At 69.5% G+C, this 41,849-nt stretch carries 37 protein-coding genes and 1 pseudogene; 26 read left to right on the top strand and 12 right to left on the bottom strand.

What is annotated here, in order from left to right:
* Positions 1-301: pseudogene (locus ACTMVF_RS41810) on the bottom strand (acetyl-coenzyme A synthetase N-terminal domain-containing protein); the annotation flags it as partial.
* A gap of 183 nt (positions 302-484) precedes the next feature.
* Complete coding sequence (locus ACTMVF_RS41805) at positions 485-1,396, bottom strand: alpha/beta hydrolase (RefSeq protein ID WP_441276333.1); 912 nt, start codon at positions 1,394-1,396, stop codon at positions 485-487.
* Positions 1,397-1,542: 146 nt separating this feature from the next.
* On the opposite strand from ACTMVF_RS41805, the gene ACTMVF_RS41800 reads away from it, so the two are divergent.
* Together ACTMVF_RS41800 and ACTMVF_RS41795 are read left to right on the top strand one after the other, a co-directional pair.
* Positions 1,543-2,091 carry a hypothetical protein gene (locus tag ACTMVF_RS41800; RefSeq protein ID WP_441276332.1) on the top strand — a complete coding sequence of 183 codons (549 nt, stop codon included), beginning with the start codon at positions 1,543-1,545 and terminating at the stop codon, positions 2,089-2,091.
* Between the two features lie 68 nt (positions 2,092-2,159).
* Positions 2,160-3,170, top strand: a complete 1,011-nt coding sequence (locus ACTMVF_RS41795) for an enoyl-CoA hydratase/isomerase family protein (RefSeq protein ID WP_441276331.1) — start codon at positions 2,160-2,162, stop codon at positions 3,168-3,170.
* A 351-nt stretch (positions 3,171-3,521) separates the two neighbouring features.
* Here ACTMVF_RS41795 and ACTMVF_RS41790 read toward each other — a convergent pair whose 3' ends face one another.
* Positions 3,522-4,535: an NADP-dependent oxidoreductase gene (locus tag ACTMVF_RS41790; RefSeq protein ID WP_441276330.1), complete on the bottom strand. Its 1,014-nt coding sequence runs from the start codon at positions 4,533-4,535 to the stop codon at positions 3,522-3,524.
* A 127-nt stretch (positions 4,536-4,662) separates the two neighbouring features.
* Between ACTMVF_RS41790 and ACTMVF_RS41785 the strand changes: the two genes are divergently transcribed.
* On the top strand, positions 4,663-5,136 hold the full coding sequence (locus ACTMVF_RS41785; protein ID WP_441276336.1) for a winged helix-turn-helix transcriptional regulator: 474 nt from the start codon (positions 4,663-4,665) through the stop codon (positions 5,134-5,136).
* A 34-nt stretch (positions 5,137-5,170) separates the two neighbouring features.
* On the opposite strand, the gene ACTMVF_RS41780 is transcribed toward ACTMVF_RS41785, so the two are convergent.
* Entirely contained in the window at positions 5,171-5,776 is a 606-nt protein-coding gene (locus tag ACTMVF_RS41780; RefSeq protein ID WP_441276329.1) for a CGNR zinc finger domain-containing protein, read from the bottom strand.
* Positions 5,777-5,841: 65 nt separating this feature from the next.
* Here ACTMVF_RS41780 and ACTMVF_RS41775 point away from each other — a divergent pair, with 65 nt between their 5' ends.
* Complete coding sequence (locus ACTMVF_RS41775; protein ID WP_441276328.1) at positions 5,842-6,714, top strand: alpha/beta fold hydrolase; 873 nt, start codon at positions 5,842-5,844, stop codon at positions 6,712-6,714.
* A gap of 229 nt (positions 6,715-6,943) precedes the next feature.
* On the opposite strand, the gene ACTMVF_RS41770 is transcribed toward ACTMVF_RS41775, so the two are convergent.
* From ACTMVF_RS41770 to ACTMVF_RS41760, 3 genes are read right to left on the bottom strand one after another with little or no spacing between them, the layout of a single operon-like run.
* The gene (locus tag ACTMVF_RS41770; RefSeq protein WP_441276327.1) at positions 6,944-8,410 is read right to left on the bottom strand and encodes a class I adenylate-forming enzyme family protein; all 1,467 of its coding nucleotides are present in this window, start codon (positions 8,408-8,410) and stop codon (positions 6,944-6,946) included.
* A 35-nt stretch (positions 8,411-8,445) separates the two neighbouring features.
* Entirely contained in the window at positions 8,446-9,366 is a 921-nt protein-coding gene (locus ACTMVF_RS41765; protein ID WP_189943535.1) for an alpha/beta hydrolase, read from the bottom strand.
* Positions 9,367-9,373: 7 nt separating this feature from the next.
* On the bottom strand, positions 9,374-10,348 hold the full coding sequence (locus ACTMVF_RS41760; RefSeq protein ID WP_441276326.1) for an enoyl-CoA hydratase/isomerase family protein: 975 nt from the start codon (positions 10,346-10,348) through the stop codon (positions 9,374-9,376).
* A 211-nt stretch (positions 10,349-10,559) separates the two neighbouring features.
* Here ACTMVF_RS41760 and ACTMVF_RS41755 point away from each other — a divergent pair, with 211 nt between their 5' ends.
* Positions 10,560-11,243 carry a TetR/AcrR family transcriptional regulator gene (locus ACTMVF_RS41755; protein WP_441276325.1) on the top strand — a complete coding sequence of 228 codons (684 nt, stop codon included), beginning with the start codon at positions 10,560-10,562 and terminating at the stop codon, positions 11,241-11,243.
* A 48-nt stretch (positions 11,244-11,291) separates the two neighbouring features.
* Here the strand turns inward: ACTMVF_RS41755 and ACTMVF_RS41750 are convergent, their stop codons facing one another.
* A complete protein-coding gene (locus tag ACTMVF_RS41750; protein WP_441276324.1) occupies positions 11,292-12,188 on the bottom strand; it encodes an SDR family oxidoreductase in 897 nt (298 codons plus the stop codon).
* A 107-nt stretch (positions 12,189-12,295) separates the two neighbouring features.
* Here ACTMVF_RS41750 and ACTMVF_RS41745 point away from each other — a divergent pair, with 107 nt between their 5' ends.
* The 3 genes from ACTMVF_RS41745 to ACTMVF_RS41735 all read left to right on the top strand — a co-directional run bounded on the left by ACTMVF_RS41745 (position 12,296) and on the right by ACTMVF_RS41735 (position 14,502).
* The gene (locus tag ACTMVF_RS41745; RefSeq protein WP_441276323.1) at positions 12,296-12,793 is read left to right on the top strand and encodes a winged helix-turn-helix transcriptional regulator; all 498 of its coding nucleotides are present in this window, start codon (positions 12,296-12,298) and stop codon (positions 12,791-12,793) included.
* Positions 12,794-12,907: 114 nt separating this feature from the next.
* Entirely contained in the window at positions 12,908-13,441 is a 534-nt protein-coding gene (locus tag ACTMVF_RS41740) for an SRPBCC family protein (protein WP_441276322.1), read from the top strand.
* A complete protein-coding gene (locus ACTMVF_RS41735; RefSeq protein WP_441276321.1) occupies positions 13,441-14,502 on the top strand; it encodes an LLM class flavin-dependent oxidoreductase in 1,062 nt (353 codons plus the stop codon). Before ACTMVF_RS41740 ends, ACTMVF_RS41735 begins: the two co-directional genes overlap by 1 nt.
* Before the next feature lie 388 nt (positions 14,503-14,890).
* Here the strand turns inward: ACTMVF_RS41735 and ACTMVF_RS41730 are convergent, their stop codons facing one another.
* Positions 14,891-15,718: an SDR family oxidoreductase gene (locus ACTMVF_RS41730; protein WP_441276320.1), complete on the bottom strand. Its 828-nt coding sequence runs from the start codon at positions 15,716-15,718 to the stop codon at positions 14,891-14,893.
* 64 nt (positions 15,719-15,782) lie between these two features.
* On the opposite strand from ACTMVF_RS41730, the gene ACTMVF_RS41725 reads away from it, so the two are divergent.
* Complete coding sequence (locus tag ACTMVF_RS41725) at positions 15,783-17,009, top strand: acyl-CoA dehydrogenase family protein (protein ID WP_441276319.1); 1,227 nt, start codon at positions 15,783-15,785, stop codon at positions 17,007-17,009.
* A 133-nt stretch (positions 17,010-17,142) separates the two neighbouring features.
* On the top strand, positions 17,143-17,637 hold the full coding sequence (locus tag ACTMVF_RS41720) for a MarR family winged helix-turn-helix transcriptional regulator (RefSeq protein ID WP_441276318.1): 495 nt from the start codon (positions 17,143-17,145) through the stop codon (positions 17,635-17,637).
* Between the two features lie 256 nt (positions 17,638-17,893).
* Here the strand turns inward: ACTMVF_RS41720 and ACTMVF_RS41715 are convergent, their stop codons facing one another.
* A complete protein-coding gene (locus tag ACTMVF_RS41715) occupies positions 17,894-19,519 on the bottom strand; it encodes a PucR family transcriptional regulator (RefSeq protein WP_441276317.1) in 1,626 nt (541 codons plus the stop codon).
* Between the two features lie 253 nt (positions 19,520-19,772).
* Here ACTMVF_RS41715 and ACTMVF_RS41710 point away from each other — a divergent pair, with 253 nt between their 5' ends.
* From ACTMVF_RS41710 to ACTMVF_RS41700, 3 genes are read left to right on the top strand one after another with little or no spacing between them, the layout of a single operon-like run.
* A complete protein-coding gene (locus ACTMVF_RS41710; RefSeq protein WP_441276316.1) occupies positions 19,773-21,041 on the top strand; it encodes an aspartate aminotransferase family protein in 1,269 nt (422 codons plus the stop codon).
* Positions 21,038-23,914 (top strand): FAD-binding and (Fe-S)-binding domain-containing protein, encoded by a 2,877-nt coding sequence (locus tag ACTMVF_RS41705; protein ID WP_441276315.1) that lies wholly within the window; start codon positions 21,038-21,040, stop codon positions 23,912-23,914. The genes ACTMVF_RS41710 and ACTMVF_RS41705 overlap by 4 nt, the downstream gene beginning before the upstream one ends.
* Positions 23,911-25,350: an NAD-dependent succinate-semialdehyde dehydrogenase gene (locus ACTMVF_RS41700; protein ID WP_441276314.1), complete on the top strand. Its 1,440-nt coding sequence runs from the start codon at positions 23,911-23,913 to the stop codon at positions 25,348-25,350. The genes ACTMVF_RS41705 and ACTMVF_RS41700 overlap by 4 nt, the downstream gene beginning before the upstream one ends.
* 314 nt (positions 25,351-25,664) lie before the next feature.
* Here the strand turns inward: ACTMVF_RS41700 and ACTMVF_RS41695 are convergent, their stop codons facing one another.
* A complete protein-coding gene (locus tag ACTMVF_RS41695; RefSeq protein WP_441276335.1) occupies positions 25,665-26,408 on the bottom strand; it encodes an IclR family transcriptional regulator in 744 nt (247 codons plus the stop codon).
* Between the two features lie 354 nt (positions 26,409-26,762).
* Positions 26,763-27,509 carry an IclR family transcriptional regulator gene (locus ACTMVF_RS41690; RefSeq protein ID WP_441276334.1) on the bottom strand — a complete coding sequence of 249 codons (747 nt, stop codon included), beginning with the start codon at positions 27,507-27,509 and terminating at the stop codon, positions 26,763-26,765.
* Between the two features lie 279 nt (positions 27,510-27,788).
* Between ACTMVF_RS41690 and solA the strand changes: the two genes are divergently transcribed.
* From solA to ACTMVF_RS41625, 13 genes are all read left to right on the top strand, one after another.
* Positions 27,789-28,925, top strand: a complete 1,137-nt coding sequence (gene solA / locus ACTMVF_RS41685) for an N-methyl-L-tryptophan oxidase (protein WP_441276313.1) — start codon at positions 27,789-27,791, stop codon at positions 28,923-28,925.
* A gap of 5 nt (positions 28,926-28,930) precedes the next feature.
* A complete protein-coding gene (locus tag ACTMVF_RS41680; protein ID WP_441276312.1) occupies positions 28,931-29,917 on the top strand; it encodes a succinylglutamate desuccinylase/aspartoacylase family protein in 987 nt (328 codons plus the stop codon).
* A gap of 107 nt (positions 29,918-30,024) precedes the next feature.
* The gene (locus ACTMVF_RS41675) at positions 30,025-31,128 is read left to right on the top strand and encodes an extracellular solute-binding protein (protein WP_441276311.1); all 1,104 of its coding nucleotides are present in this window, start codon (positions 30,025-30,027) and stop codon (positions 31,126-31,128) included.
* On the top strand, positions 31,121-32,260 hold the full coding sequence (locus ACTMVF_RS41670) for an ABC transporter ATP-binding protein (RefSeq protein ID WP_441276310.1): 1,140 nt from the start codon (positions 31,121-31,123) through the stop codon (positions 32,258-32,260). The genes ACTMVF_RS41675 and ACTMVF_RS41670 overlap by 8 nt, the downstream gene beginning before the upstream one ends.
* A gap of 2 nt (positions 32,261-32,262) precedes the next feature.
* Positions 32,263-33,195 (top strand): ABC transporter permease, encoded by a 933-nt coding sequence (locus ACTMVF_RS41665; RefSeq protein WP_441276309.1) that lies wholly within the window; start codon positions 32,263-32,265, stop codon positions 33,193-33,195.
* Positions 33,192-34,061 carry an ABC transporter permease gene (locus ACTMVF_RS41660; protein ID WP_441276308.1) on the top strand — a complete coding sequence of 290 codons (870 nt, stop codon included), beginning with the start codon at positions 33,192-33,194 and terminating at the stop codon, positions 34,059-34,061. The genes ACTMVF_RS41665 and ACTMVF_RS41660 overlap by 4 nt, the downstream gene beginning before the upstream one ends.
* Positions 34,058-35,449: an aminotransferase class III-fold pyridoxal phosphate-dependent enzyme gene (locus ACTMVF_RS41655; protein WP_441276307.1), complete on the top strand. Its 1,392-nt coding sequence runs from the start codon at positions 34,058-34,060 to the stop codon at positions 35,447-35,449. The genes ACTMVF_RS41660 and ACTMVF_RS41655 overlap by 4 nt, the downstream gene beginning before the upstream one ends.
* A gap of 38 nt (positions 35,450-35,487) precedes the next feature.
* Entirely contained in the window at positions 35,488-36,441 is a 954-nt protein-coding gene (locus ACTMVF_RS41650; protein ID WP_441276306.1) for a succinylglutamate desuccinylase/aspartoacylase family protein, read from the top strand.
* Positions 36,438-37,892: an aldehyde dehydrogenase family protein gene (locus ACTMVF_RS41645; RefSeq protein WP_441276305.1), complete on the top strand. Its 1,455-nt coding sequence runs from the start codon at positions 36,438-36,440 to the stop codon at positions 37,890-37,892. Before ACTMVF_RS41650 ends, ACTMVF_RS41645 begins: the two co-directional genes overlap by 4 nt.
* The gene (locus ACTMVF_RS41640) at positions 37,889-38,827 is read left to right on the top strand and encodes an aldo/keto reductase (RefSeq protein WP_441276304.1); all 939 of its coding nucleotides are present in this window, start codon (positions 37,889-37,891) and stop codon (positions 38,825-38,827) included. Before ACTMVF_RS41645 ends, ACTMVF_RS41640 begins: the two co-directional genes overlap by 4 nt.
* 44 nt (positions 38,828-38,871) lie before the next feature.
* The gene (locus ACTMVF_RS41635) at positions 38,872-39,537 is read left to right on the top strand and encodes a haloacid dehalogenase type II (RefSeq protein WP_441276303.1); all 666 of its coding nucleotides are present in this window, start codon (positions 38,872-38,874) and stop codon (positions 39,535-39,537) included.
* A gap of 42 nt (positions 39,538-39,579) precedes the next feature.
* On the top strand, positions 39,580-40,863 hold the full coding sequence (locus ACTMVF_RS41630; protein WP_302003136.1) for an NAD(P)/FAD-dependent oxidoreductase: 1,284 nt from the start codon (positions 39,580-39,582) through the stop codon (positions 40,861-40,863).
* 180 nt (positions 40,864-41,043) lie between these two features.
* The coding region (locus ACTMVF_RS41625) for a lyase family protein (RefSeq protein ID WP_441276302.1) at positions 41,044-41,849 on the top strand (806 nt) is incomplete at its 3' end.

Genomic DNA, 41,849 nt, shown 5'->3' with positions numbered 1-41,849 from the left:
GCTCCGGCGAAGGCCGCCACCTCGTCCCTCAGCTGTGTGTAGGTGTAGGTGCGCCGGGTGTCGGTCACGGGTGAGTCGTAGATGAGCGCAGCCTGTTCACCGCGGCCGGCTTCGACGTGCCGGTCCAGCGCGTTGAAGCAGATGTTGAGCCGTCCGTCGGGAAACCAGCGGTAGAAGGGTGCGCCCGAGGAGTCCAGGGCGCGATGCGGGGTGACATCCCAGTTGATGGCTTCCGCCGCCTCAGCCAGAAGCTTTCCGGGTCTTCGGTACTGGCGCGGAAGACATCCTCGTACGTTCCCATCGCGCACTCCTTCGTGGCATCAAGGGACGGTGGTGTGGCTGTGTGCGGAACCGTGTCGGACACAGGCACCGCATGCCGGCCGACATGGCCGAGCAGGATGCCGGCGACCGGCGGACCGGTCACCGGCATCGCGGTGGTGCGGCGGTCCGGCCGAAAGGCCGCTCCGCCCGGTGTGGCTTCAGCTCACGCGCCGAGGTGCTTGCGGAGCCACTGACCCATCCGCTGGATCGCCTCGTCCACCTCGGGTACGCGCCCCGCGCCCAGCACGAACGAGTGCTGTCCCTCGGGCAGCGGGTGGACCTCGGAGGTGACCTTGAAGTCCTCGAGGCGACGGCCCAGTTGGGCGCCGTCATCGGCGAGCGTCTCGTACTCGCCGTAGAGGACGATCGTGGGAGGCAGGCCAGTCAGATCAGCGTTCACGAGGCTGATCTTCGGATCGGCGAAGTCCACTCCGGGCTCCTGGAGCCAGGCGCCACGGAAGAGCTCAAGAGTGTTCCTGCTGAGCATCTTGTCGTTGTCTTCGTTCGCGTCCACCGACGCGTTCTGGATGGTGAGGTCGGTCCACGGCGAGACGCTGACGATCGCGCCCGGGGTCGCCTCCCCCTGCGCGAGCAGGCGCAGCGGGAGCATCACCGCGAGGGTGCCGCCGATCGAATGGCCCGTGCTGCCGATGTTCCGCGGCTCATAGCCCTGCGAGAGCAGCCACCGGTACGCCGTCTCGGCGTCGTCGAGCTGCGCCGGGTAAGGGTGTTCGGGCGCCAGGCGGAAGTCCACGACGAGGGAGCGGGCGCCGGCCGCCTTCGCGATATGGCCCGCAGCCTTGCGGTCCGAGTGCATCGAGGCGGTGACCGACCCGCCGAAGTGGAAGTGGAGCAGAGCCCGGTCGGGATCGGCTCCCTCGGGGATGGCCCAGAGGGCGGGGACGCCGCCCGCGTCCACCTCGGCGTACGTGACGCCTTCCGGCTCGGTCGACGCCTTGTGGTTCGAGTCGACGATGTCGCGGACGATGGCCAGGTCGAGGCCCGGCGTCGAGGACTTCGCGCTCACGCTCTCGAGGAACTGGGCGAACTGCCGTGCCTCTGGGCTTGCTCCCATGGTGGTGCTCCTTCGCAGGTCGCTGCCACGCCCACGTCCCGCGTGCAGCCAGGTTGATGTGCTGCTCGTGACGCTACTAGCTGAGTATAGAAAAGTAAACTCAGCAGGATCGGGATCGCCTCTGGCTGCGGGGGCGCGGCGGCGCTGTGCGGGCGACCGAGAGTTCCGACGGCCTTGCGCTGAACGCGATCCGGACCATCGGCCACCACCTCCGCCGCGTCTACGCCGACGGGGGAGACTCCGAGGCTCGCGAGGCGATGATGCTCGCCGCGACCCAGGCCGGCATCGCCTTCTTCAACGCCGGGGTGGCGCTCGTGCACGGCATGAGCCGCCCGATCGGCGCGCACTTCCACGTCGCTCATGGACTGTCGAACGTGATGCTCTTCCCCGCGGTGACGGCGTTCTCCGTACCGGCCGCCGAGAGCCGGTACGCCGACTGCGCCCGCGCGCTCGGAGTTGCCGCCGACGGCGACGGCGATGCCCTGGCGGCCGGGAGGTTCGTGGAGGCGCTCCGCGATCTGTGCGAGGATCTTGCGGTGCCCACCCCTCGGGCCCACGGCATCGACAAGGACGAGTGGTTCCGTCTGTCGCCCCTCATGGCCGAGCAGGCGCTCGCGTCCGGATCCCCCGCCAACAACCCCGTTGTGCCCACCGTGGACGAGATCCAGGACCTCTACGCGCAGATCTACGGCTGAAGGCCGGCGAGTGAGGAACGGTGATGGTCACAACAGCCAGGTCCGCGCGCGAGTACGAGATGAGACACATGACTGACACCGCTGAGGGCGAGGTTCTCGCCTACGTGCACCGGGGCGTCGGCCGGATCCTTCTGAACCGGCCCAAGGCGCTCAACGCCCTGACGACAGGCATGGTCGCGGCCATTGACGGTGCGCTCGCCGCATGGGAGCACACACCGCTGTCCGCTGTGGTGATCGCCAGCACCAGCATGAAGGCCTTCTGCGCCGGCGGCGACATCCGCACGATCCGCGAGCACAGCCTCGCTGGGGATGCCGAGGCCAGTGAGCGGTTCTTCGCCTCCGAGTACCGGCTCAACGCCCGGATCGCCGAGTATCCCGTGCCGGTCGTGTCGCTCATCGACGGCATGTGCATGGGCGGTGGTCTCGGTCTGTCGGTCCACGGCACCTTCCGTGTCGTCACCGAGCGTGCGGTGCTGGCGATGCCGGAGACCGGGATCGGTTTCTTCCCTGACGTCGGGGCCAGCTACTTTCTGCCGAGGCTGCCCGGCGCGATAGGCATGTACCTGGGACTGACCGGGCACCGTCTCGACGCTGCCGACGCCCTGTACACGGGGCTGGCCACGCACTTCGTCCCCACGGACAGGCTCGGTGCGGTCGGAGATGCCCTGGCAGACAACCCCGACGCCCCGGTGGACGTCGTCCTGAACCGCCTTGCCGACCGTTCCCCGGTGGGGGAGAGCAGGCTGGCGGAGGTACGCGGGGAGATGGACTGGGCGTTCGGCGCGCCGACCCTCGGCGAGATCGAGAAGCGCCTGCGTCACCTCGACACCGACTGGGCGGCAGCCGCGTTGGTCGCCTTGGAGTCCGCCTCGCCGCAGAGCTTGGAGATCACTCACGACCTGCTGGCCCGGGGCAGACAGCAGACGTTGCGCGAGTGCCTTGACACCGAACTCACTCTCACGCGCACGACCATCCGCACGCCGGACTTCCTGGAGGGCGTCCGAGCGGCCTTGGTCGACAAGGACCGCAGTCCCACCTGGGAACGTGAGGCGCAGGGCGGACGGACGCTGCCGGCCTGAGCATTTGCGCCGTGTGCCGGATCTCAGAGCTGACCGGAGCGAGGCGGAGCTTGCCGAGATCGGCGCGTGGTTCGATCAGCTGTAACGCACTTGACCCGGTGTGCAGGGGCACGCGACAACAAGGCATGCGGGGCACGGGGCTCCGCAGACTGCCGCGGCCCGCGGGCAGCCCTCGGATTCGATGTCGGAGTAGAGGGCGCTGTTGGACAACTCCCGTGTCCGTCATGAGCGTCGAGACACGCGAGCCGTCGATGTTGTTCCGCCCGACGCGGCCAGCATCTCTCGCCCCTGCCGTCGCGTCGTCGGCCCCGCGTGATCGTGCCAGGAGGATGCCGTGTGGCCGGCCTGATCTCAGTTGCTGTCGGGCATCATCGAGACCACGACCTTGCCGGCCTTGGTGCGGCCCTGCTCGACGTACGCCATCGCCTCGAGCGTCTGATCGAACGGAAAGGTCGTGTCGATGACCGGGCGGAGCTTCCCGCTGTCGTAGAGGGCGCTGAGCTTGCGCAGCTGGGAGCCATTGGCCTGCATGAAGAAGAACTGGTAGCGAACGCCCAGCGCCCTGGCCTGCTTGCGGACCTTGCGACTGAGGGTGTTCATGACCAGCCCCAGGAACGAGGGAGCGCCGAGCTGCTTGGCGAACCCGGCGTCCGGCGGGCCGACGACACCGATGGCCAGGCCGCCGGGCTTCAGCACGGTCAGCGACTTCTCCAGATTCGCCCCGCCCACGGAGTCCAGCACCAGGTCATAGCCGGACAGTGTCTTCGAGAAGTCTTCCTTGGTGTAATCGATGACGAGGTCGGCACCGAGGCTTCGGACCAACTCCTCGGTGTCGGTGCCCGTGGTCGTCGCCACCGTGGCACCGAGGTGTTTGGCGAGCTGGATGACCGTCGATCCGAGACCACCGGCACCGGCGTGGATGAGGACCTTCTGACCCGGCTTCACACGGGCACGGTCGACGAGGATCTGCCAAGCGGCCAAGGCCACCAGCGGCACCGCGGCTGCCTCCTGCAGGGTGAGCGAGGTCGGCTTGGGCGCGACGTCGTCCTGGTCGATCGCGATGAACTCCGCGAAGCCTCCGATCCGCAGGTCGCGCGGACGGGCGTAGACCTCGTCGCCGACCTTGAAGCTGCGCACGGCGGAACCGACCCGCGTCACGACGCCGGCCACGTCGTGGCCGAGCGCGAACGGGCGCTTGTACTTCAGGAGCTGCTTGAACTCCCCGTTACGGACCATCTTGTCCAGCGGGTTGATGCTGGAAGCGCTCACTCTGACCAGGACGTCGCGGTCACCGACAGTGGGCTCGGGTACCTGGGCGGCGCGTGCGCCGTCCTTGCCGTACTTCTCGACGATGAATGCCTTCATGTCAGCCGCCTTTCTGGGTGTTCTTCTCGGCGGTGTGACGCTACTTGCTGGGTATAGAAAAGTAAACTTAGATGAGGTTAGAATCACCCCCATGGATGCGAGGACCGAAGCTCTTCAGGACGCCGGCATGGACACCCGACTCGACCGGGACACGTCGAACTGCTCGATCGCCCGGACCCTCGAGGTCGTGGGTGAGAAGTGGACGATCCTGATCCTGCGCGAGGTCTGGTACGGCTCGTCCCGCTTCGGCGACTTCGAACGTGTCCTCGGCTGTCCTCGCAACCTCCTCGCGGCGCGACTCCGGATGCTCGTGGAGGAAGGGATCCTGGCCACCGAGACCTACAAGGAGCCGGGCTCGCGGAGTCGGCCGAAGTATGTGATCACGCCCAAGGGCATGGACCTGGTCCCGGCCGTGATGGGGCTCCTGCAATGGGGTGACCGGTACCGCGCCGACCCGGAGGGTCCGGCCATGCTGACGCGACACCGCGGATGCGGTGCGCCCGTCGATGCCCAGATCCGCTGCGAACGAGGTCATGCCGTGCATGCGGAGGACATCGAGAGTGTCCCCGGCCCCGCTTTCCGTATGAAGGCCGCTGAGTGAGCTGAGGGCGGTGACGGCAGGAGTCCAGGTGGGCTCAGTCCGCCGGGGTGCGCTCACTCCGTTTGGCTCGGGCCTGGTGGAGGCGGACTTTGGTGCGGTTGCCGCAGCGGGACATCGAGCACCAGCGGCGGTTGTGGGCGGGGGAGCGGTCCAGGAAGCGCAGGGCGCACGTGTCCGCGCCGCACACGCGTACGCGCCGGATCTCGGTCGACAGGAGCAGGTCTACGGCGTCCTGGGCGATCAGTGCCAGGGCGGTCGCGGGATCAGGTGCCATGGTCGTGGTGCCGGCGGGCTCCAAGTGGCCGCCTTTGATGGCGATTTGCGGCGCCGGCCGGGGCGCCTGCGCTGCCGATTCGTTGAGCAGCACGACGTCGCTGGAGGAGGGCAGTCGGCCGTCGGAGGCCGCGAGTACGGCCCGGTCGACCGCCTCGCGCAGCCGTCGGCCCGATTCCAGGACGGCGGCATCCACGGGATCCGGGACGCCCGGTGCGAGCAGTCCGGCCCGCTGAAGCCAGAGGGTGAGATCGCCCGGGTTCCGGAGCGTCTCCCCCGGCGTGGGTCGCCACCGGTGGCGGAGGGTGTTGGTGAAGTCCAGACAGACCCGCCCGCCGTCCCAGATCCACGTGTCGTCCGTTGCCACGCCTTCATTCTGCACGTTAGGTTTAACCCCCTAAGAGGGTTAGTACGTGCCGGGGAGGCGCATCCATGGGACAGCCCACTGTGACCACAGGCGTGACGCAGGTGGACGGGGTCCGCCTGCACTACCTCCGAGCGGGATCCGGTCCTCTGCTCGTCCTGCTCCACGGCTGGCCGCAGACCTCCGACTGCTGGCAGCCGGTGCTGGCGGATCTTGCCGCCGACCACACCGTTGTGGCACCCGACCTGCGTGGCTACGGCCTGAGCGACAAGCCCTCGACCGGATACGACAAGCGGCGGATGGCCGCCGACATGGCGGGCCTGGTCGAAGCACTCGGCTTCGAGACGACCGCCGTGGTGGGTCACGACCGGGGCGCCCGCGTGGGGCACCGCTGGGCGCTGGACCGCCCCGAGCAGGTGGAACGGCTGGCTGTGCTCGACATCGTGCCGACCCGGGAGATGTTCCGCCGGCTGGACGCCTCGCTCGCCTCCGGGTACTGGCACTGGCTGTTCCAGATGCAGCCCGACCTTCCCGAGCGGCTCGTGGGGCACGACATACGCGGGTATCTCGAGTACTTCTTCGAGCGGTGGACCTACAACCGGCACGGGCTGACACCCGAAGCGGTCGATGGATATGTCCGAGCCTTCTCCCGCCCGGGTGCCATGCGCGCGAGTTTCGACGACTACCGCGCCATGGAGCAGGACGTCGCCCTCGACGACATCGACGCCGCCGAGGGCCGCCGCCTCACCATGCCGGTACTGGCGCTCTGGGGTTCCGCAGGGCTGCCCTCCCGCCTGCCGACGCTGGACATCTGGCGCGCCTACGCGGACGACGTCACCGGAGCGGAAATCCCGGAGTGCGGCCACTTCATCCCGGAAGAGCAACCGGAGGCGCTGCTGGGCCATTTGCGGTCGTTCCTGGCCGACGAGGCGAGTCGGTGACCCTGCCACCGTGACGAGAGCGGCGCCCCTGCGGGCCCACGCTCTCACTGGCCGGCCGGGGCAAGTCGTCCGAGCAGCCTCCCGAACCGAGGGGCGGCCCAGCCGCTTCCGGTGGGGCCGCCCCTCAGTCAGATCCTGGCCGAGACCGGGACATCCGCCGAAGCGTCCCCCGCGGCCGCGCTGTCGGATGTGCGCTGCCTGGGCATCCAGGCTCGGCGTGCGGTGAATCTCAGGAAGCCGCTACGTGGGCAGCGCGCAAGGAGGCTTTGTCGATCTTCCCGACCGCGTTCTTCGCTATCGCGTCCACCACGAAGAACCCGGTCGGACGCTTATAGCCGGTGAGGCTGCGCGCACAGAGCTCCCGCAGCGCCGTCAGATCGACGGTCACGCCTGGTCGCGGCTGTACGTAGGCGACGACCACCTCTCCCCACTTCTCGTCGGGTACGCCGATCACGGCGGCTTCGAGCACCGATGGGTCGCCTGTGAGGACGTCCTCGATTTCCTTGGGGTAGATGTTCTCCCCACCACGGATGATCATGTCCTTCGAGCGCCCGACCAGGGTCAGATAGCCCTCGGCGTCGAGGTGACCCACATCGCCCGTGTGCAACCAGCCATCGACGATGACTCTGGCCGTTTCCTCAGGGCGGCCGAGATAGCCACGCATGACGTTGGGGCCCTTCACGAGGACCTCACCGTCCGTGCCCGGCCCCACCTCGGTACCTTCGGCGTCGACGATCCGAATCTCCTGGCCGGGGAAGGGAAGTCCCACGGTGCCGGCACGTCGCGGGCCCGCGACGGGGTTGATGGTGGACCCGCAGGTTCCTTCGGACAGGCCGTACCCCTCGACAAGAGGGAACCCGTACCGGGCTTCGAACCGGTTCAGCAGCTCGGCGGAGGCAGGTGCGGCGCCACAGACTCCGAACCTCAGCGACGATGTGTCGGGCCGCACGTCGTCCGGGAGCGCAGCGAGCATGCCGTAGATCGTCGGCACGGCGCTGAAGAAGGTGGGGCGCTCCTGCTCGACGAGGTCGAAGAAGCTGTGTGGGTCGAACCGGCGGCCCGCGATGACGACGCTCGCGCCCGCGAGAAGAGGCGTGAGAATGCTGACCACGATGCCGTTGACGTGGAAGAGCGGCAGGATCAGCAGGCACCGGTCGGCGGGCCCGATGTCCAGGGACAAGCGGCCCATCTCCGTCATGGCGTCGATGTTGGCGTGGTCCAGCATCACGCCCTTGGGCACCCCGGTGGTGCCGCTGGTGTAGATGAGAAGAGCCAGCGCGGACGAGTCCACATGCGGTGCGTGATCCGACCTCACCCCTTCCTTGTGCAGTGCGCCGACGGCGAGTACGGCGGTACCGTCCGTGACGGGCGCCGCGCGGTCTTCGACCACCAGCAGACGCGCACCGGAGTCCTTGACCTGTCGGTCCACTTCGACGTCGGTCATGCTCGGGTTGACCGGCGTGATGGTGGCGCCGATCCGCCAGGCGGCGAACAACAGCAGCACGAACTCGATGCGGTTCGTCAGCTTGAGGGCCACGACATCGCCGGGACCGATGCCGAGGTCCTGGAGCTGACGCGCTGCCGCACGGACGCGGTCCAGCAATTGAGTGTTGGTGAGTGACTGGTGCCCGTCCGAGACCGCTGCCCCATCGGGGTCGAGAGCGGCGCGACGGTCGGGCAGTGAAGCGAAGTTCATGGCGGGCGTACCTGTCTCGGTGTTGTGCGATCCGGTCAAGGAGTCGATGCCGGCGCGGGGTGCAACTGCCGGGTGAGGAACTCGATCTGGTCGCGGACCAGGGCCTCGAAGGTCTCGCCGGTGTAGAAGTCGAAGTGGCCGGCGTCGTACCTCTTGATCTCTCCCCGGGGTGCGGTGCGCGCGTACCGGAGGGTCTGGGCGGGAGGTGTGACGGAGTCGGTGTTGCTGACGCAGAAGAGGATCGGCATGGCGACCTTCTTCGCAGCACGCCCAGGCCGGTAGGTGGCGATGGTCGGAATGACCCGTGCCGCCACCTCGTTGCGGAACGTGGTCCCCGGCGGTTGCAGCGCCTGATATCCGGGCAGGGCGTCCGGAGCGTTCATGAGGGCCGGCGAACCGGGGGCGGAGGCGATGGGAACCATCGCGGGTGCCTTGCCGCGCACTCTGGCCGCCATGTCCCGAGCGAGCACGGGGGTCATCCTGAGCGAGGCGACCGGGCCGAGCGCGAGCGCGGAGGCGAGACCATCGGTGAACGGGCACTGGGACACGGCCGCGCGCAGTTCGGGATGCCGAGATGCGACGGTGATGGCGTGGCCTCCGCCGAAGGAGCTGCCCCACACCGCGATGCGGGAGCGGTCGATGTCAGGGCGGGCCTTGACGTAGGCGATGGCGGCGTCCCAGTCGGCGAGTTGACGCTTGATCGACAGGAGCTGGCGCGGGTGGCCGCCGCTGTCGCCGAAGTGCCGGTAGGTGAAGGCCACGGCGGCGATGCCGGCCTGAGCGAAACGCTCGGCGAAGGCGTCCAGGCGCATTTCGCGGGTGGCGCCGAGGCCGTGCCCGAGGATGACGACGGGCGGGGAGGTGACGCCGGTCGGGAGGTAGAGCCATCCGGCACAGGTGCTGTCGCCGGAGGGGAAGGTGATGTCGTGGCGGGTGAAGGAGTGCGCAGTGGTCATCGTCGGCTCACCGCCGCGTCGTCTTCGTCGAGCGGTGCCCGGGCACGCTGCCCGAGGCGAGCGCCTGGGCGTAGGTGTCCGGGTTGTAGAGCGGGAGCTCGCCGGTGGCGTCCGTCGTCTCCAGGTAGTCGAGCATCAGTTCCTGGCCGTCCTTCGACATGACTCTGGTGAAGAACTCGGCGCGTTCGACATGGAGTCCGTCCTCCAGTGACATCGAGCCGCCGAAGTACACCGACCTCTTGGCGGCCGCGACCGACCCCTTCGACCGCCGACCGAAGTGCTCCGCGAGTTCGACCGCCTGCGCGACGACCTTGTCCTGGGGTACGACCTTGTCGACCGCCCCGTTGGCGAGCGCCTCCGCAGGCGTGAACGGCTTGCCTTCGAGGATCGCGGCCAAGGACCGATGGGTGCCGATCAGGCGGGTCAGCCGCTGGGTGCCGCCTCCACCCGGGATGATGCCGAGCAGGATTTCCGGCTGGCCGATGAAGAAGTCCCCGTCGGCCATGACCCGCAGATCGCATGCCCAGGCGAACTCCGCGCCGAGGCCGAGAGCCGAGCCGTTGAGGGCGGCGACGAAGAGGACACCGCTGGCGTTCATCCGGAGGAAGGTCGTGTGCAGACGCTCCAGCTGGAGGGCCCCGCGCATCGGGGTCCTGCGCATCACGGGCCCGAGGAGACGGGACCGGTCCACGTGCTTGGCCATGCGTACGACGGCGGCGGCACCGCGGCGGCCGACCGTCGGGCTCGCGGCGCCCTCTTCCTGCAGCCACCGGACCGCGGCATGGCTGACGAAACGCTCGGGATGTGCCCCGGTGAAGACGACGGCACGGATGCTCGGATCGCGGTCGACCCGGTTCACCAGCTTGTCCAGCTGCTGGGCGATATCGAGGCCGAACAACTGGTGCGGGCCGCCGTCGACCCGGACGACAAGGACGGCTCCACGGTCCTCGATCTCCAGATGACCCTTGTCTTTGTATGGCATGGATTCTGCTCCCGTGCTGAGTTCATGGGGGAGTGCAAAGCGAGTGAGGGAGGGGCTGCCGGCGCCAGGAATCTGGGACAGTGCGTGAAAGCCCGTCCGGGGAGGCGCGCCCGTGTCCGAAACGGCACGTCGCTCGAGATGTGTACTATTGCCGTGACGAGTTACATAACCAAGTTATTTCAAGAGTGTCAATGGTGGAGGCGCGAGAGGCATGGCAGGGCGGCCGAGGCTCGATGACGCACCGGAGCGGCTTGTGCGAGCCGCTGTCGGCCTGCTGGCCGAACAGGGGCCGTCGGCCATCAAGGCGCGTACGGTGGCATCCGCGAGCGGGCTGTCGACGATGGTCGTCTACGGCCACTTCGGTGGGATCCCCGAACTGATGCGCGCCGTCGCCGACCACGGCTTCAGGGAGCTCGGCGTGGCGTTCGCCCAGGTGCCGGTGACGGATGATCCGATCGCGGATCTCTTCGCCATGGCTTTGACCTGCCGCCGAGTGGCCCACGAGAACCCTCACCTGTACGACCTGATGTTCGGCCTGTCCACTCGTGCGACGTACCGGCCGCTGTCGGACGCGGACCTTCGCTTCAGCGGACATTCGCCGGCCTTCCAAGATGCCCACGTCCATATCACCGCGGCATGTCAACGGCTCGTGGACTCGGGCAGGGCCGAGCGGCAGGAACCTGAAGTCATAGCCGCCCAGTTGTGGAGTCTGGTCCACGGGTACATCACCCTTGAGCTGGCCGAGCACTTCGGCGAGTTCGAGGACCCCGTGATGCAGGTGATGCTGCCGATGGGCGTGAACTTCTCTGTCGGTCTGGGCGACGAGCGGGAACGGGCCGAAGCCTCGCACGAGGCGGGCGCGCGCCTTTACGACTCGATCGTTCAAGGTCGGTGAAAGTCGGTAGGGCAGGTCGCTGTCCCGCGCGGGACTACCCCTCTGCGGCTAGGGCGACTTGGTCTCCGCGGCAGAGGTACCGGTGCCCGGCGTGAGCTGGTCATGCCTCCCCAGCGCCGCGACCTCCCGTTCGAGGGACGGAACGGCACGGGCCGCGAAGCGCCTCGCCCATGGCCAGGCCAGTGGCGAATTCAGCGCTGCCTTGGCCCAGTTGGCCACGACGACCGCGCGCGGGACGTACACGCGGCTGCGGCGGCGCACGAGCCCGTCGACGATCGCGGCAGCCGCTCGGTCGGCACTCGTGGTGACATTGCCCGGGTAGGGAAGCCGGTTGCGCAGGCCCTGGAACGAGGGGAGGTCAACCTCGGCGCCCCGGACGAGATCCGTGTCGATCCAGGAGGGGTGCACCAGGCCGACCGTGACGCCGAGGTGCGCCACCTCCTGGCGGTAGGTCAGGGCGAGCAGCTCGGCCGCGGCCTTGCTGGCGCCATAGGAGGCCATCGCCGCCAGCGGCATGAAGGACAGCGCGGACGCCACAACCAGCACGTGTCCCCGGCTGCGTTCCAGATGGGGCGTCACGTACTTGAGGGTCCGGAAGACGCCGTTCAGATTGATGTCCAGGACCCGCTCGAACGAGGCCTCGTCCGTCTGTCGCACGGTCCCGTACGCCACGACGCCGGCATTGGCGACGACGAGATCTATGCCGCCCATGACCTCCGCAGCCTCGTCGATCGCTGACCGCAGGACGGTGCCGTCGCGCACATCGGCCTCACGCCAGGAAGCGGCGGGGCCCAGATCGCGGGCGAGGTCACGGAGCCGATCGGGCTCCAGTCCGATCAAGGTCACCTGAGCGCCTCGGGCGATGGCCAGGCGGGCCACCTTCTCGCCGATTCCGCGCGCCGCTCCGGTGACAACCAGCTTTCTGCCCACCAAGTCACGTTTCATGGCGGCAACATAACTTCGTTATTTATTGAGCGCAAGATGTCGCGTGTATGAACTGTCCCCGCTCCACCTGCTGGGTCTCACGACTGGACGAACCTATGCTGACTGTCATGAGGCGGACATCCTTTGCGCACTGGCCCTGTTCGATCGCGCGCACCATGGACTTGCTCGGGGACTGGTGGACGCCGTTGGTGCTGCGTGAGGCGTTCTACGGGATCCGGCGGTTCGACGCGTTCCAGGTGTCACTGGGGATCGCGCGCAACACATTGACGGACCGGTTGCGCCGGCTGGTGGACGAGGGGCTGCTGGAGAAACGGCCGTACCAAACGGAGCCGGTTCGGTACGACTACGTGCTCACGGAGAAGGGGCGCGACTTCTACGGTGTGCTGCTGGTGATGAGCCGGTGGGGGGACCGCTGGCTGTCCGGTGAAGAGGGCCCGCCGGTAGTCATGCATCACGAGGTCTGCGGACAGGAAGCCCATGCCGAGGTGGTGTGTTCTTCCTGCGGCGAGCGGATGACCGCGGAGAACACCAGTCCTCGGATGGGCCCCGGCTATCCGCCGCATCTGGCCGAACGGCCGGATGTGCGGGAGCGTTTCGCCGGCTGACTCAGCGGCTCTGCCGGGGCTGCGTTTGCCCTTGACATGTGAGTCTATCTACGCAACTTTACTGGTCACGTCTGGTCATGGGAGTTCTCGGATCGGCATGGAGGCTGCAGGAACATGGAGTGGACAGGCGCGCGCTATGCGGACAAGCCGACGGTGGAGGTCCGCACCTGGATCGCTGCTCCGCCCGAACAGGTGTGGACGCTCGTGTCCGACATCGAGTTGATGCCGCGTATGAGCTCCGAGCTGCAGTACGTCGAATGGCTGGACGGCAGGACCGCCCCTGCTCTGGGGGCCCGGTTCATCGGCCGGAGCAAGCACGAGGCGCTGGGGGAGTGGACCACCACATCCCACATCGTCGAGTACGAGCCGCCGAGGCTGCTTGCCTGGGGCGTCGAGGACCCGCAGAACCCAACGGCGATCTGGCGGTTCACGTTGGAGCCGCAGGGCGGTGGCACTCTGCTGAGCGAATGGATGCAGATGGGGCCGGCCCGTTCGGGCCTCTCCTTCGCCATCGATCGCATGCCGGAGAAGGAGCAGAAGATCGTCTTCGTGCGCATGCGGGAGTTCGAGGCCAACATGACCGTCACCCTCGAAGAGATCAAGAAGCTGGCCGAGAGGGCCCGGCCCGCGGGCGAGGCGAGGCTCTGATGCGTACCTCCACCACGATCGAAGCTTCCGGGAGCGACTGGCGGGAGATCGTCGCCTATGTCACCGAGGCGGAGAAGCTCGGGCTCGACATCTGCTGGGTGGCGGAGGCGTGGGGCTCCGAGGCTCCCTCGCCGTTGGGCTACCTCGCGGCGAAGACCGAGCGCATGCTCCTCGGATCCGGAATCATCCAACTCGGCACCCGCACGCCGATGGCCATCGCCCGCGCCGCGATCACACTGTCGCAGATCTCCCAGGGGCGCTTCCTTCTCGGACTGGGCCCCTCCGGACCGCAGGTGATCGAGGGGCTGCACGGCGTGCCCTTCGCCCGGCCGCTGGTGCGGATGCGGGAGACCGTCGAGATCGTGCGGGAGGCCGCCGCGGGTGGCAAAGTCTCCTACTCAGGACAGGAGTTCCGGATTCCACTGCCGGGCGCGGAGGCGAAGCCCATGCGTCTGTCGATGCGTGCCGAGCATGACATTCCGGTCTACCTCGCCACTCTCTCGCCGAAGATGCTGCACCTGACCGGTGAGATCGCCGATGGGTGGCTGGGCACCAGTTTCGTGCCCGAGGGCGCCAAGGAGGCGTACTTCGACCACCTGGACCAGGGCCTGGCCACCGCCGGTCGCGCCCGTGCCGACCTCGACATCTGCCAAGGTGCCGAGGTCGCCTTCGCGGACGACGAGGACGCGCTGAGCGCGATGGTGGCCGGACGCAAGAAGGAACTGGCCTTCAGCCTCGGCGGCATGGGTTCCGCGACCACGAACTTCTACAACAACGCCTACAGCCGCCAGGGTTGGGCCGAGGTGGCGGCCGAAGTCCGGACACGTTGGCAGGCTGGGGACCGGGACGGCGCGGCCGGCTTGGTCACCGACGAAATGGTCCTGGCGACCACTCTGATCGGAACCGAGGCCATGGTGCGCCAGCGGCTGCGTGTGTGGCGCGACGCCGGTGTGGACACCGTACGTTTTTATCCGGCCGGAGAGACTCTCGACGCTCGGCTCACCACTCTCGGCCGGGCCATCGACCTGGTCCGTGCCATCGAGGACGAGGCGGCACGGTAGCGGCACGGCCGGGTGCAGTCGAGGAGTGCTGTTGTAGGCGTTGGTCGACGTCAACCGTGCGCGCTGACGCCGTCCGCCGCCAGGCCCGACATCAGCAGGGTGATCGTGCGCACGGGACTCTGCGGTCCGGCTGCCCGGCTGCCCGGGACTCGAGGATCTCGTTCGCGACTATCTGTCGCCCGAGCACCGGGACCAGCGCGGCGTCGGATGTCCCTCCGTTGCCCTGCTCGACGACATCGACCGCTGCGCGGACGCGACCAAGCAGACCTGGGTCGCTGCAACTGTCCCGCGCCGCCTTCGACTCGAAGCTCGCCGTTGAGGTCATCGAGAAGGTCATCGAGAAGGGCATCGAGAACGCCCTCGCGTTAATGTGCTGAGCCGTGCGGGATCAGGCCGGATCGACGAATATGTCGAGCGCGAGATCACCCTCGAAGCCGGCAGGGCTGTAGACGGACAGGTCGGTGACGCCCTCGTCCGACAGGACCTCGTCGTCGATGAACAGGTTGGCGGTGCACTTCCGCGCGTCACGCGTGAGGATGGCGTACGCGGCGTCAGCCATGATCCGCGGACTACGGGCTTGTCCGGCGCCGCCGACCACATTGCGCACGGCGGCCGTGTCGATCAGGGTCCGCGGCCACAACGAGTTGGCGGCGATGCCGTCGGCGGCGAGCTCCTCGGCGAGCCCGATGGTGCACAGACTCATGCCGTACTTCGACAGCGTGTAACCGAGATGCTTCCCCACCCAGTGCGGCGCGAGGTTCAACGGCGGGGAGAGCGTGAGGATGTGCGGGTTGCTCGCCTTGCGCAGATGTGGGATCGCTGCCTTGCTCAGCAGGAACGTGCCACGCGTGTTGATGTCCTGCATCAGGTCGTACCGCTTCATCTCCAACTGCTCCGACGGCGACAGGTCGATCGCGCTGGCGTTGTTCACCACGATGTCGATGCCGCCGAAGGCGCTGACCGCCGCGTTGACGGCGGTGCGCACATCGTCCTCATTGCGGACGTCGCCGACGACGGCCAGTCCCTTGCCGCCCGCGCGTTCAATCTCGTCAACGGCGGTGTGGACCGTGCCTTCGAGCTTCGGATGCGGCACGGCGGTCTTGGCGAGCATCACCACGTTCGCACCGTCGCGGGCCGCGCGCAGAGCGATGGCGAGTCCGATGCCGCGGCTGCCTCCCGACGTCAGGATGGTCTTGTCGGCCAGCGTCTGTGTCATGGTCGGAACCTCCAAAATAGATTGCCGAGCTAATGATACGTGATGCTAATGATATCTTCCCCGTATGACTTCCACTCCCACACGCCAGATCGACCGGCTCTACCACGAGCTCCTCGCCCCCAAAGAGACACAGTCCGTTCGCGCTGCCGTGCGCCGGATCGCAGAGCACGAAGTGGCCCCGCACGCCGTGGCGATCGCGGGGGGCGACGAGCGCACGGACGGCTTCCCCCGGCATGTGTTTGACCGGCTTGCGTCGGCGGGGGTCTTCCGGATCCCCTTCCCCAGCGAGGTCGGCGGCGACGGTCTGACCCACCCGGCGACCGCCACCGCCGCGGCCATCGAGGAACTGGCCTACTACTCCAGCAGCGTCGCGGCCGTCTTCGATGTGCACTGCATCCTGGCGGGCAACGCCCTGCGGCAGGGCACCGAGGAGCAGCAGCAGCGATGGCTGCGAAAGGTCGCGGAGGGCTCGGTGGTCGGCGCGTTCGCCACCACCGAGCCGAACGCCTCAAGTGACCTGTCCCCGCAGGCGGTTCAGACCGAGGCGATACGCACCGAGGCCGGCTGGGTGCTGAACGGCCACAAGCGGTGGATCTCCAACTCGCCCGTCGCCGGGTTCGTGGTGGTTCTCGCTCGCACCGGCACCCGGCTGAGCATGTTCATCGTCGACACGGCACTTCCCGGAGTGGAAGTCGGCCTTCCCGACCGCAAGATGGGCAACCGCGGCCAGCTCACCGCGGACATCCGCTTCACGGATGTGTACCTGACCGACGACGACCTCCTCGGTGGCGCCGAGGGACACGGACTGCGCCATGCGCTGTCCACTCTGACCTATGGCCGGATCGGCATCGCGGCTGCCGGGGTCGGCATGGCGCAGGCCGCCTTCGACCACACCGTGGCCCATCTGTCGACGCGACACGCCTTCGGCAAGCCGGTGGCCGCCAACCAGCACTGGCAGTTCCTGCTCGCCGAACGGGCCACCGAGATCGAGAACGCCCGCACCCTCTACACCAAGGCTGCCCTGCGCCTGGACGCGGGCAACCCGTCCCCGGAGCCCGAGGCCGCGATGGCGAAGTACTACGCCACCAAGCTGTCGGTGGACATGGCGCGCGACGCCGTCCAGGCCTTCGGAGGCCTCGGCTTCGCGCGCGAACTGGGTGCCGACGGCAGCCCCGGCCCCGTCGAGGCGATCTACCGGGACAGTAAGATCGGCGAGATCTATGAGGGCACCAACGAGATCCAGAAGTGGGTCATAGCCCGGCAGATCTTCGGTCGGGCCATCGTCGGCTGACCCCCCAGGACGCACCTGCCGTAAGCCGGCGGACGGTGGGGACTCCCGCCGGCCTGCAGGGGTCCTGGCGCCTCGGGCTTTCTCGTACGATGGACAGGACCATACGTACGACTAACCATGGGCGGGATAAACGATGTCCGAGGCTCCGCTGGTACCGGGGACAGTGGCCGAACACACCATCTGCCTGCTGGTCAAACTCGGGCAGGTGGCGTTCAGGATCGCCGAGGACGGCATCGGCGGGACCGGCCTGCGAGTGCGGCATTACAGCGTCCTGCAGGCTTTGGCGGACAACGGTGCCATGCCGCAACTGGCACTTGGCTCGTTCCTGCGCATCGACCCCGCGACGATGGTGACGAGTCTCGACGACCTGGAGCGCGCCGGATACGCGGAGCGGACACGAGATCCGCAGGATCGTCGCCGCTACGCCGTGGACATCACCGCCGAAGGGCGCAAGGTCCTGGCCCGCCTCAACCGCACACTCGTCGATCTCGACGGCGAAATCCTCGCAGACCTGGGCGCCACGGAACGACAGTCGCTTCACGTCCTGCTGGACAGTCTCGCGGGAAGTCCCGCTCTGACCTCCCTGTTCGACACCGTCCGGGAGCAGAACGGTGGGAAACGGGCCTAACGGCTCCAGGGGATCGCCCCGGGGTATAGCGCTATGCCCCGGTTCTGGCGAAGCCGGCTTGCCGGGCCGTATGCCATCCGGCGGTCTTCGGCGGCCTCGTTGTCTCTTCGGTGAAACGGCGGGCGAAGGTGCGCAGGCTCATGTGGGAGCGCTCGGCGAGGTCCGCCAGGGTCATCGGCTCGTGGAGGTTCTCCAGCGCCCCATGACGCACGGTGGCCGCCGGTGGTGGGAGTAGCGCTGCCGAGGCCGCAGCCTGTCAGTGGGCTCGCAGGACATCGAGTGTCATGAGAGCCGCGTGGAGTTCGGTGCGCTGTTCGCCGGACTCCAGGTCGCGGTCGAGGAGACGCTCGATGGTGCGCAGGCGTTGGTACATGGTTTCGCGGGAGAGGCCGCCCCGGCGGGCGGCGGTGGTCTTGTTGCCGGCCGCGTCGAGGTAGTGGCGCAGGGTCGTCAGCAGGTCGGTGCCGTGCTGGGTGTCGTGATCGATGAGTCGCCCGAGCTGCTGTTCGGCGTACTCCTGGACCCGGGTGTCCTCGCGGAGGGCGTACAGCAGGCGTGGCAGGCCGATGTCGGACAGCTCGTGGAAGGACCGGTCCGGGGGGAGGGGCTGGCCGGGTGGGGTGGCCTCGGCGACGCGGGCCGCCTCGCGGAACGAGCGGGCGGTGTCGGAGAGTTCCGTGATCTCCGAGCCGACGCTCACCACTGCTTGTGGGGCCAGGCTGTGTGCGGTGCTGCACAGTCGTTCGACGACGGGGCGCCAGGGTTGGGAGGGACGCAGAGCCAACAGGATGCCGAGGCGGCCGGGTGCCAGCTCGCCGACGAGGGCCGAGACGCCTGCCGTCCGGAGCTCCTGGAGCAGGCGGGTCTCGATGTCGGTCCCCCCTCTGCCTGCGCGGAGGTCCACCAGGGTCGCGACGAATCGGCTTCGGTCGGTCGGCAGGCCCAGTGCGGCGCAGCGGGCGTGGGCGTCCTCGGCGGAGCGGTGGCGTTGGTCGACCAGGTCTCGCAGGGCGTTTCGGTGGGCGGTGCGTTCCCAGGGGGTGGAATGGATGAGGCGGGCGACGGTCAGTGCCATCGCGGTCCTCTCCAGCACGGTGATCTCCTCCGGCCCGAAGGCGGGGCAGTCGGCACGGGCCGGGAGCATGACCACACGGCCCCAGCGCTCGCCCTGGTACTCGACGGGTGCGGTGAGCCAGCCCGCCGGGCCGCCTGTCGCCGTGTGGTCGTCGGCCCCGGTGGCTCTGGAGCGCTGTTCCCAACCGGTGAGCGCCTCCTCCAGCGTGCCTCCGGAGGGTTCGCAGATCAGTGCCTGGTGCACCAGGTTCTCCAGGACGACCGTGCGGCCGCTCATCTCCGCCGCCGCGCGCACCACGTCCTCCGGGCCGGCACCGCGCAGGGTCAGGGCGGTGAACGCCTCATGGATGCGCTGGGTGCGGCGCATCGCGTCCGCCTGGTTGCCGAGCAGGAGGGCGTGCACGACCTGGGTGACCTCCAGGAAGTTGACGTCCTTGGCGAGGGTCACGAGGGGAAGGCCACGCAGGCGGCAGGCGTCCACGAGTGCGTCCGGCGGGCGGTGATAGCGACGTACGAGTTCGATGACCAGCGCCGCAGCCCCGACGTCGGCGAGTTCGTCGACGTACCTGCGCACGCCCGGTACGTCGTCCGGGAGCGGCATTCCGGTGGTCAGGACGAGTTCGCCGCCCTTGAGAAAGGACGCGGGGTCGGTCAGTTCGGTGATGTGGACCCACCCGACCGGCCGCTCCAGGTGGGCCACACCGGTGACGACCTGGGGCTGTCCGGCGGCCAGGACAGGAAGGGCCAGGACGTCGGCGACGGTGAGTGCGCGGGTGGGCCCATGGCCGGCCGGGTGGTTGTCGTTCACGGTGTCTCCATGGGGTCCCCATGCTCGATCGAGCACGGCTCAGCGCCCGGGAGTGTCCGGCCACTGTGACAAGCGTGGCTGACCTGCGCAAGAGCGGTCCGTGAGCCATCGGCATCCGGCGCACCCCCGATGAGGCTGACACAACGTCCGGATGTCGCGGCCCGACCGGACAGATCGCACGTTGGCGCACCCCTGGTTCACGGAGATGCTCGGGATACCGCAGGAGATCGATCATCGAGGCCGGGAGACGAACATGACCGCACTGTCGCCGCACCTTCGCCAGGCCACGCCCGTGGTGGCGGCCCGGGGCGAGGGCGTCCACCTCTACGGCGAGGACGGCCGCCGCTACCTCGACTTCACCGCCGGCATCGGCGTCACCAGCACCGGGCACTGCCACCCGAAGGTCGTGGCGGCGGCGCAGGAGCAGGTGGGCACGCTGGTCCACGGGCAGTACACGACGGTCATGCACCAGCCGCTGCGGCAGCTGGTCGACAAGCTCGGCGAGGTGCTGCCGACCGGCCTGGACAGCCTGTTCTTCACGAACTCCGGCAGCGAGGCCGTCGAAGCCGCGCTGCGGCTGGCCCGGCAGGCGACCGGCCGCCCCAACGTCATCGTCTGCCACGGCGGCTTCCACGGCCGTACGGTGGCCGCCGCCTCCATGACCACCTCTGGCACCCGCTTCCGGTCCGGCTTCTCCCCGCTGATGAGCGGTGTGGTCGTCACCCCGTTCCCGTCGGCCTACCGCTACGGCTGGGACGAGGAGACCGCGACCCGGTTCGCTCTCCAGGAGCTCGACTACACCCTCCAGACCATCTCCTCGCCCGCCGACACGGCCGCGATCATCGTCGAGCCGGTGCTCGGAGAGGGCGGCTACGTGCCCGCCACCCGCGCGTTCATGGAAGGACTGCGGGAGCGCGCGGACCGCCACGGCTTCCTGCTGATCCTCGACGAGGTGCAGACCGGCGTCGGCCGCACCGGCCGCTTCTGGGGCCACGACCACTTCGGCGTCACCCCGGACATCCTCGTCACCGCCAAGGGCCTGGCCAGCGGCTTCCCGCTGTCCGGCATCGCCGCCTCCGAGGAGCTGATGGCCAAGGCGTGGCCGGGCTCGCAGGGCGGAACGTACGGCGCCAACGCCGTCGCCTGCGCCGCGGCCTGCGCCACCCTCGACGTCGTACGCGACGAGAAGCTCGTCGAGAACGCGGAGGCCATGGGCGCCAGGCTGCGGCACGGCCTGGAGGCGGTCGCCCACCGGACGCCGGGCATCGGTGATGTGCGGGGGCTGGGGCTGATGCTGGCCACCGAGTTCGTCACCGAGGATGGCAGCCCCGACCCCGAGACCGCCGCCCGCGTGCAGCGCGCCGCCGTGGACGAGGGCCTGCTCCTGCTGCTGTGCGGGGCCTGGAACCAGGTGGTGCGGATGATCCCGGCGCTGGTGATCGACGAGACGGCGGTGGACGAGGGACTCCAGGCATGGGCGACCGCCGTGGAGACCGGTACCTCAGGAGCGTCGACACGATGAGCGACAGCGTGGCGCGGCTGGCCGCCCGGCTCGCCGAGACGGCTCCGGGCCTGCGGGTCGAATCCGGCCCGGGCACCCTCGGCCAGTACGCCTACGACGCCTCCAACTACCGCGTCCCCCCGCAGGCTGTGGCCTTCCCCCGCTCCACGGACGATGTGGTCGCGGTGCTGCGGGCCTGCAAGGAGACGGGCGTCGCGGTCACCGCTCGCGGCGGTGGCACCAGCATGGCGGGCAACGCGGTCGGGCCGGGCGTCGTCCTGGACTTCTCCCGGTACATGAACCGGATCCTGGACATCGACCCGGCCGTCGGGACCGCGCGTGTCGAGGCCGGAGTCGTCCTCGACGCGCTGCAGAGCGCGACCGCCCTGCACGGGCTCTCCTTCGGCCCCGACCCGTCCTCGCACAGCCGCTGCACCCTCGGCGGCATGATCGGCAACGACGCGTGCGGGAACCGGTCGGTGCGGCACGGGAGGACCAGCAGCCACATCGAGGCGCTGGAGATCGTGACGGCCGACGGCGTGCGGGCCGTCGCCGACCACGTGGGGTTGCACCCGGTGGACCCCGCGGACGCGGAGCGCGTCGCCCGTCTCGAAGCGGACGTACGACGCCTGATCGGCGACAACCTGGCCCCGATTCGCACCGAACTCGGCCGCATTCCCCGCCAGGTCTCCGGCTATCAGCTGCACCATCTGCTGCCCGAGCGCGGCTTCGACATGGCCCGCGCTCTGGTGGGCACCGAGGGCTCCTGTGCGGTCGTCACCGCCGCGACGGTCCGCCTGGTGGCGACCGCACAGGCTTCGGCGCTGCTCACTCTCGGCTACGACGACGTCGTCGACGCGGCCGAGGACGTGCCGGAGATCCTGCGCTGGAATCCCACCGCTGTGGAGGGCATGGACGAGGCGATCGTCGCCACCATGCGTGCCCGGCGGGGCCCCGACTCCGTCACCGGACTGCCCGAGGGGCGGGCCTGGCTGTACGTCGAGCTGGACGGCGACGATGAGGCCGCTGTGAACGCCCGTGCGGCCGACCTCCTCGACGTGCTCAAGGCGCAGGGCCGGATGACCGGCGGGCGGGTCGTGGAGAGCGCGGCCGAGCGTCGCTCCCTGTGGCGGGTCCGCGAGGACGGGGCCGGTCTTGCCGCACGCCTGGTGGACGGCGGGGAGTCGTGGCCCGGCTGGGAGGACTCCGCGGTCGCGCCCGAGAACCTCGCCGGCTACCTGCGGGACTTCCGCAAGCTCCTGGCCGACCACGGGCTGACGGGCGTGATGTACGGGCACTTCGGTGCGGGGTGCGTCCACGTGCGCATCGACTTCGACCTCGCCACGGACACCGGCCGGGCAGCCGCCCGTCGCTTCCTGCACGAGGCGGCCGCGCTGGTCGTCGTGCATGGCGGGACCCTGTCCGGCGAGCACGGTGACGGGCGGGCGCGCGGTGAGCTGCTGGAGGTCATGTACAGCCACCGGCTGATCCGGGCGTTCGCCGACTTCAAGGAGATCTTCGACCCCGAAGGGCTGCTCAACCCCGGCGTCATCGTGGCCCCGGCCCCCCTCGACGCCGATCTCGCGCTGCACCAGATCCAGCCCCTGGCCACGGAGTTCACCTTCCCGCACGACGAGGACGGCTTCGCGGGCGCGGCCCGCCGCTGCGTCGGCGTCGGCCGGTGCCGCAGCGACGCGGGCGGTGTCATGTGCCCCAGTTACCGGGCCACGGGGGAGGAGAACGACTCCACCCGGGGCAGGGCCCGACTGCTCCAGGAGATGGTGCGCGGCGAGACCGTCCAGGACGGCTGGCGCTCGACGGAGGTCCGCGACGCGCTCGACCTGTGCCTGTCCTGCAAGGCCTGCTCCAGCGACTGCCCCGTAGGCGTCGACATGGCAACCTACAAGGCGGAGTTCCTCCACCAGCACTACAAGGGCAGGCTCCGGCCCCGCTCCCACTACTCGCTGGGCTGGCTGCCCCTGACCTCCGCCCTCGCCGGATACGCCGCCCGCCCGCTCAACGCGCTGCTGCGCGGACCGCTCGGCCGACTCCTCGCCCGCCTCGGAGGCGTGACCACGCAGCGGAGGATCCCCGCCTTCGCCTCCCGGCACGCCCTGCGCAGGGTCCTGCGCGAGGCGAAGACCGGCGAACCGGCGAAAGCCCTGCTCTTCGTCGACAGCTTCACCCGCGCTTTCCGGCCCGAGGTGGCCGGAGCCGCGAGCCGTGTCCTCGCCGAGGCGGGAATCCCCTGCACGGCGGAGGACGGCCTGTGCTGCGGTCTGACCTGGGTCAGCACCGGCCAGCTGTCCGTGGCCCGCAGGATCATGACCCGTACCGTCGCCCACCTGGACAACGGCGACGAGCGGCCCATCATCGTGGCCGAGCCCAGCTGCGCCGCGGCCCTCAAGCGCGACGTGCCCGAGCTCCTCGGGACTGACGCCGCCCGTCGGGTCGCCGACCGCATCCACACCTTCACGGGTGCCCTGACCGACCTGGCTGCCCCGGACTGGAGCCGGCCCGCGTTGCCGGACAACGTCGTCCTGCAGACCCACTGCCACGAGTACGCCACCTTCAAGGGCCGTCACCCCGCCGACCTGCTGCGCCGTCTGGGTGTGGGCAACGTCGACGAGGCCGAGGGCTGCTGCGGACTCGCCGGGAACTTCGGCTTCGAGGAGCAGCACTACGACACCTCGATGGCCGTCGCCGACCTGGCCCTGAAGCCACGCCTCGACGGCATCGACCAGGACACTCCGAGCGTCGTCGTGGCCGACGGCTTCAGCTGCGCCACCCAGATCGACCACCTCGCCGGTGATCGGGGCATCCGCGCCCTGCATCTCGCGGAACTCCTCGACCCCGCCGCCGATCAAGCCGCTCAACCAGGAGAGACCTCATGACCGACACACCCACGCAGTTGTTCATCGGCGGCGCCTGGGTGGACGCCGCGGACGGCGCCACCATGCCCGTCGACGACCCCGCGACCGGCGAGATCCTCTGCCATGTCGCCGACGCGGGACCGAAGGACGCGCGACTCGCGGAGGAGGCGGCCGTTGCCGCGCAGGAGGCGTGGGCCCGTACGGCACCCCGTGCACGCAGCGAGATCCTGCGCCGGGCCTACGAGCTGATCCTTGAGCGCACCGACGAACTCGCCCACCTGATGACGTCCGAGATGGGCAAGCCGCTCGCCGAGGCAAAGGGTGAGGTGGCGTACGCGGCGGAGTTCTTCCGCTGGTTCTCCGAGGAGGCCGTGCGCATCGACGGCGGCGGCGGAGTCCTGCCCGACGGCCGCAACCGCATGCTGCTCTCCCGCCGCCCGGTCGGCCCCTGTCTGCTGATCACCCCATGGAACTTCCCGCTGGCCATGGGCACCCGCAAGATCGGCCCCGCCATCGCCGCCGGCTGCACGATGATCCTCAAGCCCGCCCCCCAGACCCCTCTCTCCAGCCTGGCCCTCGCCGCGATCCTCAAGGAGGCCGGGCTGCCGGACGGCGTGCTGAACGTCGTCACCACCTCCCGTGCGGGGGAGGTGTGCGAACCGCTCCTGCGCGGCGGGCGGATTCGCAAGCTCTCCTTCACCGGCTCCACCAACGTCGGGCGCCTGCTGCTCGCCCAGTGCGCCGACGCCGTCGTACGGACCTCGATGGAGCTCGGCGGCAACGCGCCGTTCATCGTCTTCGACGACGCCGACCTGGATACGGCCGTGGACGGCGCGATGCTCGCCAAGATGCGCAACATGGGCGAGGCGTGCACAGCCGCCAACCGCTTCTTCGTCCACCGGTCGGTGGTCGAGGAGTTCGGACGGCGCCTGGCCGAGCGCATGGGCGCGCTCGTAGTGGGGCCCGGCACCCGGGACGGGGTCGATGTCGGCCCGCTGATCGACGCGGCCGGGCGGGCCAAGGTGGCGGAGCTGGTCGGCGACGCGGTGGAGCGCGGCGCCCGGGTGCTCGTCGGCGGCCGCACGCCCGAGGGTCCGGGCTGCTTCTACCCGCCCACCGTGCTCACCGACGTCGACCCCGGCAGCCGCCTGATGGACACGGAGATCTTCGGCCCCGTCGCCGCGATCCTCACCTTCGACGACGAGGACGAGGTCGTCGGCCGTGCCAACGACACGCCCTGGGGCCTGGTCGGCTATGTCTTCACCGAGGGCCTCGACCGCGCCCTGCGCGTCAGCGAACGCCTCGAAGTGGGCATGGTCGGCCTCAACACCGGTCTCGTCTCCAACCCGGCCGCCCCCTTTGGAGGGGTGAAGCAGTCCGGGCTCGGCCGTGAAGGCGGCCGGGTGGGGATCGACGAGTTCCTGGAGTACCAGTACCTCGCGGTGCCCGTGCGATGACGGTGGTCATGCCCTGACTACCCCGCATCGCGCACCGCGACGGGCTGCCCCGTGCCCGGTTTCCACGCCACCGGACACGGGGCGGCGGCTTTTCCTCCACCTGGCGGCGGGCGCGGGTCTCTCACCGTGCGCAGGCAGGCTGCGCATGCGTCGCATGGCGCAAGGGCCGGCCGTTGGTCCGGGTGGGCCGCTGCATGGCCTGGGCGGCGGACGCGGCTGACAAGCAAGCCACGACGTGCGGCCCTCTGCTCCGCCCGGTTGGGGGGCGGGCGTTTACCGGAGCGCTGTGCTGTCGTACTGGCCGCCCGCTGCTCTCAGCCCAGGTGGCGGGCGGTGATCTCCGCCGCGGTGTCGGTCACCAGCCGCCCCAGCTCGGCGAGCCGGCCGGGGTCGAAGCGTGAGTCGGGCATGGAGACGGCCACGCTGGCCAGCGGCGTGCCGTCCTCATCAAGGACGGGTGCCGCGATGGCGCAGACACCCGGGCGGTACTGGTTGTGGTTGACGGCGTATCCGCGGTCTCTGACGCGGCGGAGCTCGGCACGCAGCTCCGCGGGGTCGGTGATGGTCTCCTGGCCGTAACCCTCGAGTGCGCCCGCCGTGAGCTCGTCGACCTCGGACTTCGGCAGATGGGCGAGGACTGCGTGTCCGGTGGCGGTGGCGTGCAGGGGTGAGGTGTCGCCGATGGCGTGGAAGGTTCGTACGGGGTGGTCGCAGTCGACGCGGTCCACCACGACCATGCACTGGAGTGCGTCCGGCACCGACAGGTGGATGGTCTCGTTGACCTTGTCCCGCAGTTGCACCATGGGCTCGCGGGCGGCGGCGAACAGGCTGGACCCCTGTAGGGCGGCGGGGCGTACGGCCAGCACCCGGGCGCCGACCTCCCAGCGCGTGGTGTCCCTGCGATTCGCCCGCAGCCAGCCCGCCTCGTCGAGCGTCACCAGGGTGCGCTGCACGGTCGACTTGGGCAGCCCGAAGATCTTCGTCAGCTCCCCCACGGTCACCGGCTGGTGCTGCGCCACGGCCTCCAGGATGCGCAGCGACCTGGTCAGGCTCTTCATTTCCATCCGGGCCTCCTCAGTTCTGCGGATTCATCGTGCTGACCTCTTGACTCACTTCTGGAGCCACAGGCATGATCATGCCGTATTCTAGCATGGTGTTCCACAATGCGGCACGCGTCTTGATGTCTCCGGCGGTCGGACCGACGTCAAGGACTGTGCTGTTCTGATGCTCCGCGGCGTCTGACGCTGGTCGCGCCCTGAACGCGCCGTACCGCGCCGCCGCGTGAGGCGGCCGCCCTGTGCCCGGCACTCTCCCCCGGCCGGGCATAGGGCCTGCCGTGAAACGGGCCATGGGCCGGCTCCCGTACGTGGGAACCGGCCCATGGCGATGCGGGGCCGAAGTCGGGCCGCCGCTCAGGCGCCCAAGCGGCGCCCCGTGATCTCCGCGGCCGTGTCGGCGACCAGGCGGCCCCACTCGGGCAGCTTGTCGGCGTCGTACCGCGAATCGGGCATGGAGATGGCCACGGTGGCCAGCGGTGTGCCGTCCTCGTCGAGGATGGGCGCGGCGATGGCGCAGACGCCCGGCCGCCACTGGTTGCGGTTGACCGCGTAACCGTCGGTGCGGATCCGGCGCAGCTCGGCGCGCAGGTCCTCGGGGTCTGCGGGTGTCGTCTCGCTGTAGCGCTCCAGGCCCTTGGTGATGAGCTCCTCGATGTCCTGCTTCGGCAAGTGGGCGAGGACCGCGCGCCCGGTGGCGGTGGCGTGCAGGGGTGAGGTGTCGCCGATGGCGTGGAAGGTTCGTACGGCGTGGTCGCAGTCGACCCGGTCCACCACGACCATGCACTGGAGTGCGTCCGGCACCGACAGGTGGATGGTCTCGTTGGCCTTGTCCCGCAGTTGCACCATGGGCTCGCGGGCGGCGGCGAACAGGCTGGACCCCTGTAGGGCGGCGGGGCGTACGGCCAGCACTCGGGCGCCGACCTCCCAGCGCGTGGTGTCCTTCCGGCTGGCCCGTAGCCAGCCGGCCTCCGCCAGTGTGACCAGGGTGCGCTGCACGGTCGACTTCGGCAGGCCGAAGATCTTGGTCAGCTCGCCAACGGTCACTGGCTGATGCTGGGCGACCGCCTCCAAGATGCGCAGCGATCTGGTGACGCTCTTCATTTCCATCCGGTTTCCCCCTGTTAATCCTCGGAATTCTTTGCGGACACCCTCTTGACTCCCCTCTGTACCGGTGTCATTCTCGTGCCAGATTCTAGCACAGCATTCCACAATGTGGCACGGCTTCGGGAGATCCCGCGAAAGTGAGCCGGAGCTACGAGATACGGACGATTGCGAGCTGTGGTCCCGCCCAAGGGTCCGGCCCCGTCCAAACCGCCTCGAATCGATCAGCCTCACGCCGGGGGCCCAGCATGCGCCGCGGCGATACGAAAGGAAAGCCCTGTGTCAGCTGCCAGGAAGCGCGTCGCCGTCGTCGGCGTCGGAACGATGGGCAGCCAGGCCGCCTGGCGCCTGGCCGCCCGTGGAGCCGAGGTGGTCGGCTACGACCGCTTCGCCCCGGGCCACGACCGCAGCGCGGCCGGCGGCGAGACCCGGATCTTCCGCAGCGCCCACTTCGAGGACTCCCGGTACGTGCCGCTGCTCCAGCACGCCGACGCCCTCTGGGAGCAGCTTCAGCAGGAGACCGGCCGTGAGTTGCGCCGCCTGACCGGCTGCCTGCTCATGGGGCCGACCGATCACCACCAGATGGCCACGGTCCTCGAGTCGATCGCCGAGCACGGCCTCGATCACGAGGTGCTCGACGCCGAGCTGCTCGCCAAGCGCTTCCCGCAGTTCCGGATCGAGGACGGCGACGCGGCCGTGCTCGACCGCCGCGCCGGCTTCATCCGCCCGGAGCTGACGATCCAGACCGCCGCCCGCCGCGCCGAGGAGCTCGGCGCCCGCATCCACCGCTACACCACGGTCCGCGAGATCGTCCCCGTCGCGGGCGGCGTCGAGATCCGCACCGACGCCGGAAGCGAGCGCTTCGACACCGCCGTCGTCACCGTCGGCCCCTGGGTGAACGACCTGCTCCCCGAACTGCCCTGGGAGGTGGACATCCGCCGCCTCATCAGCGCCTGGTACGTGCCCACCACCGACGCCTGGTTCGGCGAGGAACGCCCCGCCTTCATCCGCACGGCGCCCACCCACTGCTACGGCCTGCCCTCCCCGGACGGCGTCTCCGTCAAGCTCGGTCTCTCCCGCGCCCTGCACCGCCCGGCCGGTGACCCGAACCGGCTCGACCGAGAGGTGGCCCCGGAGGAGCTGGAGATCTTCACTGAGCTGATCGGGCGTCACATGCCGGACCTGAACCCCGATCCGACCCGGCTCTCCGTCTACATGGAGGGCTACACCGAGAGCAGCCGTCCGCTGGTCGGGCCGCTGCCGGGAGCGGAGAACGTCGTCCTGCTCGCGGGTTTCTCCGGCCACGGCTTCAAACTCTCGCCCGCCTTCGGCGACATCGCGGCGGACCTGGCGCTGGACGGCACTTCGCCGCAGCCCATCGACTTCATCTCCACCCTCGACCGAGCGGAGGCGTGACGACCATGACCGCCACCCTGTCGGTCGGCGTCCTGCGCGCCGAGCCCGGGACCAAGACCCGTGGCACCGTCCCCGCCGACCTCGGCACCCTCACCGTGGACATTCCGCTGACCCTGGTCAACGGCGCCCACCCCGGCCCCCGCGTTCTGATCACGGCGGGCGTGCACGGCGGCGAGTTCACGGGGGTCGACGCGGCCACCCGATTGGCCGCTGTGCTGGAGCCCGGCGAGGTGCACGGTCAGGTGATCGTCTGCCCGGTCGCCAACCCCCCGGCCGTCTACCAGGGCCGCCTCGGCGTCTCCCCGCTCGACGGCGTGAACATCAACCGTGTCTTCCCCGGCGACCCCGACGGCAGCCCCACCGAACGTCTCGCGGCGTGGCTGTTCACCAACCTCGTGGACGGCGCCGACGCCTACGTCGACCTGCACTCCGGCGGCATCGACGAGGTCCTGACGGATTTCGTCGGTTACCGCCTCACCGGTGACCCCGAACTGGACGTGCGGACAGCGGACATGGCCGGCGCGCTCGGCATCGAGGACGTCATCTTCGGAATGAACGCCGACGGCGGCAACAGTCACGCGGCCGCCGCCCGCCAAGGCGTCCCGGCGATCCTCGTGGAGACCGGCCAGCTCGGCGAACGCGACGTGGACACCGCCCGTCGTCTCGTCGAGGGTCTGCATGGGGTCCTGGGGCGGCTCGGAGTCCTGGACACCAAGCCCCAGGACGACACGGCCGTCCGCGCATGGGTCTGGGCCGCCGGCGTCACCGCCGAGGCAACCGGCCTCTGGTATCCGGAGTTCACCGCCGGCGACGAAGTGACGGAGGGCCAGGTCATCGGCCATGTCATCGACCCGGCCGACGGCCAGGAGCACAAGGTCCTCTCCCCGGCCACCGGCCGGATCTTCTACGGCATGCACGGACTGACCGTCGCCCCCGGCGCCGAACTCGCCGCCATCGCCGCCCCGGCTCCCCAGGACTCCGGCGGCCACTGACCCCACCACCCCAGCAAGTCCCCTCCCCGCACCACCAGAACGAGATCCCACCAGCACGCACCCCCACGCTCCCCTTCCTCACGTACCGCACCACCAGGAGGCACCCGGTGAGAGATGTCCGGATAGACCGCAGAGGGTTTCTGCGCGGAGTCGGCGGCGTGGCCGCAGGCATCGCCGCCGCCACATCGCTCAGCGCCTGCGGCACCGGCACCAGCCGGTCCGTCGGCAGCGGCGGCAAGAGCTCCAAGACCCTCGTGGTCCGCAACAGCGGCGGCTCGTACGGCGACGCCAACCAGCAGGCGATCTACGAGCCGTTCACCAAGGAGACCGGCATCCAGGTCAAGGTGGTGAACATCGAGTACGCCCAGATGCTCGCCCAGATCAAGCAGGGGCGCCCCCAGTTCGACGTCATCGACGACTCCATGGCCGACTTCGTGCTCTTCAAGCAGCAGGACGCCACCGAGGACCTCGACTACGACCGGCTGAAGAGCTTCAAGAACGCGGGCATCGCCAAGACCCTGGTGACGTCCAACGCGGTCGGCAAGAACTACTGGGCCAGCGTGATGGCGTACCGTACGGACGCCTTTGGGGGGAAGAAACCTTCCTCCTGGGGCGACTTCTGGGACACCAAGACCTTCTCCGGCAACCGCGCCCTGCAAGCCCTGGACGCCGACCTGCCCGAGCTGGAGTTCGCCCTCCTCGCCGACGGCGTGGCGCTGGACAAGCTCTACCCGCTCGACGTGGACCGCGCCTTCAAGGTCCTCAGCGAGATCAAGCCCCACGTCCGCAAGTTCTGGGACACCGGCGCTCTGCCCGGCGTGCTGCTGGGCCGCAAGGAGGTCGACGCCTCCAGTGTGTGGCACGGCCGCCTGGACGCCCTGATCAAGGGCGGCGCCCCGCTCGCCTACCAGTGGAACGGTGCCCGCCGGCAGAGCAACGCCCTCGGCATCCCCAAGGGCGCCGCCAACCTCGACGCCGCCTACCAGCTCATCGACTTCGCGCTGCGGCCCGAGGTACAGGCCGCCTACGCCGAGATCTACCCGATGGCCCCGTCGGTGCCGGCCGCCTACAAGAAGCTCAAGCCCGCCACCGCCGCGAACCTGGCCAGCTCGCCCGAGCACCTGGAGTCCGGCTTCGACCTGGACGTCGAGTGGTGGATCAAGAACCAGGACGCCGTGTCCAAGCGCTGGCAGGAGTGGACGCATGCCTGAGATCGACGTGATGCCCGAGCTGTCCCTGGCCTCCGCGGCCGACCTGACCGGTTCCGGCAAGCCCCTGTCCGTGACACGGCTTCGGAAAACGTACGGTGGAGTGACGGCCGTCGACGAGGTCTCCATGGAGATCGCGGCGGGTGAGTTCGTCACCTTCCTCGGCTCCTCCGGCTCCGGTAAGACCACCACCCTGATGATGATCGCCGGGTTCTGCGAGCCCGACTCCGGCAGCATCGTCGTCGGCGGCAACGACGTGACCCGCCTCGCCCCGCAGAAGCGCGGCCTGGGCTTCGTCTTCCAGCAGTACCTGCTCTTCCCGCACATGACGGTCTGGGAGAACGTCGCCTTCCCCCTGCAACTGCGGGGCGTCTCCAAGACGGAACAGCGCCGCCGGGTCGGCGAGACGCTGGAGATGGCGGGACTGTCCGCCATGGCCCGCCGCCGCCCCCGCGAGCTGTCCGGCGGCCAGCAGCAGCGCGTCGCGCTCTGCCGGGCCCTGGTCTACCGCCCGCCGGTCATCCTCATGGACGAGCCGCTCGGCGCCCTCGACAAGAAGCTGCGCGACCAGCTGCAGACCGAGATCAAGCGCATCCAGCAGGAACTCGGCCTGACCGTCATCTACGTGACGCACGACCAGGAAGAGGCCCTGGTCCTCTCCGACCGGATCGCGGTGATGCGGGACGGGCGGATCGACCAGTTCGACACCCCGCAGGAGCTCTTCGAGCGCCCGCGCACCCCGTTCGTCGCCGACTTCCTCGGCGCCGCCAACTTCCTGCCGGGCCGCGTGGAGCAGCAGACGTCCGGCCACACCCTGGTACGCCTCGACACCGGCGGCGTACTGAAGGCCCGCCCGCAGGCGGGGACCGAAGGAGCCCGGGTCCGTGCCGCGGTCCAGCCCGGCCGGCTCGCCCTGTGTCCGCCCGACGACGGATTCTGTACCGGGACCGTCGAGACCGTCACCTACGTCGGCACGCTCGTACGCGTCACCGTCCGCCCTGTCGGCGGGGCGGCCACCGAACTCGTACGGCTGGAACTGCCCGCCGGCCGAGCCCCCGACCTCGGCGAGCGCATCGGCCTCACCGCGGACCCCGCGAACGTCAGCGTCTTCCCGGACGCGGAACACGGGGGATGACGATGGCCGGAACCGCACTGGCACCCACCCCGGCGCCCGCCGCACCCACACCCGCCCCGGGCAAGCGCGGCCTGGGCCGCGCGCTGTCCGAACGGCGCACCCGCTTCGGCCTGCTCAACGCCACCCCCGTCGTCGTCTACCTCCTGATCCTCTTCGTCTATCCGATCTTCAGCACCCTGATGCTGAGTTTGAAGGGCGAGGAGGGCGGCTTCACCCTCCACTGGTACACCGACGCCTTCCAGGGCGCGAACCTGGAGATCCTGCTCACGACCCTGCGGATCTCCGCCGAGACCTCCCTGCTCGCCCTGGTCGTCGGGTTCGTCCTGGCCTCGGCCATCTCGCGGCTCAAGCCGCTGTGGGCCGGCCTGGCGATGCTCGTGGTGGTCGTCCCGCACTTCATCAGCGCGCTGGTGCGCACCTACGGCTGGATCATCCTGCTCGGTGACAACGGCGTGGTGAACAACGCCCTGACGGACATGAACGTCCCCGGCGCGCCCGTCCAGTTGCTCTACAACGAGATCGGCGTCGTCATCGGCACCACCGCCGTGATGCTGCCGTACACCGTGCTGCTGCTGTTCGCGGTGATGAAGGGCATCGACCGGCGCCTGATGGCCGCCGCGGCGAGCATGGGCGCGGGCCGGATCACCATCTTCCGCCGGGTCTACCTGCCTCTGGTGGCCCCCGGCGTGGTCAACGCCGGCGTCCTGTGCTTCATCCTCTGCCTCGGCTACTACCTCACGCCCGCCCTGATGGGCGGCGAGAAGCAGACCATGGTCGCCTCGCTCATCGACGAGCAGGTCATGAAGCAGAACCAGTGGAACGGCGCCTCGGCGCTCGGCATCATCCTGCTGCTCCTCACCTTCGCCGGACTGCTGCTGCTCAGGCTGCTGAAGTCGGCGGGCGAGGCCCTTCGGAATCGGGGTACGGCGTCATGATCGAACTCCGTTCCACGCCGGCCGGACGCATCACCCTGGCCGTCCTGTCCACGCTGATCCTGCTGTTCCTGGCCCTGCCGATCGTCGTCATCGTCGTCACCTCCTTCGGCAAGGACGCCTTCGGCTCCTTCCCGCCGGAGGCGTGGACCCTCGGCTGGTACACACAGTTGTTCGCCGACGGCAGCAAGTGGCCCGCCGCACTGTCGCTCAGCGCCCTGGTGGCGGCCATGACCACTGCCTTCTCGCTGATCCTGGGGATGACCGCGGCCACCGCCCTCGTCCGCAGCGAACTGCCGCTGCGGTCGGCGGTCTACGGCCTGGTCCTCGCCCCGCTGGTGATCCCCCAGGTCGTCATCGCCCTCGGTCTGTTCCTGCTCTTCGAGCCGGCCGCGATGCTCGGCAGCCCGATCGCCATCGCTCTCGGCCACACTGTGCTGGCCTCACCGATCGCCGTGATGATCCTCATGGCCACCCTGAAGGGCATCGACGAACGGCTGGAGGACGCGGCCGCCAGCATGGGCGCGAACCGGCTGACCGTCTGGCGGCGGGTCACCCTCCCGCTGGCCATGCCCGGCATGGTCGCCGCCGGCATCTTCTCCTTCATCACCAGCTTCGACGAGTTCTTCATCTCGCAGTTCCTGTCCTCCGTGGACACCGTGACCCTGCCCGTGCAGGTGTTCAACGTCCTCCAGTACAACGTCGACCCGTCGGTGACCGCCGTCAGCGCGATCCTCATCGCCGTCGCCGTCGTGGCCCTTGCCCTGGTCGGCGTGGTCCGCAAGCTCAGCGGCTCCGGCAAACAGGACGGCCTGCTGCCCACAGAACCCGGACTGGGCCTCCCCGCCGGAAGTGAGACCGCATCATGACCACCAGCACCCGTACACCTACCGGTGAACTGTCCGCCACCGCGGCCAGACACCTCCTGCTCAACATGACCCCCAACGGCTCACTCGGCCAGGACGGCGAGAACCTCTTCGTCGTCCAGCGTGGCGAGGGCCCGTACGTCGACGACGCCGACGGCAGGCGCTACATCGACGGTCTCTCCGGCCTGTACTGCTGCCAGCTCGGCTACTCCTACGCCCCCGAGTTCGCCGAGGCGGCGGACAAGCAGCTGCGCGAGCTGTGCTTCAGTCCGCTGTGGTCCTCCTCCGCGCACCCCACCGCCATCGAACTCGCCGAGCGGCTCTCGCGGATCGCGCCCGTCGACGTCGAGCACACGTTCTTCTCCGGCGGCGGGGCGGAAGCGGTGGAGACCGCCTGGAAGATCGCCCGCCGCTACCACGCCCTGCGCGGGGAACCGGGCCGGGTGAAGGCGATCTCACGTCGCGGCGCCTACCACGGGCTGACCATCGGGGCTCTCTCCCTGACCGACGACCCCGGGCTGCGCGAACCCTACGGGCCGGGCGCGATCGAGACCCGGTTCGTGTCCAACACCAACCGGTTCGGCCTCGCCCCCGAGTACGTCGACGACGACGTGTACACCTCCCGTCTGCTCGCCGAGCTGGAGGCCGCGATCCTGGCCGAGGGCCCGGAGAGCATCGCGATGCTGATCGCCGAGCCGGTGCAGAACCGCGGCGGCTGCATCACCCCGCCCCACGGCTACTGGCCGGGCCTCAGGGCGCTCGCCGACCGGTACGGCTTCCTCCTCGTCGCCGACGAGGTGATCACCGCCTTCGGACGACTGGGGGAGTGGTTCGGCGGCGACCGCTACGGCGCCCGCCCCGACATCGTCACCGTCGCCAAGGGCATCACCGCCGGATACGCCCCCATGGGAGCAACTCTGGTGAGCAACGGCGTCGTCGAGGTCATCAATCAGCCGGGCGCGGTCCTCAACCACGGCTACACCTTCGCCGGGCACCCGCTGAGCGCGGCCATCGCCCTGCGCAGCCTGGAGATCATGGAGCGGGACCGGATCCTGGAGAACGTCCGCGGTCTGCAGGACCACCTCGCGACGCGCATGGCCTCCCTCGGAGACCTGAAAATCGTCGGTGACGTCCGGGGCGCCGGCTTCTTCTACGCCTGCGAACTCGTCGGCGACCTCGACGGCGGCGGCTTCAGCGACAGGGCCCGCGCCGATCTGATCGTCGACCTCATTCCGCGCCGGCTGCGCGAGGCCGGACTCCTGGCCCGCGTCTACAACCGCGCCGCCCCGCTGGTGCAGATCGCACCCCCGCTGATCAGCGACCGGCACCTCCTCGACCGTATCGCCGACATCCTCGCGGAGACCCTCGCCGAGGCGTCCGCCCGCCTGTGACACCCGCACCCGCCCCGCATTCGAAAGGAACCACCCTCATGTACTCCATCGGTCCGCTGACCGTCGCCCCCGGCGAGCGCGCCCAGGGCCTCATCCCGGTCGGCACCAGCAGCTACGGCGTGGAGCTCGGCATACCGGTCATCGTCGTCAACGGCGCCCAGGACGGTCCGGTGCTGTGCGTGGACGCGGGGGTGCACGGCGACGAGTACGACGGCCAGGAGGCCATCCGGCGCGTCCTCGCCGAAGTCGACCCGGCCACCCTGCGCGGCACGCTCGTCGGCATCCCCTGCATGAACACCCCGGCCTTCGAGGCGGCCGCCCGCACCAGCGGCCTCGACTACCTGAACCTCAACCGCATCTTCCCGGGCGACGCCGACGGCTCGTACTCCCTCCGTCTGGCGGCCACCTTCGTCGAGCAGGTCGTCCCGGCCATCGACGCCCTGGTGGACCTGCACACCGGCGGCACCTTCGGGGAGATCGCCCCGCTCGTCATCCTTCAGGGCGGCTACGAGGAACTGGCCACCGACCTCGCCCTCGCGGCCGGGCACGAGCTGGTCTGGAAGGGCGGCAAGTGGGGCGGCACGGTCCGCCACCCCACCCTCGCGGCGGGCAAGCCCGCCATCACCATCGAGGCGGGCGGTGGCACCTACCGCGAGGCCAACGTCGAGCTGCACATCCACTCGATCCGCAACATCATGCGGCAGCTGAAGATGATCGACGGCGAGGCGGAGCTGCGGGAGAAGTACACGACCACCTCCGGCACCTTCGCCCGTTCCGCCGCCGGCGGCTTCTTCCTGGGACACGCCGAGCCGGGGGAGACGTGCAAGGAAGGCGACCTGATCGCCCACATCGTGGACCACTACGGCAACACGCTGGAGGAGGTCCGCGCCCCGCAGGACGGCATCGTGCTCTGGGTCCGCCGGATCCGTACCGTCCGCCCCGGCGACGAGGTCGTCATCTTCGGCGAGGTGCAGGGAGAGATCCAGCCATGAGCGGCGACACGCGGTTGCTCCTCGTCGACGGCAAACAGGTTCCCGCCGCCGACCGCCGTACCTTCACCGTCCTCGACCCGTCGGACGGCACGGCCTTCGCCCAGGTGGCGCTGGCCGGAGCGGCGGACGTGGACCAGGCGGTGGCGGCGGCACGCGCGGCCTTCGTCTCCCCCGAGTGGGCCCGGATGCGCGCTGCCGACCGGGGCAGGATCCTGTACCGGATCGCCGAGGCCATCCGCTACCAGGGCGAACGCCTGGCGCGCCTGGAGAGCCAGGACGTCGGCAAGCCGCTCAGCCAGGCGAAGGCCGATGTCGAGGCCGCCGCCCGCTACTTCGAGTTCTACGCGGGCGTCGCCGACAAGCTCGGCGGCACGACGATTCCCCTCGGCCCCGGTCTGATCGACTACACCGTCCGCGAGCCGATCGGTGTCTCCGGGCAGATCATCCCCTTCAACTACCCGCTGCAGAACACCGCGCGCGGTTCCGCCCCCGCACTGGCCGCGGGCTGCACGGTGGTGCTCAAGCCCTCTCCCGAGGCACCGATCACCCCGCTGGAGATCGGCCGGATCGCGCTGGAGTGCGGCCTCCCGCCGGGCGTCCTGAACGTGGTCCCCGGCGACGGCGAGACGGGTGCGGCCCTCGCCGGTCACCCGGACATCGACCAGGTGACGTTCACCGGTTCCGTGCCCACCGGCATCAAGGTCGCCCAGGCGGCCGCCGCCAACGTGGTGCCCTCGGTCACCGAGCTGGGCGGCAAGTCGCCGATCGTCGTCTTCGCCGACGCCGACTTCGACCTGGCGCTGACCGCGATCCTCGGGGCGTCGTTCAGCAACGCCGGACAGATGTGCTCGGCGGGGACGAGGCTGCTTCTCCAGCGCGGCGCCGAGGAGTTCCTGGACCGGCTGGTCGAGAAGATCGCCGGCCTGCGCGTCGGCCCCGGCCTGACGGACCCGGACATCGGCCCACTGGTCGCCGCCCGGCAGCGCGACCGGGTCCTGAGCTACCTGGACCTGGCACGGCAGGAGGGCGCTGTCGCACGGATCGGCGGCGGCGCGCCGTCCGACCCAGCCCTGGCGGACGGGTACTACGTCGAGCCGACGGTCCTCACCGGCCTGACGAACCAAGCCCGTTGCGCTCGCGAGGAGATCTTCGGCCCCGTCGTCACGGTCATCGAGTTCGACGACGCCGACGAGGCTCTGGAGATCGCCAACGACAGCCCGTACGGCCTGGCCTCGTACATCTGGACCCGCGACATCGACAAGGCGATGCGCCTGGCCGACGGCGTCCGGGCCGGCCAGGTCTACGTCAACGCCACCGGCGTCGGCACCGGTGTCGAGCTGCCCTTCGGCGGCTACAAGCACAGCGGCTGGGGCCGGGAGAAGGGCCTCGAAGCCCTGGCCGGCTACACGCAGACCAAGAACGTCTGCATCGGATTCGGGAGCCGGACATGAGGTACCGCACGCTCGGTGAACGCGGGCCGGCCGTCTCGGTGGTGGGCGTCGGCGGCAACAACTTCGGCTCCCGTCTCGACGAGGACGGCACGAAGGCCGTCGTCCACGCGGCCCTCGACGCCGGGATCACGCTGTTCGACACGGCGGACATGTACGGCGGTTTCGGTGACCGGGGCGGTGCGCGAGGTGACGGTGAACGCCTCCTCGGGGCTGCCCTCAAGGGCCACCGCGACGAGGTCGTCCTCGCCACCAAGTTCGGCATGGAGATGGGCCGGGATGCCGATCTGTACGGCCCGCGAGGAGCCCGCGGCTACATCCGCCACGCCGTCGAAGCCTCGCTGCGTCGCCTGGGCACCGACCGGATCGACGTGTTCCAGTACCACGAGCCGGACGGCGTCACGCCGCTCGACGAGACGGTGGCCGCCCTCCAGGAGTTGGTGGCAGAGGGCAAGATCGGGTACATCGGCTGCTCCAACCTGCCGGCCGAGGACCTGTCCGGGGCGTTCGTCAGCACCCAGGCCCGCTACCACCTGCTCGACCGCAGCGCGGAGAACGACCTGATCCCCGCCTGCCTGAGCCACGGCATCGGCCTGCTGCCGTACTACCCGCTGGCCAACGGCCTGCTCAGTGGCAAGTACCGGCGTGGCGAACAGCCCCCGCCCGGCAGCCGCCTGTCCTGGCGGCAGGGCTGGCTGACCGACGCGGCCCTCGACCGGGTCGAGGCGCTCACCTCGTATGCCACCGAGCGCGGCCTGACCCTCCTCCAGGTCGCGGTGGGCGGACTCGCCGCCCTGCCCGCCGTCGGCTCGGTCATCTGCGGCGCCATGACCCCCGAACAGGTCACCGCCAACGCGGCGGCGGCCGACTGGCTCCCCGACGCGGCCGACCTGGCCGCACTCGACGCGATCGTCACCCCCGGCGAGCGGATCGTCTGACCCTCCACCCTCCCTGTATGAACCGGAAACCGAGGTTGAACACCATGAGAGAGATCGTCACCTTCGACGCCTACGGCACCCTGGTCGACTTCCAGCTCGGCCCCACCACCCTCAAGGTCCTCTCCGACCGGCTGGACCTGGACAACCTGGACGTCGACGAGTTCCTCGACGACTTCCGCGTCATGCGCTTCCATGCCGTCCTTGAGGCATACCGCCCCTACCACGAGATCCTGCACTCCAGCCTCCAGATGGCCATGCGTCTGCACGGTCTGGAGTACCGCACCTCCGACGGCGACGCTCTCGTCGAGGCCGTCCCCACCTTCGGCCCCTTCCCGGAGGTCCCGGACGCCCTGCGCGCGCTGAAGACCAAGTACGAGATCGCCATCATCACCAACAGCGACGACAACCTCATCGCACGGAACGTCGAGAACATCGGCGTGGACTTCGACTACGTCATCACAGCCGAGCAGGCCGGCGCGTACAAGCCGGACCGGCAGACCTTCGAGCACGCCTTCAAGACGATGGGCGTCGAGCCGTCCCAGGTCATCCACACCGCCCAGGGCTGGGAGTACGACCACATCCCGACCCGTGACCTCGGCCTGAAGCGCCGCGTGTGGATCAACCGCTACGGCCGCCCCGGCAGCGCCGACTACCAGCCCTACGACGAGCTGACCGACATGACGGGTCTGCCGAAGCTGCTCGGCTGCTGACGACACGGCGACACAGGACAGAGAACACAGAGGACGCACGCCATGAAGCAGATCCCCTACTGGCTCGACACCGCCCCCGCCCTGCCCGACCGGTCCGGAAAGGACCTGCCCGACGAGGCGGACGTGGTGGTCATCGGCGGCGGCCTCACCGGCCTGTCCACCGCCTACCACACCGCCCGCAAGGGCGCCCGGACCGTCCTCGTCGAGAAGGACAAGGTCGGCTCGGGCGCCTCCGGGCGCAACGGCAGCATGTGCACCCAGGGCATCACCATCGGTGTCGGCGAGGCCCGCAAGCGCTACGGCCAGGAGCGCGCCCGCGAGCTCTACGACGCGTTCCGCGAGGCGGTCGACGTGGTCGAGGAACTCACCCACACCGAGAAGATCGACTGCGACTTCAACCGCGCCGGACGCCTCGGAGTCGCCTTCAAGCCCCAGCACTTCGAGTCGATGAAGGCCACCCAGCGCGACCTGGCCGACAACTTCGACCACGAGACCCAGCTCCTGACCCGCAGCGAGCTGAAGGCCGAGCTGGGCTCGGACTACTACCACGGTGCCCTGCTCGACCCGCTCAGCGCCGCCCTGCACGTCGGCAAGTACGTCCACGGCCTGGCCGAGGCCGCCGAACGCGCCGGCGCGGAGATCCACGAACGCAACGCGGCCACCGGCCTCACCCGCCTCCCCGGCGGTGGCTTCCTCGTCGAGACCCTGCACGGCACCATCCGTGCCAAGCAGGTCATGGCCGCCACCGACGCCTACACCGACAAGGCCCTGCCCTGGTTCCGCAAGCGGCTGATCAACGTCGGCAGCTTCATCATCGTCACCGAGCCGCTCGGCGAGGCGCGCGCCAAGGAACTGATCCCCAACGCCCGCCTGGTGGTCGACTCCAAGAACGTCGGCCACTACCTCCGCCTCACCCCCGACAACCGCCTCGCCTTCGGCGGCCGGGCCCGCTTCGCCCCTTCCAACCCCGCCTCCGACGTCAAGAGCGGCGACATCCTGAAGCAGGAGATGACGGAGATCTTCCCGCAGTTGGCGGGCGTCCGCGTCGACTACGTGTGGGGCGGCATGGTCGGCTTCTCCTGGGACCGCCTCCCACACGCGGGCGAGGTCAACGGCCTGTACTACTCCATGGGCTACTGCGGCCACGGCGTCCAGATGGCCACCTACATGGGCCGTGCCGTCGCCGAGATGATGGACGGCAAGCCGGAGGCCAACCCCCTGCGCGGACTCGGCTTCCCCAAGGTCCCCGTCCCCTTCTACAACGGCACCCCCTGGTTCCTGCCGTTCGGCGGCGCCTACTACAAGGCCAAGGACCGCCTGCGCTGAGCCGCTGCCGACCTCGGTGACACTGCGGGGGCTTTCCGCGAAGTGGTCGTGGGAAGCCCCCCGCCGTTACGGGACACCGCGTCTCCTTGGAGACGTTCGTGTGGCGGCCAACGCGCCGATGACTGCGGTGCGCCCCGTTTGCCATGCCTGAAACCGCTCCAAGAGAAGGTCCGCACAGCCATGACCGCCGCCACCCGCAGAGAACACGACCTGCTCGGAGACCGGGGCGTCCCCGCCGACGCGTACTGGGGCATTCACACCCTGCGCGCCACGGAGAACTTCCCGATCACCGGGACGCCGATTTCCGCCTACCCGCACCTCATCGACGCCCTCGCCGCCGTCAAGGAGGCCGCCGCCCTGGCCAATGAGGAGCTCGGTCTGCTGGCGCCGGAGAAGGCGGCCGTGATCGTCGCCGCCTGTCGTGAGATCCGGTCCGGGAAGCTGCACGAGCAGTTCGTCGTCGACGTGATCCAGGGCGGCGCCGGCACCTCGACCAACATGAACGCCAACGAGGTCGTCGCCAACCGGGCATTGGAGCTGCTGGGCCAGGCCAAGGGGCAGTACGAGTACCTGCACCCCAACGAGGACGTCAATCTCGGGCAGTCGACGAACGACGTGTATCCGACGGCGGTCAAGGTCGCGACGGTGTTCGCGGTGCGGGGCCTGCTCAGGGCGATGTTCGTCCTCCAGGACGCCTTTGCCCGCAAGGCTGTCGAGTTCCGGGATGTGCTCAAGATGGGCCGTACGCAGTTGCAGGACGCGGTGCCGATGACGCTGGGGCAGGAGTTCTCGGCGTACGCGGTCATGATTGACGAGGACCGGTCTCGTCTTGCCGAGGCGGTCGAGTTGATCCATGAGATCAACCTGGGTGCCACGGCGATCGGCACCGGACTCAACGCCCCCGCCGGATACGCCGAGGCCGCCCGCCGCCACCTGGCCGAGATCACCGGGTTGCCGCTGGTCACCGCCGCCAACCTGGTGGAGGC

The sequence above is a fragment of the Streptomyces sp. SD31 genome, from assembly GCF_052068475.1.
Classification (GTDB): domain Bacteria; phylum Actinomycetota; class Actinomycetes; order Streptomycetales; family Streptomycetaceae; genus Streptomyces.
The sequence above is the reverse complement of the archived record's forward strand: the minus strand, read 5'-3'. Positions and strand labels throughout refer to the sequence as shown.

Excerpts from the sequence above, each read along its gene's own strand:
- ACTMVF_RS41805 (WP_441276333.1), bottom strand. The coding sequence starts at position 1,396 with ATGGGAGCAAGCCCAGAGGCACGGCAGTTCGCCCAGTTCCTCGAGAGC.
- ACTMVF_RS41795 (WP_441276331.1), top strand. The coding sequence starts at position 2,160 with ATGACTGACACCGCTGAGGGCGAGGTTCTCGCCTACGTGCACCGGGGC.
- ACTMVF_RS41790 (WP_441276330.1), bottom strand. The coding sequence starts at position 4,535 with ATGAAGGCATTCATCGTCGAGAAGTACGGCAAGGACGGCGCACGCGCC.
- ACTMVF_RS41785 (WP_441276336.1), top strand. The coding sequence starts at position 4,663 with ATGGACACCCGACTCGACCGGGACACGTCGAACTGCTCGATCGCCCGG.
- ACTMVF_RS41775 (WP_441276328.1), top strand. The coding sequence starts at position 5,842 with ATGGGACAGCCCACTGTGACCACAGGCGTGACGCAGGTGGACGGGGTC.
- ACTMVF_RS41770 (WP_441276327.1), bottom strand. The coding sequence starts at position 8,410 with ATGAACTTCGCTTCACTGCCCGACCGTCGCGCCGCTCTCGACCCCGAT.
- ACTMVF_RS41765 (WP_189943535.1), bottom strand. The coding sequence starts at position 9,366 with ATGACCACTGCGCACTCCTTCACCCGCCACGACATCACCTTCCCCTCC.
- ACTMVF_RS41760 (WP_441276326.1), bottom strand. The coding sequence starts at position 10,348 with ATGCCATACAAAGACAAGGGTCATCTGGAGATCGAGGACCGTGGAGCC.
- ACTMVF_RS41755 (WP_441276325.1), top strand. The coding sequence starts at position 10,560 with ATGGCAGGGCGGCCGAGGCTCGATGACGCACCGGAGCGGCTTGTGCGA.
- ACTMVF_RS41750 (WP_441276324.1), bottom strand. The coding sequence starts at position 12,188 with ATGAAACGTGACTTGGTGGGCAGAAAGCTGGTTGTCACCGGAGCGGCG.
- ACTMVF_RS41745 (WP_441276323.1), top strand. The coding sequence starts at position 12,296 with ATGAGGCGGACATCCTTTGCGCACTGGCCCTGTTCGATCGCGCGCACC.
- ACTMVF_RS41740 (WP_441276322.1), top strand. The coding sequence starts at position 12,908 with ATGGAGTGGACAGGCGCGCGCTATGCGGACAAGCCGACGGTGGAGGTC.
- ACTMVF_RS41735 (WP_441276321.1), top strand. The coding sequence starts at position 13,441 with ATGCGTACCTCCACCACGATCGAAGCTTCCGGGAGCGACTGGCGGGAG.
- ACTMVF_RS41730 (WP_441276320.1), bottom strand. The coding sequence starts at position 15,718 with ATGACACAGACGCTGGCCGACAAGACCATCCTGACGTCGGGAGGCAGC.
- ACTMVF_RS41725 (WP_441276319.1), top strand. The coding sequence starts at position 15,783 with ATGACTTCCACTCCCACACGCCAGATCGACCGGCTCTACCACGAGCTC.
- ACTMVF_RS41720 (WP_441276318.1), top strand. The coding sequence starts at position 17,143 with ATGTCCGAGGCTCCGCTGGTACCGGGGACAGTGGCCGAACACACCATC.
- ACTMVF_RS41710 (WP_441276316.1), top strand. The coding sequence starts at position 19,773 with ATGACCGCACTGTCGCCGCACCTTCGCCAGGCCACGCCCGTGGTGGCG.
- ACTMVF_RS41705 (WP_441276315.1), top strand. The coding sequence starts at position 21,038 with ATGAGCGACAGCGTGGCGCGGCTGGCCGCCCGGCTCGCCGAGACGGCT.
- ACTMVF_RS41700 (WP_441276314.1), top strand. The coding sequence starts at position 23,911 with ATGACCGACACACCCACGCAGTTGTTCATCGGCGGCGCCTGGGTGGAC.
- ACTMVF_RS41695 (WP_441276335.1), bottom strand. The coding sequence starts at position 26,408 with ATGAAGAGCCTGACCAGGTCGCTGCGCATCCTGGAGGCCGTGGCGCAG.
- ACTMVF_RS41690 (WP_441276334.1), bottom strand. The coding sequence starts at position 27,509 with ATGAAGAGCGTCACCAGATCGCTGCGCATCTTGGAGGCGGTCGCCCAG.
- ACTMVF_RS41680 (WP_441276312.1), top strand. The coding sequence starts at position 28,931 with ATGACCGCCACCCTGTCGGTCGGCGTCCTGCGCGCCGAGCCCGGGACC.
- ACTMVF_RS41670 (WP_441276310.1), top strand. The coding sequence starts at position 31,121 with ATGCCTGAGATCGACGTGATGCCCGAGCTGTCCCTGGCCTCCGCGGCC.
- ACTMVF_RS41665 (WP_441276309.1), top strand. The coding sequence starts at position 32,263 with ATGGCCGGAACCGCACTGGCACCCACCCCGGCGCCCGCCGCACCCACA.
- ACTMVF_RS41660 (WP_441276308.1), top strand. The coding sequence starts at position 33,192 with ATGATCGAACTCCGTTCCACGCCGGCCGGACGCATCACCCTGGCCGTC.
- ACTMVF_RS41655 (WP_441276307.1), top strand. The coding sequence starts at position 34,058 with ATGACCACCAGCACCCGTACACCTACCGGTGAACTGTCCGCCACCGCG.
- ACTMVF_RS41650 (WP_441276306.1), top strand. The coding sequence starts at position 35,488 with ATGTACTCCATCGGTCCGCTGACCGTCGCCCCCGGCGAGCGCGCCCAG.
- ACTMVF_RS41645 (WP_441276305.1), top strand. The coding sequence starts at position 36,438 with ATGAGCGGCGACACGCGGTTGCTCCTCGTCGACGGCAAACAGGTTCCC.
- ACTMVF_RS41640 (WP_441276304.1), top strand. The coding sequence starts at position 37,889 with ATGAGGTACCGCACGCTCGGTGAACGCGGGCCGGCCGTCTCGGTGGTG.
- ACTMVF_RS41635 (WP_441276303.1), top strand. The coding sequence starts at position 38,872 with ATGAGAGAGATCGTCACCTTCGACGCCTACGGCACCCTGGTCGACTTC.
- ACTMVF_RS41630 (WP_302003136.1), top strand. The coding sequence starts at position 39,580 with ATGAAGCAGATCCCCTACTGGCTCGACACCGCCCCCGCCCTGCCCGAC.